The sequence below is a fragment of the Alcanivorax sp. HI0007 genome (assembly GCF_001635525.1).
Taxonomy (GTDB): domain Bacteria; phylum Pseudomonadota; class Gammaproteobacteria; order Pseudomonadales; family Alcanivoracaceae; genus Alcanivorax.
Genome location: NZ_LWEJ01000171.1, coordinates 1 through 55,555, shown reverse-complemented (window position 1 = coordinate 55,555; position 55,555 = coordinate 1). Strand labels below are relative to the sequence as shown.

The window sequence follows — 55,555 nt, the reverse complement described above, 5'->3', positions numbered from 1 at the left end:
AATCACCTGGACACTGGTAATCTGGTCGAAATGCCGTTCAAGACGGGAAAACTTGTCTCCCACATAGGCTCGCAAAGCGTCGGTAATTTCCAGGTGATGACCGCTGATATTAATTTGCATGTCTGGCTCCTTTACCTGCTCTTGGGCCGTCCCGGCGCCTACACCAAACGCTTGCGGGCGCTGGATGACGGTATTCTCATCGCCTCTCTGTACTTGGCGACTGTCCGGCGCGCCACGTTGATTCCCTGCTCATTCAGCAAGCTTGCCAGCTTGTTGTCGCTGAGCGGCTTGCGGGGATTCTCGGCAGCGACCAGCTTCTTAATAATGGCACGAATAGCGGTGGAGGAACACTCACCGCCGCCGTCTGTTCCCACGTGACTTGAGAAGAAATATTTCAGCTCAAAGACGCCGCGGGGTGTCATCATGTATTTCTGGTTGGTGACCCGACTAATGGTCGATTCGTGCATCTCGACGGCATCGGCAATGTCGGCCAGAACCAGGGGTTTCATGGCCTCCTCCCCATAATCGAAGAAGTCTTGCTGGACTTCAACAATACGGGTGGCCACCTTCAACAGGGTGTCGTGGCGGCTTTGCAGGCTCTTGATGAACCACTTGGCCTCCTGCACGCAGTTGCGCAGGTACTGACCATCCTCTCCCCCGGCTTTGCGGGCCATGGCGGCGTACTGCTGCTGCAGGTTGACCTTGGGCAGCACCTCCTCGTTCAGGCTCACCTGCCAGTGGCCCTGGTGCTGGCGCACGATCACGTCCGGGACCGCGTAATCCACCTGGCTTTCCCCGATCTGCTCACCGGGGGCAGGATCCAGAGTGCGCAGCAGGGAGAGGGCATCAAGCAGATTTTCCTCGCTGATCTGCAGGACCCGCCGCAGGGCGGCATAGTCGTGTTTTTCCAGTAGCTCCAGATGCCCCAGCAGGGCCAGGGCATACTCCAGGAAGGGTGTGTCCGAGGGCAGTTGGCGCAGCTGCACGCGCAGGCAGTCGGCCAGATCGAGACTGGCCACGCCCACCGGATCAAATTGCTGCAGGCGATGCTGCACCGCCAGTACCTCATCGGCTTCCAGTTCATCGCCTTCGGTGAGCAGGTCCTCCTGAGCATTCATCATCGCCACGATGTCGTCCACGGACACGGTCAGGTAGCCGCGATCGTCCAGGGATTCGATGATGGTCATGGCGATAATGCGGTCCACATCGCTCATGGGAGTCAGGTTCAGTTGCCAGAGCAGGTGGTCCTGCAGGTTGCCGGCCACACTATGGCGTTGCTGCCAGTCGTCGGCATCGTCGGGAAGGGCGGTGGAGGCGCTGCTGGTCTGGCCGGAATAGACATCGTCCCATTCCGTTTCAATGCCCGGTTCGTCGTCCACGAACTCTTCCAGGGCATCTTCCCGTTCGGTATCCAGCTCCTGCTCGTCCTGACGCTCTTCGTCAGTGTCAGGCAGGGATTCGTCGCCAAAATCGTCAGCCAGCTCCAGCAACGGATTGCTTTCTACTGCCTGCTGAATTTCTTGGCGCAGGTCCAGCGTGGACAGCTGCAAAAGGCGAATGGCCTGCTGCAGCTGCGGTGTCATGGTCAGCTGCTGGCCGATTTGTAGTTGTAGGCTTGGCTTCATACTGCTCAGGCTGATTGGTCCCCAAAACCCGAGAATAACAGCCTATCTATGAGGCAAGCAATATTTGTGCCAATGGTGGTTCTGTGCTATGGAGCGGAGTTGACAGTTGATAGTGGACAGTTGACAGCTACGCGATAAAGGCTCTTGGTTCAGAAAACCATTTGAGGCCGCGCCCAAGCTTTAAACGCGGCCTCATACATTGCAGATGAAGACAGGATTTCCCGCGACAGCTGTCAACTGTCCTCTATCAACTGTCAATTTGTTTACAGTCTAAAGTCGGCACCCAAGTACACATCCCGCACCTGTTGGTTGCCCAGAATGGTGTCTGCATCGCCGGAGGCGATGATATGGCCGGCGCTGACGATGTAGGCGGTATCGCAGATATCCAGCGTTTCACGCACGTTGTGGTCAGTGATCAGTACACCAATACCGCGCTCTTTCAGGTGGCGAATGATGCCCTTGATGTCGTTCACGGAAATCGGGTCCACGCCGGCGAAAGGCTCATCCAGCAGAATGAAATCCGGGTCCGTGGCCAGGCCGCGGGCAATTTCCGCCCGGCGCCGTTCGCCGCCGGACAGGCTCATGCCCAGGGAATCGCGAATGTGGGTGATATGGAATTCCTTGAGCAGGCTTTCCATGCGCTCGTGACGTTCCGCCTTGCTGAGATCCTTGCGGGTTTCCAGGATCGCCATGATGTTCTCTTCCACGGTCAGGCGGCGGAAGATGCTGGCTTCCTGGGGCAGGTAGCCGATGCCGCGCTGGGCGCGACCATGCATGGGCAGATGGGTGATGTCCGCGTCGTTGATGTCGATGCGCCCGGCATCGGCTTCCACCAGGCCTACGATCATGTAGAAGCAGGTGGTCTTGCCGGCGCCGTTGGGCCCAAGCAGGCCGACGATCTGGCCGGCTTCCACGTCCAGGGACACATCTTCGATGACCCGGCGGCCCTTGTAGCTTTTTGCCAGGTGATGGGCGCGTAAATGGCTCATGGGGTGTTTGGCTCCGCCTCGGGGGAGGGCGCCACAGGCGCCTCGCCGTTTGCATTGTCGTCTGCCGGTGGGGCTTGTTCGGTGCCAGGTGTCTGGTTCTCGGCGGGGATCACCAGTCTCACTCGCTTGTCGCCTTCACTGCTGGCGTCGACTCGCTTGGAGTCCAGGCTGTATTCCACCCGGGCGCCCTCGAAAGTGTTGCCAAGATGTTCAATGTAGGCATCACCGGTGAGCACCAGGGTGCGTTTGCGGATGTCGTAGACCAGGTTGTTGGCGTGGGCCTGCAGGTCCTTGCCTTCTTGCATGCGTACCGGGGTGCCTGAGGCCTCCACGCGAGTCAGTTCGCCATTACGGGTAAACAGGCGCATTTCATCGGCAAACAGTTTGCGCTTGCCCTGTATCAGCTCCACATTGCCGCGATACAGGCCGCTGCCAGCGTCCTGCTCAAAGCGCCCGGAATCAGCGGTGACAGACACGGGCATTTGCCCAGGCGCCGCCAACGCCGTCACCGGCAGGGCAGCGGCAAGGGCGATGGTTCTAAGAAGCCGGTGCGTCAAACTCACTCTTTACTCCTTTTTCAAGGGTCAGGATGCCCTTGTCGAGATCGGCCTCCAGCGCTCCCGCGCGGGTGGTGCCGGATTCAAATTCCAGGTCCACATTGTCGGGAGAGCTGGCGATGTTGGTGTCGCTGTAAAAGCGCAGCTCCTGGGTATCCAGGGTAATCTTCTGTTGCTGGTTCCGGGCTTTCACGTCGCCGGAAAATACGATCAGGTCGCCATTTTCCTTGACGACGCCCTGCTCGCTAACGATGGTCCAGCTGCCCTTGTCGTTGGCCATTTCCAGCTCCGGTTCCTGCATCTCCGTGAGTGGATTATGGTCGTACTGTGTCAGGGTTTTGGCGGTCAGATAGTACTGGAGACGGCCGTCCTCTTCACTAAAAGCCCGCGCCGTAATGTCTTTGGCAACAATGGCTGGTGCCGTGAGGATGCCATCCTCCTGCCCGGGGAGAGTGTCATCCCACTCGTGGAGCGTCATCAGCATCACCAGTCCCAGCATCAGGACACCGGTGGCGCTGAGCAGGCCCTGGCGCTTCATGCCGGGCTCCGCTGTGCCAGGATGGCGTCGCAAATTTCCCGCACCGCGCCCTCGCCGCCACGCCGTTCGGTAATGTGGTTGGCGGCCGCCTTGGCGCAGTCATGGGCATTGGCCGGGGCAAAGCTGAGCTGGGCCCATTCCAGGGCGCTCACGTCCGGTTCGTCATCGCCGGCATAGCCGGTTTCGCTGGCGGCAATACCCAGCTGGTTCGCCAGGTCGGCCAGGGCGACACCCTTGTCCTCGCGGCCCTGAATCACATGGTTAATGCCCAGGTCGGCGGCGCGTTTGGCCACCATGGGGGTGTTGCGGCCTGTGATGATGGCCAGGGTCACGCCGCTGGCGGCCAGTTTCTTCAAGCCGTGGCCGTCCAGGGTGTTAAAGACTTTGAGGGTCTCGCCGTCCGGGCTGAAGTAGATGCGTCCGTCGGTCATCACTCCGTCCACGTCGAAGGCCATCAGGCGCAGTTTCTGGGCATCAATGGAAGACAGTTGCATTGGCATTTACACCACCCCCGCGCGCAGCAGGTCCTGCATATTGAAGGCACCCAGTGGCTTGTGGTCCTGGTCGCAGACCATCAGGCCGTTGATCTTGCGGCTTTCCATGATCTGCAGGGCCTCCGCGGCCAGGTGGCCAGGTTCAATGGTGATTGGCTGGGCCACCATCACCTCGTCGATGGTGGCCTTGCGGATGTCGATGTCGCGGTCCAGCATGCGGCGCAGATCGCCATCAGTGAAGATGCCTGCCAGGGTGCCGTCGTCCCGGGTGATGGCTGTCATGCCCAGACCCTTGCGGGTCATTTCCAGTAGCGCTTCGCTGAGCGAGGTCCCACTGGCAACCACCGGCAGTTGTTCCCCGGCGTGCATGATGTCATCCACCTTCAATAGCAGGCGCCGGCCCAGGCTGCCGCCGGGGTGGCTCATGGCGAAATCTTCGGGCGTAAAGCCGCGGGCTTCCAGCAGGGCAATGGCCAGGGCATCGCCCATGGCAAGGGCCGCTGTGGTAGAGGAGGTGGGGGCCAGATTGTGCGGGCAGGCTTCTTCGCTGACCGCCACGGTCAGGTGCACATCGGAGAGCTGCGCCAGGGCAGATTGTGGCCGGCCGGTCATGCCAATCAGGGCGGTGCCCTTGCGTTTGATGACCGGGAGGATGGCCAGTACTTCGGCGGTTTCTCCGGAGTTGGACAGGGCCAGCACCACATCGTCCGGGGTGATCATGCCCAGGTCGCCGTGGGACGCTTCCCCCGGATGCACAAAGAAAGAAGGTGTGCCGGTGCTGGCCAGGGTGGCGGCCAGTTTGCTGCCCACGTGGCCACTTTTCCCCATGCCGGTGACGATGACCCGTCCGCGGGCGGCCAGCATCAGGTCGCAGGCGGCGGAGAAGCTGTCATCCAGGCTGTCTTTCAGGCAATCAACGGCTCTGGCCTCGATGTCCAGTACCCGTCGACCCACGCCGATGTGGTCGTGACTCATTCATCTCTCCTCTGGTCGGGGTCGATTATACATTGCTGGGGACGCCTCGTTGACCCGAATTCTGTTTCATTTGGAACCGTTGGGACATCTTGTGACTCCAACAAAGCAGATGCGGTTCAGTGTGTTACTGGACATCAGCGGTATAAAACCGTAAAACCGCCGGACATTAACAGGGAGTTTTCTATGCATTTGCAGCGTGTTATCCGGATCTGGTTGGCAATGGTGTTTACCGCCATGGCCTCTTTGGCGGCGGCGGACAGCGATCCGCGGCAGGTGGTGATGGAAGCGGTGGAGCGTATGACCTCCCGTATCGAGGCGGAGCGGGAGCAACTGGAGGCTGATCCGGACCGGGCCAAGGAGCTGGTGCGCGAGGAGCTTGGCGATCTGGTGGACTTCAAGCGTATCACCCGAATGGTGATGGGCGATTACTTCGGGCCGTCCAGCAAGGAACAGAAGTACCGGTTTCTGGACGTGTTCAAGAATAGCCTGATCAATACCTATGCCTCCGGTATTACCCTCTATGAAGGCCAGAAGATTACTACGCTGCCCATGCAGGAAGGGGATCGCAAAGGCGATTATGCCCGGGTACGCATGGAGGTGAAGACCAACTCCGGCAAGACGGTACCGATCTACTACACCCTGTTCCTGCGTGATGGCCAGTGGCGGGTAATCAATGTTTACGTGAACGGTCTGGATCTGCGCGATACCTTCCAGAGCCAGTTCGCCCAGGGCATGCAACAGTACAACGACATCGACAAGGTGATCGACAACTGGTCTGCAGACGCCAAGATTGATGCGGGTATCAAGGACAGCGACCCGAAGAGCTGATTCTTCCGGCGGTGCCGCCGTGGCAAGGGGGCGTCGGCTCGCGTATTATTGCCGTTTTCACCGAGGAGCGGGTTAATCCCGCTCCTCGCTGTTCGGGCCGCTGTCGGCCCCGATGAGGAGCGAGCATGAATCCGGAAGAGGTAAAAGCACTGGTCGAAGCCGGTTTTGACGATGCCGATGTGGCGGTGGAAGGCGGCGGCGACCGGTTCCAGATTCGCGTCATTTCCACGGCCTTTGAAGGCCTGATGCCGGTGAAGAAGCAACAACTGGTCTACGCCACCATCAACGAGCAGATCCAGAGCAACACCATCCACGCGGTGCAAATCATTACCTATACCCCGGCCGAGTGGGAAAAAGCCCAGAAGATGGGTATCGGCTGAGGCATTGCGCCTGGCCCTCTGACAAGTCTAGAGACAGTTCATGGATAAATTGATCATCACCGGTGGCCGGCGCCTTGACGGCGAAATCCGTATTTCCGGCGCCAAGAACGCGGCCCTGCCGATCCTGGCCGCCACCCTGCTGGCCGACGAGCCGGTCACCGTGGGAAATCTGCCGCACCTGCAGGATGTCACCACCCTGATCGAGCTGCTGGGCCGCATGGGCGTCCACGTGGTGATCGACGACCGCATGAACGTGGAAGTGAACGCCACTACCATCAAGGAACTCACCGCGCCCTACGAGCTGGTGAAGACCATGCGTGCCTCCATCCTGGTACTGGGGCCCATGGTGGCTCATTTTGGCAAGGCGTCCGTATCGCTGCCGGGTGGCTGTGCCATTGGTTCGCGGCCAGTGGACATTCACCTGCGTGGCCTGGAAGCCATGGGCGCTGACATCGAAGTGGCGAACGGCTATGTCCATGCCTCCGTGGAGGGTCGCCTCAAGGGCGCCCGCATCGTCATGGATACGGTTACCGTGACCGGCACCGAAAACCTGATGATGGCCGCTGCGCTAGCGGAAGGGACTACCTACCTGGAAAATGCCGCCCGGGAACCGGAAGTGGTGGATCTGGCCGATTTCATCAACACCATGGGTGGCAAGGTGCGCGGTGCCGGCACCGACACCATCACCATTGAAGGGGTGGAGCGTCTCCACGGCGGTCATCATGAAGTCATCGCCGACCGTATCGAAACCGGGACTTACCTGATTGCCGCTGCCATTACCGGTGGCCGTATCAAGACCAAGGACACGGTGCCGGGTATCCTCGATGCAGTGCTACAGAAACTGGAAGAAGCCGGTGCTAAAATCACCACCGGTGACGACTGGATCGAGCTGGACATGGAAGGCCGTCGGCCCAAGGCGATCTCACTGCGAACCGCCCCGTATCCGGCCATGCCCACGGACATGCAGGCCCAGTTCATGGCCCTGAACCTGATTGCCGAAGGGACAGGCACCATTGTGGAAACCGTCTTTGAAAACCGCTTTATGCACGTGCAGGAAATGAACCGCATGGGCGCGGATATCGAAGTGCAGGGCAATACCGCTATTTGTCGCGGTGTGGATCAGCTCACCGGCGCGCCGGTGATGGCCACCGACCTGCGAGCGTCTGCCTCCCTGGTGATCGCGGCCCTGGCGGCGGAAGGGGAAACCACGGTAGACCGCATCTATCATATTGATCGCGGTTACGAGTGCATCGAAGAGAAACTGCAATCGCTGGGTGCGGTGATTCGCCGCGTTCCGCGCTGATCGGGAAAGTAATGACCAAGCCGTTGACCATCGCCCTGTCGAAGGGGCGCATCCTCAAGGAAACCCTGCCGTTGCTGAAAGCGGCGGGCATTGAACTGCTGGAAGATCCGGAAGCGTCACGCAAGCTGATCTTCGATACCACCCGCGATGATGTGAAGATCATTATTATTCGCGCCACGGATGTGCCGCCCTATGTGCAGCACGGCGCGGCGGATATCGGCGTGGCCGGCAAGGATGTGCTCATGGAGCACGGCGCTGATGGTGTGTTCGAGCCTCTCGATCTGGATATCGCCCGCTGCAAGTTGATGGTGGCGGCGGTGAAGGGTGCTCCGGAAGTAGGCAGCCGCCTGCGTGTGGCCACCAAGTTCGTCAACGTGGCCAAGGCCTACTATGCCCAGCAGGGCAAACAGGCGGAAGTGATCAAGCTCTACGGTGCCATGGAACTGGCCCCGCTGGTGGGCCTGGCCGACCGCATTGTGGACATCGTGGACACCGGCAACACCCTGCGCGCCAATGGCCTGGAGCCCACCGAGCTGATTGCCCATATCTCCACCCGGGTGATCGTTAACCGCGCCAGCATGAAAACCCGTCACGGGGATATTCAGGGAATCCTGGATCAGCTGGCCGAGGCGGTGGCGGCTCGCAAGGCGGGCTAACACCTTTCACCATAGTGGTCACAATGCGAGCGAGAATAACCGCCCATTGGTTGATGGGGCGTTGCGACAGGCGTTGTTGATCTTGGTGATAGAAAAAGACCCGCCTTCTCCTCACTGAATCCTGTGCCCTTTGTGGTAAAAACAGATTGTGACTTTGACTACGGTGCCAACCATGGAAACCACCTGGCTTAACGCCCAAGACGCGGATTTCGATGCCAAGCTGGCTGCGCTCACCGCCTGGTCCGAAGAGCGGGACGAGGAAGTAGCGGATCGGGTGCGCGGTATTCTTCGTGATGTGGCCAAACGCGGCGATGCGGCGCTGGTGGAATACACCAACCGTTTTGACCGTCGCGACGTGGCCGCCATGGATGCGCTGGTGGTGGGGCATGATCAATTGCAGGCAGCCCTGGAGCGTATTCCTGCCGAACAGCGCCAGGCGCTGGAAGCGGCCGCCGAACGGGTGCGTCGCTACCACGAAAAGCAGAAGCAGGATTCCTGGCAGTACCGGGAAGCGGATGGCACATTACTGGGCCAACAGGTGACACCGCTGGATCGGGCCGGTATCTACGTGCCCGGCGGCAAGGCCGCCTATCCCAGCTCGGTGCTGATGAACGCCTTGCCGGCCAAGGTGGCGGGTGTGGGTGAAATCATCATGGTGTCGCCGGCCCCGGATGGCGAAATCAACGACATGGTGCTGGCGGCGGCGGCCATTGCCGGGGTGGACAAGCTATTCACCCTGGGGGGCGCCCAGGCGGTAGCGGCACTGGCTTACGGCACCGAGACGGTGCCTGCGGTGGACAAGATCGTCGGCCCCGGCAACATCTATGTGGCGGAAGCCAAGCGCCAGGTATTCGGCAAGGTCGGCATCGACATGATCGCCGGGCCGTCGGAAATTCTGGTGGTCTGTGATGGCAAGACCGATCCGGACTGGATCGCCATGGACCTGTTTTCCCAGGCAGAGCATGACGAGGAAGCCCAGGCCATCCTGGTCAGCCCGGACGGCGAGTTCCTGCAACAGGTGGCCGAGTCCATGGAAAAACTGGCGGTGACTCTGGAGCGGGAAACCATTATCCGTACGTCCATGAAACATCGCGGCGCCATGATTCAGGTGCAGGATCTGGAGCAGGCCATTGCCCTGGCCAATACCATTGCCTCCGAGCATCTGGAGCTTTCCATTGATGACGCCGAGCAATGGGCAAAACAGATTCGTCATGCCGGTGCAATCTTCCTGGGCCGTCACACGCCGGAAGCCCTGGGTGATTACTGCGCGGGCCCCAATCACGTGTTGCCCACCAGTGCCACGGCACGATTTTCTTCCCCCCTGGGTGTGTATGATTTCCAGAAGCGCAGCTCACTGATCGGTTGCTCCCCGGAGGGCGCCAGCGAGCTGGCGAAAATCGCCTCACCCCTGGCCCGCGGCGAAAGCCTCACCGCCCACGCGCGCAGCGCCGAATACCGAATCAAGAAAGCGTCAGACGTCTGACCTCGGACGACAAAACTATGAGCAAATACTGGAGCGACTTCGTTCACCAACTGGAACCCTATGTTCCCGGCGAGCAGCCGAAGATGGACAGGTTGGTGAAGTTGAATACCAATGAGCACCCCCTGGGTCCGTCGCCAAAGGTGATTGAGGCGATTCGTGGGCAAGCGGACGAGCGCCTGCGTCTGTACCCGGATCCGGACAGTGGTGAGCTCAAGCAGGCCATTGCCGATTACTATTCTGCTCAGGGCCATGCTATCCAGCGTTCCCAGGTGTTCGTCGGCAACGGTTCCGACGAGGTGCTGGCGCATCTGTTCATGGGTTTTTTTCGCCAGAACAACCCCTTGCTGTTTCCGGACATCACCTACAGCTTCTACAAGGTCTATTGCGGCCTTTACCAGATCGACTATGAGCCGGTAGCGCTGGACGAGACGCTGTCCATCAATGTGGAAGACTACCTGAAACCCAATGGCGGCATTATTTTCCCCAACCCCAATGCCCCCACCGGCAAGTTAATGCCGCTGAGCGATATCGAGCGTCTGCTGCAGGCCAATACAGAAACCCTGGTGGTGATTGACGAAGCCTACATCGACTTCGGTGGCGATACGGCCATCAGCCTGGTCAACCGCTACCCGAATCTGTTGGTCACCCAGACCCTGTCCAAGTCCCGTTCCCTGGCCGGTTTGCGTATCGGTCTGGCCGTGGGCGATGAGGCGCTGATTGATGGTCTGAACCGCATCAAGGACAGCTTCAATTCCTATCCGCTGGATCGCCTGGCTATCGCCGCCGGTGTGGCCGCATTCCAGGATCAGGCATGGTTCGAGCAGGGCTGTGAACAGGTAATCCGCCAGCGTGACTGGCTCAACGAGCAGCTCTCCCGGCGCGGCTTCGACAGTCTGCCGTCGGCGGCCAACTTTCTCTTCACGCGCCACCCGCAACACAGTGGCGCCTCCCTGGCTCAGGGCCTGCGCGAGCAGGGCATCATCGTGCGCCACTTCGGCAAGCCTGCACGCATCGCCGACTACCTGCGCATTACCGTGGGCACAGCAGAGCAAAACCAGGCGCTGATCGACGCGCTGGACACGCTGCTCTGATTCCCGCTGCGGAAAATCTTTTTTCACCACAGAGGGCACCGAGCACACAGAGAAAAAGGCTGGCTCGGTATCCTGTGGTGAAAGCCTTTCGTGTAGGAGCGTCGCTGGCGACGCGATCCTACCGTTGATAAAACATCCATTTCAGAATGTGTAGGGTGCACTGAGCCTAAGGCGAACTGCACCGGATGGTTGGGCAATGGTGCAGTTCGCCTTAGGCTCAGTGCACCCTACGCGGGCCGCCGGAGATTTGGCTTTTTCTCAGTGATCTCTGTGTTCTCTGTGGTAAATAATCTTTTTCTGCACAGGAAGATCGCGCCAACCAACGCCGCAAGACTCCCCGCTTGAACCTTTCCCAATACCTGCGGTACTAACAGGTATCGTCCAACGGAAAGGACCCGAATAATGAAACGATCGTTGCTGCTTGCCTGTGCGCTGTTGCCCACGTCCCTTTTGGCCGCTGATTTCAACGTCACCGCGGCGGTGAGCGAGGCGGTGTTATTCCCCTCCCAGGCCCATCTCACTCGCACTCTCAGTCAGTCCCTCTCCGCTGGTGAGCACCAACTGGTAGTCAGTGGTCTGCCGGAGCTGGATCTGGACAGCTTGCAGGTGACGGTGAAGGGCGCTCGCTTGCAGGGTGTCCGCCAGGGATTTGCCATCAACAAAGCCGATGTATCAGCCCGGCGGGCCGAGTTGGATGCGGCCATCCTCGAACTGGAGCAGATCATGGCCGCCGCCAAGGCAGCGGATGCATTGGATCAGCAACAGATTCACCATCTGCAGTCGCTAATGGGGCAGGCTCCCCAGGGGCAAGCGGTGTTTGCGCAGGTGCCGGTAGAAAAGTGGTCCAGCGCCTGGGCGTCCATTGGCAAGGCGGTGGAACAGCGGCAGGCGGCCATCAACCAGCGGGCAGTGGTACGTCACGACCAGCAACAGAAACTGGACACCCTGCGCCAGGAACGCCAGCAGTTGGGGCAAGGACAGACCCGCAGCCGCGAACTGGTTCTCACCGTCAGCGCTGACAAACCGTCAACGGCGAAGGTTGAGCTAAAGTACTTTACCGGGCAGGCGGGCTGGCAGAACCAGCTGCGGGTGGATCTGAACAGCCGCAATGAAAACGTGGCGGTGACCGGCATTGCCCTGATCCATAACCGGACCGGTGAGGACTGGCAGAATGTCCGCGCTACCCTGGGTCTGGTGCCGGCCGGTTATCGCCACCTGCCCGATCCGACGCCCTGGATTGTACGGTTGGCAGCCCCTCAGCCGGAGATGCGAAAGCAATCATTGCGGGCGGTGATGGCGGAGCCGGCGGCGTATCAAGCTGATATGGCAGAGAGCGTCAGCGGCATGCCGGTGGCGGCTCCTGTGGCACATGGCTTTGATATGCGGGTACCGCTTTCCGCGCCGTTGTCCCTGGCCAGTGGTGATGCCAGTGCCCGGGTTTCCTACCAACAGGCGGAATTACCGGCAACCCTGAGCCGGGAAAGTTACCTGTGGCAGCAGCCCGCAGTGCTGCTGGTGGGGGAGTGGGACAATACCAGCCCGCTTCCCTGGCTGGCGGGCAGTGTCACCCTGCTGCGTGATGGTCAGCGTCTGACCCGCTACCATCGCCAGCAAAGTATCAAGCAGGGTGAAAAGGTGAAAATGAGCTTTGGCGACGATCCGCGCCTTCAGATTACCGTGACCCGGGAGCCTTCCCGGGAAGGGGAAACCGGTCTGATCAGCAAGGAAAGTACCCTGTCGGCGATCAAGAACATCACCCTCCTTTCCCATTACGACAAGCCGATCACGGTAAACCTGCTGGATCGCCTCCCCGTGGCCGGCAACGACGATATTACCGTTACCGCCAAGGGCAAGGCCGCGGATGCACAGGATGTGGATGATGTGAAAGGCCTGCAACGCTGGCAATTCACTCTTCCCGCGGGGGGCGAAGAACGCTTCAAGCAGGGCTTTGAGATTCGTTATCCGGCAGGGGAGAGTTTGAGTGGGGTGGAAGGGCTTTGAAGGCAGTTAACAGTTAACAGTGAATAGTTAACAGCGGCGCGACAGCCCGCTGGGTTGACTTGAAACGCAAGAGGCCGCGCCCATCGCTTGGGCGCGGCCTCTTGCGTTTCAGAGACAGATAAGCGCTCACGCGCACTGTTCACTATTCACTGTTAACTGCTTTATTCCGTTTCTGCCGGCGGCCGTGTACCAATCACCACATCTACGGTCAGCGGTTGGCGGTTACGGACGATGTTCAGACTGACTTTCTGCTCTGGCTTCATGCCGGCAATGCGGTTCATGGCTTCGTAGCCGTCGGCCATGGCGGTGCCGTCGATGCCCACCAGTACGTCGCCGGGCTGCAGGCCACCCTTGTGGGCGGGGCTGTCGATGACCACTTCCGTGATCACACCACCGCGCACTTCGTCCATGCCGAAGGTCTCGGCCAGGGACGGGGTAATATCCTGCACGGTAACCCCCAGATAACCACGAATCACCCGGCCATGGTCTATCAGGTCACGCATCACTTCCCGGGCGATGGAGGCCGGGGTGGCAAAACCGATGCCCTGCCAGCTGCCGTCAGCGGAGAGGATGGCGGTGTTGATGCCGATCAGGTGGCCACGGGTATCAATCAGGGCGCCGCCGGAGTTGCCGCGGTTGATGGCCGCGTCGGTCTGGATGAAATTCTCGAAGGTGGCAATGCCCAGATGGCTGCGCCCGGTGGCACTGACAATCCCCATGGAAACGGTCTGGCCTACGCCAAGGGGGTTGCCGATGGCCAGCACCACATCGCCCACCTGCACCGGTCCGTTACCGTTGAGTTCCACTTCCGGCAGGTTTTCCAGTGCCACATGAAGCAGGGCCAGGTCGGTCTCCGGGTCCGTGCCCACCACCCGGGCCGGGGCATCGCGGCCGTCACGCAGGGCCACCAGGATTTCGTCTGCGTCGCGTATCACGTGATAACTGGTAAGGATGTAGCCCTCGTCGTCCACGATAACCCCGGAACCCAGGCTGTTCAGGGCCCGTTCCCGGCGGGGTTCTTCCATAAAGCGGTTAAACAGCGGGTCTTCCGGCACGTCATCGCTGGTGAGGATTTGTGTGGTGTAAATATTGACCACTGCCGGAGCCGCATGGTTGACGGCGCCGGCATAACTGGCGGTGCCGCTGTCGTAGCGCCCGGGGCGAGCGTTCGGACCCCACTCATACCACCACAGCACGGCCAGGCCCACGGCCAGGCCCGCCAGAATCGGTCCGGCAAAAAAACGAAAGGCTCTGATCACCGACAATGCCCCCATGCGCTTGCTTTGGCCCGTGCCATTGCCTTTCGCCCGCCACCGGGACGGGGACGAACGAGACAAGCCCGGGTCTGGATAGGTAAACTGCGCGCAATATTATCAGATCATTGCCCGGTAGGTGTCATGCTCAAGCGCGATTACATGCTGACCTTGCTCGACCAGGAGCTGGCTGCGGATCACTTTCAGGACTACTGTCCCAATGGATTGCAGGTGGAAGGCCGCGAACAGATCCGCCGTGTGGTCAGCGGGGTCACCGCCTGCCAGGCCCTGATCGATGCGGCGATCGTGGAAGAAGCGGATGCCATTCTGGTTCACCATGGTTATTTCTGGAAAGGTGAGGATCAGCGGGTTCGCGGCATGAAAAAGCAGCGCCTGCAGACCTTGCTGCGCCACGATATCAATCTGTTTGCCTATCACCTTCCCCTGGATGCCCACCCGACCCTGGGCAATAACGCCCAGCTTGCCCGGCGTCTGGGGTTCACTGTGGAGGGTGGACTGGATGATGCGCCGCGGCCGATCGGTAATGTGGGGCGGCTCGACAGTCCCATGTCGGCGGCGGAGTTCGCTGCCCACGCGGAAGCCGTGCTGGGACGCACCCCGTTGCATGTGGGCGACCCGGGCGATGAGATTGAAACCATCGGCTGGTGTACCGGTGGCGCCCAGGGCTTTATCGACAAGGCCCAGACCCGGGGGATGGATGCCTACCTGAGCGGCGAGATTTCCGAGCCCACCACCCACTTTGCCCGGGAAACCGGCATGCACTATTTTGCCTGTGGTCACCATGCCACCGAACGCTATGGGGTACAGGCCCTGGGGCAGTGGCTCAATGAGCAGTTCGGTGTGGAACATATCTTTATCGACATCGATAACCCGGCCTGAGCAGTACGAGGAACACCCTGATCCCATGAAGATTACTGTTGTATACAACCCGACCGCCGGGGGTGGCCGGGAGACCCTGCTGTGCCGTTTTGTGGCGGAGCTGGAGAAACTGGACGCGCGAGTGCGTCTCTACCACACGCGAGGGCCGGGTGATGCCACCGCGTATCTGCAGGCCCTGGAAAATCAGGGCGATTGCGTGGTGGCGGTGGGCGGTGATGGCACCACCAACGAAGTCCTCAATGGTCTGGCTCCCGGAGTGGCCCTGGGGGTGTTTGCCACCGGAACCGCCAATGTATTGGCAAAGGAGCTGCAGCTGCCCAAACAGCCGGAGCAGGCGGCCAGGATCGTGGTCAATGGCAAAAATGTGCCGGTCACCCCGGCCCGGCTCAACGGACGCCGTTTTATCATGATGTGCGGCATCGGCTACGACGCCTGGGTGGTGGATGGGGTGAACCTGTCGGTGAAGGAACGGTTCGGCAAGCTGGCCTATGTCCAGTCCATGCTTGCCCAGATTCGCCGTTACGGTCAGCGCCATTACCGGGTCATGGTCGATGGCCGGCCGCTGGATTGTTTTTCTGCCATCGTCACTAACGGCCGCCACTATGGCGGCAGCTTTGTGCTCAGCCGTGAGGCCAATATTCTCCGGCCCCAGGTGCAGGTATTGCTGTTCCAGAAGCCGGGCGTCAGCTTCCTGCTGCGCTGTCTCGCCGCGCTGTTGCTGGGGCGCATGGAGCGGGTGGATGGTGTGGCCAGCCTGCGTGCCCAGCGGGTGGAGATTCGCTGCGAAAATGCCGATGAGCCGATACAGGCCGATGGTGACCCGGCCGGGATACTGCCGGCGGAGATCGTGGTGGAAGAGGAGCCTGTACCCATGCGGGTGGCGCAGACCTTTCAATAAGCCCCCTTCACCCGCCCGGGTTGAAGGGCGTGAATATACGGTTGATGCCCCCCTGCCGTTGGAGCTTTGCTCGCAAAGCGAAGGTTACCCGCAGGCACGTCGCGGGATTTCGGACTTTCGCCTTGCGAGCAAGGCTCCAACGGCGAAAGGGGCGCCTGAGCCGGGGGTGCCAAGGCAGTGCCAGGGATTCGCTGGTGCCGGTTTGGGGGGGCTGTGTCGTCAGCGGTGTTTTATTTCTTTTCTTGCGGTGGGCAGCCCTGCTCGTCGCAGCCTTCCGCGTAGTCGCGGGGAGGCTCCACGATATTGTCTGTGACCGGGTTGTCCGCCACGTCCACGGGTTTGAACGGCCCAGTGGTTTTCTGGCGCAGACCGAAATCTTCGGCCAGGGTGCCGCCCTTGGCGCTGGGGGCATAATCCAGCGGCGGAGCCACCGGCTCGTCACTGCCTTTCTGCGGGGCAGAGTCCAGGGATTTTGCCACTGCCCGTTTGCGACCCACTTCGGAACACAAGGCCTGGGCGCCTTTGGAAAGGTGCTCGTGGACGGAGCGATAGGCCTGGGTCATGTCGTTGACCAGTTCTGCGGTATGCAGAAAATGGTCATCCACCTGATCACGATAGTGATTGAGGGCCTGACGGGCTTCGTCACGGTCACGAATCAGCTGGCCGGCCTGACGCCGTGCCGGTAACAACCAGAACAGTAATCCTGCGCCCACTACCACGCCGGCGGCGAAGCACAGCACCCCAGTTGTCAGCATATCCATGGCATACTCCTTCTGAATTCCCGCTATTGCAGCACAGTGCCGGGCGGTCGCCAAGGGTTAGAGCCTATCCAGGGTTTCTTCACAACCGCGTTGCCGCTAAAAATGGCTCCAGGCAATACTCGCAGAGCACAGAGGGCACGATACCGCAGGGCCTGACGGGTCAAGTTCAAGGTTCATGCCTTGCCTGGAGCCATTTTTAGCGGCAACCCGAAGGGCCGGGCCCATTCTTTCAGGTGGAGAGTGCCGCCAGCCCGCGATGGCGCTCGTTCATGTAGAATGACCACACTACACAATCGCCATCACGAGCTGGCGACCCTCTTTACAGGTTAAGGAAGGACTCCGGCGCGGTTGTGAAGAGACCCTGGATAGGCTCCAAGGTGTAAGAGACTGTTGATACTCTTGATGTCCTTGATGCGGCGTAGGGTTTTGCGTCCGGGTGCAGCAGCGGGTCGGCAGGGCAAGAAATGCGACAGGGGTGAAATATGGCAGCACAACAGCGACAAAGTCTCTCCGGTCCGGCGGGCAAGCTGGAGGCCGTGGTGGAGCAGGGCAGTGAAACGCCGTCGTTCGTCGCCATTATCTGCCACCCGCATCCCCTCTTTGGTGGCACCATGGACAACAAGGTGGTGACCAGCCTGAGCCGTCTGGCCCGAGACCAGGGGGCTGTGGTGGTGCGGTTCAACTTCCGCGGCGTTGGTGAAAGCCAGGGAGCCTATAGCGACGGCATCGGGGAAACCGAAGACCTGCTGGCCATACACAGCTGGCTGACCCATGCCTGGCCCGATCTGCCCCTGTGGTTGGCCGGCTTCTCCTTCGGCAGTTTTGTGGCCGCCCGCGGAGCAGAAATTCTCAAGGCCAATGGCATGCCGGCCCGGGAGTTGCTGCTGGTGGCGCCTCCCGTCCACCATTACCCCTTTGATGAGATCGAACAGACCGGCTGCCCGGTGACCGTGGTCCAGGGTGAGGATGATGAAGTGGTGCCGGCGGAGCAGGTGTTTCGTTGGGTTGACGCCACGCCGCTGGCGCCGGATCTGATCCGTTTCCCGGATTGCGGGCATTTCTTCCATGGCAAACTGGTGGAGCTGAAACAGGCTGCCGCCAGCCATTTGCCTGCCTGATGTTGTCAGCCAGTCCTTGCGACGCTACATTGCCCCGTCCGAGCAGCAGGCCCCGAGTCCCATGACGCCTCTTGAACAGTACCAAGCCGATCTCCAGCGTGACGACTTTTTCCAGGACCCGGCCCAGCAAAGGGCGGTGGAAGAACTGGATGCGCTGTATCACCGCTTGCTGGCAGAGCCGGCTGGAGGTGGCTTGTTGTCACGTTTTCGCAAGCCCCGCGCGCTTACCGGCCTGTACATGTGGGGAGGCGTCGGTCGCGGCAAGACCTACCTGATGGATGTGTTTTTTCAGGCGCTGCCGTTCAAGGAAAAGCGTCGCATGCACTTTCACCGCTTCATGCAGAAGGTGCACCGGGAAATGCGAGAGCGCCAGGGGGAGAAGAACCCGCTGGTGAGCATTGCCCGCAAGTTCGCCAGCCAGTCCCGGGTGCTGTGCTTTGATGAGTTCTTCGTCACTGATATCACCGATGCCATGATTCTGGCCGGGCTGATGGGGGAGTTGTTCGCCAATGGCGTGACCCTGGTCGCCACCTCCAACATCGAGCCTGATGGTCTTTATAAAGACGGCCTGCAACGGGCGCGTTTCCTGCCGGCCATCGATCTGCTCAAGCAGTACACCAAGGTGCTCAACGTGGATGGCGGCAATGACTACCGTCTGCGGCTACTGGAACAGGCCGAGCTGTACCATTGTCCGTTGGGCAAGGCGGCGGATGAATTTCTCCGCGAACGTTTCCGTACGCTGGAACCGGATCATTCCCGACATCGTGATCACGGCAACGTGCTGATCGAGGGGCGCAAGATTCCCTCGGTCATGTGCGCGGATGATGTGGTGTGGTTTGAATTCAAGGCCCTCTGTGATGGTCCGCGTAGCCAGACCGATTACATCGAAGTGGCGCGGGAGTTTCATACCGTACTGGTCTCCAATGTGGAGCAGATGGGGGCCGGGAAGGATGACATGGCCCGGCGTTTCATCAACCTGGTGGACGAGTTCTACGACCGGGCGGTGAAGCTGGTGGTTACCGCAGAAGTGCCCATCGAAGATCTCTATGCCGGTGGGCGCCTGGACTTCGAATTCGAGCGCACCCGTTCCCGTCTTCAGGAAATGCAGTCCTCCGAGTATCTGGGGCGTGAGCACCGGGCCTGAGAGCAAGTCGTCATTGGCCGGAATTGTCATCACGGTCCGGTGGTGAACATTTCGGTCATTGCCCGCTGGCAGCACCAGTGCACAGAATGCGTCATTCTGTGCCCCGGCCGAGCCCGGTATCGGGGCTACCCCTGATAACCTGACTCCGGAGAGCATCATGATTCCCCGTACGCTGTTCAGTTCCGACCATGAAACCTTCCGCGCAACCGTGCGCAAATTCCTCGAAAATGAGGCAGTACCTCATCACGAAGAGTGGGAGCAAACCGGTGTTGTTCCCAAAGAGGTATGGCTCAAAGCGGGTGAGCAGGGTTTTCTGTGCCCCATGGTGAGTGAGGAGTACGGCGGTATCGGGGCCGATTTTCTCTATAGTGTGGTGATTGGCGAGGAAGTGTCCCGGCTGGGCCTGACAGGCATTGGCTGGGGGCTGCACACGGAAATCGTGGCGCCTTACATCGAGCACAATGGCTCTGAAGTCCTCAAGCAGAAATACCTGCCGAAAATGGTCACCGGTGAAATGATCGGTGCCATCGCCATGACCGAGCCGGGTGCCGGTTCGGATCTGCAGGGCGTGAAGACCTCTGCGGTCAAAGAGGGCGATCACTACATCCTGAACGGCTCCAAAACCTTTATCACCAATGGCCAGAACGCGGATATCGTGATCGTCGTGGCAAAGACGGATCCGTCCAAGGGCGCCAAGGGTATCAGCCTGTTTGTGGTGGAAACCGATTCCGAAGGTTTCGAGAAGGGCACCAACCTGAAGAAAGTGGGCATGAAAGCCCAGGATACCTCCGAATTGTTCTTCCAGGACGTGAAGGTGCCAGCCGAAAACCTGCTGGGTGAAGAGGGCATGGGCTTTATCTACCTGATGCAGGAACTGCCGCAGGAGCGCTTGGGCATCGCCATTGGTGGTCTGGCAATGGCGGAAGCGGCCCTGGAACATACCATCAACTATGTAAAAGAACGTAAAGCTTTTGGTAAGCCGGTGGCTGCTTTTCAGAACACCCAGTTCAAAATTGCCGAGATGCACACCAAACTGGAAGTGGCCCGCGCCTATGTGGACCGCTGCCTGGAACTGCATCTGAAAAAGGAACTGGACATCCCCACCGCGGCGGCCGCCAAGTATTACATTACCGATCTGCAGTGCGAGGTAATTGACGAATGCGTGCAATTGCACGGTGGATACGGCTATATGTGGGAGTATCCGGTAGCGCGCATGTTTGCCGATTCACGGGTGCAGCGGATCTATGGCGGCACCAATGAAATCATGAAAACGATCATTGCCAAGGCCGTTCTGGCGGACTGAAACCGGTCGTGTGATTGTAAAAAAAGAAAGGGCAGCATTCGCTGCCCTTTTTTCTTCTCCCAGCTGACGTGAAAGCCTGACTGAACGCGATTCCTTGCTTGTATCATGGCCTATTGTGTATAAGTGGGCTGCTGATCTTTTACTTATAACGACAGCATTACTTTGCGAGGAAGAGGGAGAGAAATCATGAAAAAAACAGGTGCCGTACTTGTCGGTTCCGCATTGAGCCTGGTTGCCGGGCATGCGGCGGCAAGTGGCTTTTCTGTGTCCTACCAATCCGTGTCCGCTCTGGGTACCGCTTACGCCGGTGCCGGTGTGCTGAGCGAGAACGCCTCTAACCAATGGTACAACCCGGCTACCCTGGCAGGGCTGAAGCAGGCAGAGCTTTCTGCTGCAGTTCATCAGGTGTGGGTCGATACGACGTTTGAAGCTGACAGTGACGGCAGCTTTGCCGGATTGATTCCCCAATCAGGGGTAGGTCCCGGTGATTTCGAGGATGTGGAGCCTTTCGTGGGCAGTCTTTTCATGGCTGTGCCGATCAGCGACATGATGACCTTTGGTTTGGGGGTGAATGCCCCCTTTGGTACCAAAATCGAGTATGAAAGCAATTGGGGTAATAGTTATTTGACTCCCCTGGGCCCGGTCTCTGCCGGCGACCTTTACTCAACAGAATCAGATCTTCGAACTTACAACATCAATCCGTCTCTGGGTGTGCAGCTGACGGACGCTCTGAGTGTTGGTGTTGGTGTGAGTTATCAGCGTCTGGATGCGGACATTCGTAACGCGGCTACTCGCCTGGAAGGTGATGATGATAGTTATGGCTGGAATCTGGGCCTGAAATATAGCCCCGATGATAACAATCATTTTGGTGTCGCCTACCGCTCCAAAATTGAATACGACGTTGAGGGTGATATCACTTTCAGTCAGCTCGGTGCCAACTTGACCAATTTCCAGGCCGGTGCACCAGTTGTTGCTGCAGGTAGCTATTCCGGCGAGGCGGCTATTGATCTGCCGGCATCGTTGCAACTCTCCTATGCGGGCGACCTCTCTGATCGCACCCAGATTCTGATGGGTGTTGAATGGATGGAATGGAGCAGCCTGGATCAGTTGGTGGTTGAGAGCGATCAGCTTGCGTTCAATCCGACCGAAACCTTCGACTGGGAAAACACCGTGCGTTATTCCCTGGGTGTTCGTCACGCCATGAATGACACCACGGTACTGCGTGCCGGTGTGGCGCAGGAGGAATCCACTCAGGGTACGGATAACCGCTCAGCGATCTCTCCGGATTCCGACCGGGTCTGGTTGACGCTGGGTGCGGGCTTCACGCCGGTGGAGAACATGACCATCGACGTGGGTTATGCGCATATCTTTGTGGAAGATGCGGATATCAACCGGGCGGACAAAGGTGCTCAGTTGAAAGGCACCTACGAACTGGATGCGGATGTGATCGGCGCGCAGCTGAGCTACCGCTTCTGATCGCTAGCTTCGTCCCACCCAAAAAGGCCCTGCTTGCAGGGCCTTTTTTATGTTCGTCCATCACGCGGAATCTGCTCTACTTCGCCGTCTGCAGTCTCGCCGTCAGTGCTGGCGCCAGCTCGGAGGCCATGGCCTGATATCCCGTGATGCCCGGGTGATAGCCGTCTTCGGCCAGCAGGGTCGGATCCGTCATTGCCGGGTAGCCCAGATAGATAAAATCATCGGGCTGCTCCGCGGCCAGCTTCCGCTGAATGGCATCCAGTTGTCTGGCCCGCCAGCCCAGTAGCTGCCGCAGAGGCGTGGGCAGGGCGGTAAAACGGTGCATGGGCGGTACGCTAAGCAGGAACACGGGGCCAGGCAGTTGTGCGCCCAAGGCCAACAGCTGTTGACGATAACGGCGCCTGGGTGTCAGCCCGGTGGTGTCATTGACGCCCATGCTGAGCAGGATGGCGTCTGCCGGCGCCAGTTGGATGGTTTTCAGGTGGTCCAGCAGGGCCTGCAGGCGAATACCGTTAATGCCATGGCTGCGCCAGCCAATGGTGCGCTGGCTTTGTTGATGTAATTGCCGGGCCAGCTGGCTGGCCAGGCCATCTTGATGATGCGTTACGCCTACCCCGGCAGCAGTGGATTCGCCGAGCACCAGCAGTTGCCATGCAGGCTCCCCGTCACCGTACTGGCCGTGCGGGTCGCCGTGGGCCGCCGGCAAGCGTGGGGTGGTGCGGCGGGTCCGTTGGCCCTGCCAGACCAGCAGCGGCGCGAGCAGGGTGGTACTGATCCAGAAGGGCAGGTGCATGGGTTATCCCACAAACATTTTCTTGGCCAGCGGCAGCCCTTTCAGGCCGCTCACGGCAACGGTGGTGAGCAGGCCGCCGATCATGGCGCCAACCACGCCGCAGGTCATGATGTCCTGGCCGGTCAGGTAGAGGCCCGGGAGGCGGGTCTTCGGTTTCAGCCAGTCCTGCTCAAACCGTTCTGGCGTGTGGTCCAGTCCGTAGATCTCGCCGGTGCTGTAGCGGCAGAAATAGTCCGTGGACAAGGGCGTGGACAGTTCGTAGTAATCCACCTTGCCTCGTAAATGGGGCATCTTTTCGTAGAGCTTTTCCAGCAGACGCTGGGCATAGGCGTCCTTCTTTGCCTCGTAATCCTGCCCGCGTTTGCCCCAGGGCTGGTCCGCCCAGTCCTGATACCACTCGAATGGCCCCGGTGCCACGATCTCGATAGTGGTCCGGCCCGGGTAGCGCTCCGCGAAGCTGGGATCCTTGGCGGAGGGAAAGGATATATAGGTGAGCGGAATGTCGTGGCTGTTCGGGGCGGCGAGAAAATTCTCAACCTGGCCACGGTAATCTGCACCTGGGTAGATCCAGAAGTTGGTTTTCGGCAGCGCCAGGTTCTCCGCCGTGTCCTGGAGGCCAATATACAGGCAGACGCTGGCCATGGAGCGTTGCACCTGCCCCAGTTTGTTCTGGTAGAACGCCTTGTGGGGCGCGTTATCCGGCAGCAGTGGCCCGAAGGTATTGAAGACGCCGGCGTTGCTGATCACGGCGGGGGCGTGGATGGCCTGGCCGTCGGCCATGCGCACCCCGACGGCCTTGCCGTTTTCGACCAGGATTTCCTTCACGTCCGCATAGGTAAAGACTTCGCCGCCGCCTTGCTGGATCACCGGGATAATGGTCTTGGCCATTTCCGAGGCGCCGCCCACCGGATAGTAGCCACCATAGAGATAATGTCGGGCGATCAGGGCGTGGATGATAAAGCTGGAGTCATCGGGCACCAGGCCGTTGTCGCCCCACTGGCCGGTCAGGGCAGCGATCAATTCCTGGTTGCCGGTGAGGGTTTCCAGTACTTCCCGGGTGGTGCGGTTGAGAAAGTCGGGGGCCTTGCGGCGGGCCAGATACCGGAACGGGCCGGCCATCAGGTTCGGCAGTACCTTGGCCAGGGTGACACCGGGCATGGCCTTTGCCACCAGGGAGAGATAATCCAGATAGCTGTCTATGGCCTGCTCTTCACCGGGAAACTGGCTTTTCAGTTCCTTGGCAAAAGCCTCGGGCCCGGCGACCAGATCGATCTGGCGATCGCCGATAAAGAGTCGGTCGTAGTGATCGTCCATGGCCGCCCATTGCAGTTTGCCGTCGGTAACATAGTCAAACAGGCGGCGGGCCAGGGTATGTTTGGCGCCCATGTCGCCGATGTAGTGGACCCCCACATCCCATTCGTAGCCATTGCGGTCATAGCTGTGGGTGAAGCCGCCGGCGGTGTAGTGCTGTTCGAGCACGATCACCTTCTTGCCCATTTTGCTCAGGCAGGCGGCGGCGGTCAGGCCGCCAATACCGGAGCCGATGACGATGGCGTCATAGGGGCCGTCCAGGCGGTTGGCCCGGTAACGTCGACCAACGCGCAGGGTACTGGGTGTGGGGCTGCTCATGGGTTGGGTTCCTTGTTGGTAGTCCGTTCAATGCTGCCGTCCAGTAGCAGGGCGGTGATGCCTGCGGCCAGTTGCGGTTCGCTATCAGGGCCGGGCAGATGCCCGTCGATGGTTAGTTGCGACAGTCCGTGTACCAGGGACCAGGCGGCGGCGGTGAGCAAGGACAGGGGGGCCGCTTTCAGATAACCCCGCTGCTGGCCGTTTGCCACGGTGTCTTCCAGTACCTGGAAGGCGGCCTGTCCGGCCTGATCCAGTCGCGGGTGGGCGCCGCGCGGCAGCACCCGTCCGCCGAACATGAGCCGGTACAGATTGGGCTCGTCGCGAGCGAAGGCCACGTAGGCCAGGCCGATACCGATGAGGGCCTTGCGGCTGTCCTGCTGGTTGACCGCCAATAGCCGCTGACGCAGGGCCTGGAAGCCGCTGATGGCCAGTTCGGCCAGAAGACTTTCCCGGTCGGCATAGTGGCGGTAGAGCGCCGGCGCGCTGACGCCAAGCTGCCTGGCCAGGGCGCGCAGGCTGATGGCGCCGTCGCCCTGTTCACGCAGGGTCGCCAGGGCCTGCTGGTGGGCCTGCTGGGATAGATCGCCATGGTGGTATGCCGTGCGTGCCATGATTTCTCGTTTGCCAAAGTTAACGCCGTTAACATTGGCATGGCTGATGCTGTATCGTCAATGGTTATTCGTTAGCTGGGAGAGGGTTGTGGCTTCGCTGTAGGAGCGGCTCTCGAGGCGCGAACCACGCGCTAGCGTGGAAATCGCCCGCAGGGCGATCAGGGATGTCAGCGCTCGACAGGTTTCTGGAAGAACAGGGTTTTTGAAACCGCTGTCGCCTCGCTGCGCTCGGTTCGTCCCCAGGATGGGAACTCCTACAGTGGAGGCGGAGGTGTATTAAGGCCTTCAGGCGTGAAACTCCGCGTCCACGAATTGGACGCGGAGGGTTGCCTGGTATCAGGGTGCCGGGTAGGGGAAGCGGGTATGGATGGCATCGAGCGCTTTTTCCAGCTCCCGGTCCCAGGGCAGATCGACACTTTTCAGGTTTTCTTCCAGCTGGGACAGGCTGGTGGCACCAATAATATTGCTGGTGACAAAGGGGCGGGTGGTGACGAACTGCAGGGCCAGCTGGGTAGGGCTCAGGCCGCGCTGCTCTGCCAGCTGGCAGTAGGCCTCGGTGGCGGCGCTGGCCTGATCGTTGGTATAGCGGCTGAATTGTTTGACCTCGGTGAGCCGGGCCCCCTTCGGCCACTGGTTGTTGCGGTATTTCCCGGTCAGCATGCCAAAAGCCAGGGGAGAGTAGGCCAGTAAGCCGACGTGCTCGCGATGGGCGATTTCCGCCAGGCCCACTTCAAAGCTGCGGTTCAGCAGGGAGTAGGGGTTCTGGATGCTCACCGGTGGCGCCAGACCGACTTTTTCGGCTTCGCGCAGAAAGGTCATGGTGCCCCAGGGGGTTTCATTGGAGAGGCCCCAATGGCGGATCTTGCCGGCGTCCACCAATTGCTTGAGGGCGGCCACCGTGTCGCTGATGGCAATACCGTCCTCCCCGTCCCGGTGCTTGTAGCCCAGCCGGCCAAAGTAGTTGGTGGTGCGCTCCGGCCAGTGGAGCTGGTACAGGTCGATGACTTCGGTCTGCAGGCGCTTCAGGCTCCCTTCCACGGCACTTTGCAGGCTCTGCGCACTGAACCGGGGGCCGCCGCGGATATGCTTCACATAGTCGCCCGGGCCGGCGGCCTTGGTGGCCAGGATCACCTTGTCCCGATGGCCGGTGCGGGCAAACCAGTCGCCGATGATGGTTTCGGTGCGGAATGAGGTCTCCGGGCTGGCCGGCACGGCATACATCTCGGCGGTATCAAAAAAATTGATGCCGTGGTCCAGCGCCATGTCCATCTGGGCATGACCCTCTTCGGCAGTGTTCTGGCTTCCCCAGGTCATGGTTCCCAGACACAGACTGCTGACCTTCAGGTCGGTGCGTCCAAGACGGCGGTATTCCATGGTGTACTCCTTATCCTTGCAAGGGGGCCGGTAGGCACGGGTAGAATGGCCGCTCATCTCACCATGCTGTTTGTCAGCGCACAATGGTGGGAACCGACCTGCGATCAGGTCGTTAATGTCATCTCAACAAAAGCCCCTGAACCGCTTGTGTTCTGAGGGGGGCTTGGGTAGAATTCGCGCTCTCTTGCCCGGCGGAACTGTCGCCGGCGGGTGTTTGCTACCCGTAACATATTGAATTTAGGGCAGAATTCCATGAAGACCTACAGCGCAAAACCGGAAAGCGTAAAGCGCGACTGGTATGTGGTAGACGCCTCCGGCAAAACGCTGGGTCGGTTGGCGACCGAAGTCGCCAGCCGTCTGCGCGGTAAACACAAGCCGGAGTTTACTCCACACGTCGATACCGGTGATTACATCGTCGTAGTCAATGCCGATAAAGTGGCCGTTACCGGTAACAAGGCAAATGACAAGATGTACTACCGTCACACCGGTTATCCGGGTGGCCTGAAAGAAGCCAACTTCTCCACTCTGCAGGCCGAAAAGCCTGAAATGATCATTGAGAAGGCGGTGAAGGGCATGCTGCCGCGTAACCCCCTGGGTCGCGCCATGTTCCGCAAACTGAAAGTTTACGCAGGCACTGAGCATCCGCATACCGCTCAGCAGCCGCAGCAGCTGGAAATTTAAGGGGTTAATTGATGGCAACTGTAGAAACCAACTACGGAACCGGTCGCCGCAAGACCTCTTCCGCTCGCGTTTTTCTGCGTCCGGGCAGCGGCAAGATTTCTGTCAATGGCCGTCCGCTGGATGTGTACTTTGGTCGTAAAACCAACCAGATGGTGGTTCGTCAGCCGCTGGAACTGATCGAAGTGAGCGACAAGTTTGACGTACTGGTTACGGTCAGCGGTGGCGGCAACAACGGCCAGGCTGGCGCCATCCGTCACGGTATCACCCGTGCACTGATGGAATACGACGGTGAGCTGCGTGGTCAGCTGCGTCGCGCCGGTTACGTGACCCGTGACGCCCGTGAAGTTGAGCGTAAAAAAGTGGGTCTGCGCAAGGCGCGTCGTCGTCCGCAGTTCTCCAAGCGTTAAGCTTTACAACAGCTGTTCACAAAAAAGCCCAGCAATGCTGGGCTTTTTTGTGTTCAAATCAGGCGTTTAGCGACTCTGGCCGGGGAATAACCGGTTGTCAGGTGTGGGCTTTTTCTTTACCATTTGCGCCGCCTTACTCCGCCCGGAGCGCGAGGTAGTACCTCGAGTCTCGGACTATTCCCGAGCGTGGGATCCAAGGGGAGAATAACTGAATGAGCAACGACGGCGTTAATACCAGCCGCCGCACCTTCTTGATCGGCTTGACCTCGGCTATTGGTGCCGCAGGTGCAGTTGGCGCGGCTGTTCCTTTTGTGAAATCCTGGCAGCCCAGTGCCAAAGCCAAGAATGCCGGTGCGCCGGTAACCGTGGATGTTGGCAAGCTGGAGCCCGGTCAGCGTGTGGTTGAGGAATGGCGAGGCCAGCCCGTTTGGGTGGTGCGCCGTACCGACGATATGCTGCAAACCTTGTCGCAGCTGGAAGACAAGCTTCGTGACCCTGCGTCTGAAGCGGACCAGCAGCCTGCCTATGCCCAGAACGAGTGGCGCTCGATCAAGAAAGAGCTGCTGGTACTGATTGGCACCTGTACGCATCTGGGGTGTTCGCCGTTGTACGAGGACGAGCCCACAGTGGAGCTGGAGCACGGCGGCTTCTTCTGCCCCTGCCACGGTTCCAAGTTTGATCTGGCCGGTCGCGTCTACAAGAGCGTACCCGCACCCACCAACCTGGTGGTGCCGCCGCACTCCTATCTGAGCGAAGGTGTCATCATTGTGGGTTCTGAAGAAGGGGAGACCGAGGCATGATGGGAATGGTGAATCGTGTTGTCGACTGGGTAGATGCCCGTCTGCCCGTGGTGGACGCTTACAAGCGCCACATGTCCGAATACTACGCCCCGAAGAACTTCAACTTCTGGTACTACTTCGGCGTGCTGTCCCTGGTGGTGCTGATTAACCAGCTGCTCACCGGTATCTGGCTGACCATGTTCTACTCCCCCAGCGAAGGTTTTGCCTCGGTGGAATACATCATGCGTGATGTGGAGTGGGGCTGGTTGATTCGCTACATGCATGCGGTGGGGGCATCAGCCTTCTTCGCTGTGGTCTATATCCACATGTTCCGCGGCCTGATGTACGGTTCCTACAAGCCGCCGCGGGAGCTGGTGTGGATCTTCGGTATGTTGATCTATCTGGCGTTGATGGCAGAAGGCTTCCTGGGCTATGTGCTGCCCTGGGGCAACATGTCCTACTGGGGTGCTCAGGTGATCATTTCCCTGGCGGGCGCCATTCCCTTTGACCTGCTGCCGTTTATCAGTGCTGCAGAAGCGAAGGAAATCGGCGAAGGCCTGACCACCTGGGTACGTGGTGATTATCTGCTGTCCACGGCGACGGTGAACAAGTTCTTCGCCCTGCACGTGGTGGCTATCCCCATCGTGCTGCTGGCGCTGGTGGTACTGCATATCCTGGCACTGCACGAAGTGGGTTCCAACAACCCGGATGGTGTGGAAATCAAGCAGAACAAGGACGAAAACGGTATCCCGGTTGACGGTATTCCGTTCCACCCTTACTACACCGTGAAAGACCTGCCGGGCGTGATCGTGTTCCTGATGATCTTTGCCGTGGTGATCTTCTTCTTCCCGGATGGCGGGGGTTACCTGCTGGAGAAGCCGAACTTCGAGCCGGCCAACCCGCTGAAGACCCCGGATCACATTGCTCCGGTATGGTACTACGGTCCGTACTACGCCATGCTGCGTGCCACGACCCTGGATATCATCATGTCTTCCAAGGCCTGGGGTCTGGTTGCCATGGGTGGCGCTATCGTGATCCTGTTCGTGATCCCCTGGCTGGATCGCCACCCGGTTCGCTCCATCCGCTATCGCGGCTGGTTGAGCAAACTGTTCATGGCGATCTTTGTGGTGGACTTCCTGATTTTGGGCTATCTGGGTACTCAGCCGGCAACGCCGGGTAAGACCATGCTGGCGCAGTTCGGTACGGTGTATTACTTCAGCTACTTCCTGCTGATCATGCCGTTTGTTCACAAATTCGAAAAATCCAAGCCGGTTCCGGAACGGGTAACGGGGGGTCACTGATGAAGAAATTAGCGGTCGTTCTTTTCAGCTGCCTGCCGTTGGTTGCCTTCGCGGCCGGTGGTGGCAAGAGTGAGTACGAAGTGCCGGCACCGGTCAATCTGCAGGACAAGGTAAGCCTGCAGAATGGTGCCAAGCTGTTTGTAAACTACTGCATGGGCTGTCATGGTCTGCAGTACCAGCGTTACAGCCGCCTGGCTGAGGATCTGGAGATTCCGGAAGAACTGGTGCAGGAAAAGCTGAATTTCACCACCGACAAGGTGGGTGATCAGATGCGTACTGCCATGGACCCGGAAGATGCCAAGGCCTGGTTCGGCAATGCGCCGCCGGATCTCACCATGGTGACCCGCTATCGTTCAGAGGATTGGGTGTATTCTTACCTGATCAACTTCTACGAAGACGAGTCCCGTCCCTTCGGTTACAACAACCGGGTGTTCGAAAACGTGGGTATGCCCCATGTGATGGCAAGCCGGGAAGCTGAGCTGAGCGAAGAAGAGTTCAAACAGGAAATGGGTGATATCACCAATTTCCTGGCATACACCGCTGAGCCGGTCCGTCCGTTGCGTGAGCGTCTGGGTGTGTATGTACTGGTGTTCCTGGGCATTCTGTTTGTCCCGGCATACCTGCTCAAGAAGGAATACTGGAAAGACGTGCACTAACCATTAGTGCCGCTTTTCAGCGTTGAACAGGGTATCCGTGTAAGCGGTTACCCTGTTTCTGTTATATAGCTATTAGTGCGGAGATGATTCGACAATGGGTGTGGTGACCAAGCGTTCTTCAATGACTTTCTTTTCTTCCCCGGAAGATCATTACAGCCATCGCGTGCGTATCGTGCTGGCAGAAAAAGGGGTCACAGTCGATATCGTTGATGTGGACAACAACAACAAGCCGGAAGATCTGGCGTCGCTGAACCCCTACAACGAAGTGCCTACCCTGGTGGACCGTGAACTGACTCTCTATCAGTCCACCGTCATCATGGAGTACCTGGATGAGCGTTTCCCCCATCCGCCGTTGTTGCCGGTGTACCCGGTTGCCCGTGCACACAGCCGTCTGCTGATTCACCGGGTAGAGCGTGACTGGTGCGGTCACGTTGATGCCATTCTGGCCGGTGAGGAAAAAGAAGCCAGCCTCAACAAGCGTCGCAAGGAGTTGCGTGAAGCGATTATTGCTACCGCGCCGATCTTCAGCGAGCTGCCATACTTCATGAGTGAAGAGTTCACCCTGGTAGACTGTGTGGTTGGCCCCATCCTGTGGCGGTTGCCTGCCCTGGGTATCGAGCTGCCAGCGAAACAGGTCAAGCCGTTGCTGGACTATGCCGAACGTCTGTTTGACCGTGATGCCTTCCAGGCCAGCCTGACCGACGCCGAGCGCGAACTGCGCAACCCGCTGTAATCATGTCCGATATGTCGCCCAATCGCCCGTATCTGATACGGGCGATCCACGAATGGATCTGTGATAACGGTCTGACGACCCACCTGGCTGTAAACGCCTCTTACCCCGGGGTGGAAGTGCCCCAGGATTTTGTTCAGGACGGCCAGATTGTGCTGAACATCGCGCCCCGGGCAGTGACAAACTTTGTTGCGGGCAATGAGGAAATCACTTTTTCCGCCCGTTTCGGGGGTATGCCCATGACTATCCGGGTTCCCGTGAATGCGGTGGTGGCGGTTTTCGCCCGGGAGAACGGTCAGGGTATGGCGTTCGATCCGGCGGAGCCGCCGCCCGAGCCCACACCACCGGAGCCGGAAAAGGATGACGGCAAGGCTAAGGTCAGCCATCTGAAGGTGGTTAAATAAAAAAACGGCGAAATCCGGTTTTTTTGCTGCCCCAGATGCCTGGTTGCTCTCTACGGAGCCGCTGTAGGAGCGTCGCTTGCGGCGCGACCTTGCCTTGGCAAGGAATCGGCCGCAGGGCGATCAGGAATGTCAGGGCTCGACAGATTTCCGTCAGTGTTTGATTAGGCCTGAATCGCGCCGCCAGCGACGCTCCTACACTTGCAACTGCCTTCAGTCGATATACTCAATAATCTTGACGATCTTCTGCACACCGTAGACCTTTTGTACCTGCTCAACGACCGCATCCGCTTCCTCGTGAGTCAGCAGTCCCATCAGGTAGACCACGCCGTTTTCTGTCACCACCTTGGTGCGCCAGCCCGGGGCCTCGCCATTGATCAGCAGACGGCTTTTGACCTTGCTGGTCAGCCAGGTGTCATTGGTGCGGGCCAGGAAGGAGTTGGAGCCCACCACTTGAAGCTCGTTGTGTACGTGGCGGACGTGGCGGACCTGCTCGGCGATATTGCCTGCCTGGGCCTTCAGATCGTCGTTGGCCACTTGCCCGGCGAGCAACACATTACCGTTATAACTCACAACCACGATCCGGGATTCGTCCAGCTCGGCGCTGGCGCGGGCCAGATTCACAGCGACCTTGCGCTCAATATTGCCGTCCTCGATAAAGGCACCGAAAGTGCGTTTGCCGTGGTTCTGATCGACGGGTTCCTCGGACATTCCCTTGGACAGGGATGCGCACCCGGAGACGGTGGCGAACAGGACAAACATGGTCAGGACGTGGCTGAATCGAATGAAGCCTGCGGCCATTTATTGGCCTCCAAACAGTTGCTGATCGATGTAATCGCACAGGGAGTGAATCACCAGCAGGTGGACTTCCTGAATGCGTGCGGTGGAGGCGGCCGGTACCCGGATCTCAATGTCGTTGGGCCCGTACAGGTTGACCATTTCGCCGCCTTCCTTGCCGGTCATGGCGACCACGCGCATTTCCCGGTCATGGGCGGCCTGGATGGCCTGGATGACATTGGCGGAGTTACCGCTGGTGGAGATGGCCAGCAGGATGTCGCCGCTGCCACCGAGAGCGCGAACCTGTTTGGAGAAGATTTCGTTGTAGCTGTAATCGTTGGCAATCGAGGTCAGCGTGGAGGAATCGGTGGTAAGCGCGATTGCCGGGAGTGCCGGGCGCTCCATCTCGAAACGGTTAAGCAATTCGGAAGAAAAATGCTGGGCATCGCCGGCAGAGCCGCCATTGCCACAGGTAAGAATCTTGCCGCCGTTGAGCAGGCATTCCACCATGGCCTGACCGGCGGCTTCGATGACGGTGGGTAGCACTTCCCCGGCTTTGGCTTTGGTTTCAATGCTTTCGGCAAACAGTTGCCGGATACGGTCCACGCTCATAATTACCTCATTGTTCTGCGCGTTCGAAGGTTGCGTGCAGCTATTCGCTGTAGAACGCGTTTTGTATCCACTGATACCGGACAGTGTTGTTATTGTCCGGTTCCATTCCCAGTACATCAAAGCGGCAGGGCCGATCATGGTATTGCGGGTGGCGACCCAGATAGTGCCGGGCTGCCAGTATCAGCCGGCGTTGCTTGTGGTGATCCACAGAGGCCAGAGCGCCGCCATGGCTGGGATTGCTGCGCCAGCGCACTTCCGTGAACACCAGGGTGTCGCCGTCCTGCATGATCAGGTCGATTTCCCCCTGGCGGCAGCGAAAGTTGCGTGCCACAACAATCAGTCCCTGCTCAGTGAGCCAGTGTGCAGCCTGTTTTTCCGCTTCGCTACCGGAATCTTTGTTACTGCGCGGTAATTTCACGGGGCCTGCCATTCTTTGCCGGCTCGGATACCTTGGGGAGAGCGCGAGCTTCACCATTGATAAATACACCCCAGTTCAGCTCGCGCACAATGCGTTGCTGTTCCATGCTCAGGCGGCCGGTGACGCCGGGCAGCTCACTGGATGGAAGGGTGTTTAACAGGTAAAGACGGCCTTGTAGCCGGTAGGCATCAATCCCCATGGCAAACAGGCGCTCATATCGGCCGTGCCCTTCGGGCCATTGGGTGTCGGCCATACGGCGCAGCTCGGAATCTTCCTTGCTGAGCATCCAGGGCATGTCCACAAAGCGCACCCCATTCAGGTCCTGGTCGCGACGAGGATTGGACTCACCGCTATGGATCAGTGCCGTGGAGTACACCGGCAGATCCTTGGCGTAATGGAAATTCAGTGCCGGTTTCACCTGGCGGCCCTGATCCGGGCTGGCCAGCAGAAACAGGAAGCCCATGTCCTGGCGGCGGCGTGGCTGAATGTCCATGTCCAGGCTGGTGAAACGGCTGACCGCCTGGCCGCGACTCTGGCTCTGGGCCACCAGCAGCAGTTCCTTGACGGTATCCCCCAGAGTGGGGCCTTCCTGGTAGGTGCGGGTCACGGTCACCGTGCCGCCGAGGGATTGCCATTCTTCGGCAAATGCCTGGGCAACCCGTTCGCCCCATTCTCCTTCCGGGTAAAGAATGCCGGCCTGACTGGCGCCTTCGCGGGCGCCTTGCAGCGCAATCTGGCGAGCTTCATCTTCCGGTGCCAGGCCGAACTGGAAAAAGTTCTCGGGCAGGGTGTCCTGATCAATATAGTTCAGGGCCAGGGTGGTAACCGGCAGGGTGCCCTGGTTGGCAATGGTGGCAGCCTTTTCCTTGGCCAGGGGGCCGAGGACAAAGTCGGCACCGTCCTGTATGGCCTGCTGATAAAGAGCCAGAATGTTGTCGCCGCCAGAATCATAGAAGCGCAGTACCGGCGGATTGCCATTTTGCTTGTGCTGGTAGTACGCGGTCATGATGCCTTCCTGAAGAGCCTTGCCGGCATTTTTCAGGGGGCCTGTGGTGGGGAGCAGAATGGCTACCTTGCTGGGTCTTTCATTGGCGGCTTTTTCCAGGGCGTCGAGAATATCAGGAACATCCGCCGTTGCCGGATGGGTTCGCCATTGGGCGCTCCAGCGATTCAGTCGGTTGACCTGGGCGTCCAGGTCGGCGATGGGGTCGCGATACAGCTGTGCCAGGGTAAGCCAGCCACGCAGGTCGCCGCTGCTGCCCTCTACGGCGTTGGCCAGTTCGGTGTTGGACAGCTTCATCAGAAGCTGCCAGATCATGCCGTGGTTATAATCCTGGTCGTCTTCTTCCAGCAGAGGGTGAGCCGCCACGCGCTGCTGCAGGCTGCTGATCAGATCACCTTTCATGGCGAGGGCGTCGGCTCTGAGCAAGTCCAGTCTGGCTTGCTGATCTGCGGGATACTGGAGAATCTCATCCTCATAGCGTTGCAGCAGCGCCAGTGCCTGATCTGGGCGCTGGTCGCCAAGCTGGGCTCGACCGCTGAGCAGAATCCAGGCGAAACGTTGCGCGTTGTCCATGGCTTGTGGATTCAGATCGGCAAGTAGCTGACCGGCATCAGCGGCACGCTGCTGATCCAGATATGTCTCAGCCCATTGCAGAGTGGCGCCAATACGCGCCTCCGTTGTCATGGTGGCCAGTTGGGTGCGGGCGGCCGTCAACGCCGCGGGAGCGATGCCAACCTTGGGTGCCGACGGTTGTTCATAAACCGTGGTGCGCGTAGGAGTTGTGGTAGAACAGCCAGCGATGACTGCGGCAGCAAGCAGGGCTGCCAAACGGGCCTTTCTGAATTCCATGGCGACAGGTTCGTATTACCAGAATGAAGCCGCTATTGTAGGCGCTTCATTGGAGCCTCACCAGTTGAGTCGTGCACAGATATGAGTGGAACTTTGTATATTGTCAGTACGCCGATCGGAAATCTGGATGACATCAGTCGTCGGGCGATAGCGGTACTGGATGAGGTCGACTGGGTGGCTGCAGAGGATACCCGGCACAGTCAGCGCATGCTGGAGCAGCTGGGAATCCGCAGTCGCTTGATCAGCTGTCATGATCACAATGAAAGTGCCCGCAGCGAAGAGTTGGTGGCTCGTTTGCAGTCAGGTGAGCAGGGCGCCCTGATCAGTGATGCGGGCACGCCACTGGTCAGTGATCCCGGCTACCGTCTGGTGCGCGCCTGCCACCAGGCCGGTGTGCGGGTGGTGCCGATTCCCGGCGCGTCGGCACTGCTGGCAGCGTTAGCCGCGGCGGGGCAGCCGTCTGACCGTTTTCTTTTCGAGGGTTTTGTGCCGGCCAAGGGAGCACCCCGTCAGCAGGCCATCGAGCGCCTGGCAGGGCTGTCAGTCACAAGTATTATCTACGAAGCTCCCCATCGGGTGCTTTCCTTCCTCGAGGCGCTAACGCCCCTGGTTGAAAAAGATCGTGAAATCTCGCTCTGTCGTGAGCTGACCAAGCAATTTGAGACCATTCGCATGGGAGCCGTGGCGGATATCTGTGACTGGGTGGCATCAGATCGCAACCAGCAACGCGGCGAGCTGGTGCTGGTGTTGTCGCCTTGCGCGCAAACCGCCGACTGGAGTGAGCGGGATCAGGCCCTGGCAACGTCCCTGCTGGCGGAATTGCCGGTGTCCCGGGTGGCGAAAATCATGGCCGCCCATACCGGCCTGAAACGGCAGGCGGTGTATGCGCTGTTAGAGGCAATGAATAATTAATAGTTAATAATGAATAACTCGCGATCCGGTTTGGTCGTTTTTCGGGCACAAGAGGCCGCGCTCAACGTTAGGGCGCGCGGCCTCTTGCGTTTCAAGATCAGAAAACCCGGTCCGCGCAGCTATTAATTATTCACTATTAATTATTAACTGTTTAGACTCCGCCCCGGATCGGTCAGACAGTCGCTGGCGGCGTAGCCGCTGGAGGAAAGTCCGGGCTCCACAGGGCAGGGTGCCAGGTAACGCCTGGGGGCCACACTGGTGACGGTGTGGCTACGGCTAGTGCCACAGAGAAGATACCGCCTGTTCCTTCCTCGTGTCGGAACCGGTAAGGGTGAAAAGGTGCGGTAAGAGCGCACCGCGCCGCTGGCAACAGTGGTGGCAGGGTAAACCCCACCCGGAGCAAGACCAAATAGGGATCCTATGGCGTGGCCCGCGCTGGATCCGGGTAGGTTGCTAGAGGTTTGTGGCGACGCAAGCCCCAGATGAATGACTGTCCACGACAGAACCCGGCTTATCGACCGATCCAATTTATTCAGTAACGATGCGCGAGTTGCGAGAAGCGAAACCCAGGACGGGTTTTGCCTTTCGTGACTCGTGGCTCGCTCCTCGTAATGCCTTATCTTCTTGATCCCGTTCGTTATCCCATCATGCGAAGACCTCAGACTTGCCGTGCTTGCAGCCTGGCAGGTTGGCGCAGATCAATCCCTCTGTCTCGACAATGACCAACATGTGCTGCGCTTTTCCGATCGGGTTGATGGCACTGGGGTGCGGCGTCGGCCTGCCGGGTCGTCAATCCTGTCGCTGGCCCGTGTCCGAAGAAGGCCTAATTATTTTGATGTTGAATATAAATAAAGTTATTAATAACTAATCCGTCTAACACTTAAAGTGCTTTCTCACTTGCGCGTTCCAGCGCTCTGATTCGTCTCGAAACTCCCTCCGTTCATCCCTTCGTTCATTCTCTGTGATACCGCTAACAGGCTGATTTGTCTGGAAATTCTTTTACGTTTGACCAGGTGCTCACGCTTGACTTGGTGTTCGCAGTGGCCCTAGAGTGTCCCAATGTGGTGAAAAGTGGGAAAAAGTGGGATTTTCTTGGCGGCCGGTGTCGCGAAGTGGGGCAACAAGAGCCCCGGGAAGGAACCAAACAATCGAGCATGAGGACGGCCAGTGTTTACTGGGAGCACATCACTCAATCTGGATGCCAAGGGGCGGCTCACCATGCCGACCCGCTATCGCGCTTCGTTAAACGAAGCCTGCGGCGGCCAGCTTGTGCTTACCCGTCACCCTTATGACGAATGTCTCGCGCTTTACCCCCGTGATGAATTTATGGAAACCGCCGGCAAGCTGTCTGCGCAGAGAGACTCCAGCCCGCAGGTACGCCAGTTGAAACGCCGTTTTCTTGGCCAGGCGGTTGAAATCGATATGGATAGCAATGGCCGGCTTCTGGTGCCGCCGGAGTTGCGGGCGGCGATCGGCCTGGAGAAGCAGGCCATGCTGATCGGTCAAATGCACCGTTTTGAAATCTGGAAAGCAGAAAGCTGGTTGGAAGAGGATGGCACCCTGGATCCGGATGCATTGCCGGAAAGCGTCCAGGAGCTGTCTTTCTGATGACCGACAAAGGCGCGCAGTACGAACACCAGCCAGTCATGCTGGAAGAGGTACTGGATATGTGGTTCAGCCGTGGTGATGGATTTTATGTCGACGGCACCTTCGGGCGAGGGGGTCACAGTCGTGCGCTGCTGGAAAAACTGGATCGCCAGGGCCGCTTGGCCGGTATCGATCGTGATCCCCAGGCTGTTGCCGCAGGCGAGCAGTTGGCGTCGGAAGATGATCGTTTCCGGATAATCGCCAACCGCTTTGACTGCCTGCCCGAGGTGGTGGCCGAAGCCGGGCGACCCATTGATGGGCTGTTGCTGGATCTGGGTGTGTCGTCACCGCAACTGGATGATGCCGCCCGTGGTTTCAGCTTCCTGCGAGACGGGCCGCTGGATATGCGCATGGATCCCACTCGAGGGGAAAGCGTGGCGCAGTGGCTGGCCCGGGCCGAGGAGCAGGACATCGCCAATGTGTTGTACCGCTACGGCGACGAGCGTAAGTCGCGGCGAATTGCCCGGCGGATCTGTGAGGAGCGGGTGGAGCAGCCGATCACACGTACCTTGCAGCTTGCTGATCTGATCGAATCGGCCATCGGCCGTGGTGAGCCGGGCAAACACCCGGCCACGCGCAGTTTTCAGGCGTTGAGAATACATATAAACGGGGAGCTGGATGCGCTGACCCAAGTGCTCGAACAGTCCCTGGAGACGCTCGCCATCGGCGGGCGTCTCGCCATTATCAGCTTCCATTCTCTGGAAGACCGGATCGTGAAGCTGTTCATTCGCGATCACTCCGGCCGGGCACCCAAGGGGCGCGGTGGTTTGCCGTTGGGCGATGAAATGCCGCAGCGGCTGGAGCCGGTTGGCAAGGCCATTCGCGCCAGCAAGGCCGAGTTGAAAGTGAACGTGCGCTCGCGCAGTGCGGTACTGCGAGTGGCGGAGAAGGTGGCATGAGTGCCCCCTGGCTGATCCGCACCCTGGTGGTGCTGATCGTGATCTCCGCGCTGGCAGTGAGTTACAGCGTTCACGAGGCCCGTCGACTCACCGACGAGAGCCAGAAATTACAGCAGCAGCAGACTCGACTGGAAAGCCAGTGGAGTCAGTTGCTGTTGGAGCACAGCACCTGGGGCAGCTATGCACGGGTGGAGCGCCTGGCTCGCGAGGAGCTGGGAATGAAATTACCGAAAACCGATGAGAGAGTGCTGATCCGGCCATGAAACGCCAGGCTCGCAAGACACGGCAACCCAATCACCAGATGCGCTGGCGCTTTGTGCTGGGTTTCTGGTTGGTGTGTGCCTGTGTGTTGGTGGTGCGGGCGGTGGATCTGCAAGTGCTGCAGCATGATTTCCTTGCGCATCAGGGGGATATTCGCAATCTGCGTGTAGAGCCATTGGCGGCGCACCGGGGCGTGATTCGGGATCGTGATGGGCGCCCTCTGGCGGTGAGTACACCGGTGGTGACGCTTTGGGCCAATCCCCGCGAAGCCCTGGAGAATCAGGAGCAATGGACCCGGCTGGCGGGAAACCCGGTGCTCAGCCAGCAGGAGTTTGCCCGCAAGGTCCGTCGGCACGAATCCCGGGAATTCATCTATCTTGGCCGTGGCCTGGCGCCGGAAGCGGCCAAGGCGGTGCTCGATCTGAATATCCCCGGCATCCATTCGCTGACCGAATACCGCCGTTACTACCCGGCGGGCGAAGTGACCAGCCATGTGGTGGGGTTCACCAACATCGATGATCAGGGCCAGGAGGGGGTCGAGCTGTCCCTGGAGTCTCACCTGTCCGGCCAGTCCGGTCGCAAGAAGGTGGTGCGTGATCTGCTGGGTCGGGTGATCCAGGATATTGAAGTGCTGGAGCCGGCCCAGCCCGGTGAAGATGTGACGTTGAGTATCGACCTGCGTCTTCAGTATCTGGCGTACCGGGAGCTGCTGGGTGCCGTGCAGCAATTCAAGGCCAAGGGCGGTAGCGCGGTGGTGCTGGATGTGCGCACCGGCGAAGTGCTGGCCATGGTGAACCAGCCCGCTTACAACCCCAATAATCGTGGCAACCTGGATACCGCCGCGCTGCGTAACCGGGCGGTGACCGACCTGTTTGAGCCCGGTTCCACCATGAAGCCCTTTACCGTGGCGGCGGCCATGGAGATGGGCATGGTCACCCCGTCCACGACCATTAATACCCACCCGGGCACCATGCGTGTGGGCAGCAAGACCATTCGTGATCACCGTGATTACGGGATCATTGATATCACCACCGTGCTCACCAAAAGCTCGAATATCGGCACCAGCAAATTGGCGCTGGCCATGGAGCCGCTGGCCTTGCCCACCTATCTGGAGCGTTTCGGGTTTGGCGAGGCGACCGCCATTGATTTTCCGGGTGAAAGCAATGGCATGCTGCCTTTGCGGAGCCACTGGCGGGACGTGGAGCGGGCCGCACTTTCCTATGGCTATGGTTTGAGTGTATCTGCGGTGCAGCTGGCACAGGCCTATGCGGTCATTGCCAATGATGGCGTCAAGGTGCCGTTGACCCTGAAGAAAGTGAAAGACAAACCCGCCGGGCAACAGGTGCTTGGCAAGCAGGTTGCCCGGCAGCTGGTGCAAATGCTGGAAACCGTGGTCAGCCAGGTGGGTACCGCCAGCCGCGCTCAAGTGCCGGGTTACCAGGTGGCCGGCAAAACCGGCACGGTGCACAAGGTGATTTCCGGTGGGTATGCGGATGACAGTTATATCGGTCTGTTTGCCGGCCTGGCGCCGGCCACGGATCCTCGTATTGTCACTGTGGTCGTCATCGATGACCCGCGTAGCGATGCCTACTATGGCGGCCTGGTCGCTGCACCGGCCTTTTCCCGCATCATGGGCGGGGTATTGCGGACCTTGCACGTGCCACCGGACAAGCCCGAAGGGCTGCTGGCCGGTGGCCCGGATACGGAGGATCGCTCATGATGCGCCTCCAGCAACTGCTCCCGGAGCACAACCTGCCTGCCCAAGTGGCAGGTCTTACCATTTCAGGTCTGCAGCTGGACAGCCGTCGGCTCCAGTCCGGTGAGGCGTTTGTGGCCGTGCCCGGTGTGACCAGCGATGGCCGTCATTTCATCAGCCAGGCTATCAGTGCCGGTGCCGCCGTGGTGCTGGCGGACGCGGAGACCTTTTCCGTGGACCTGCAGGAAACTGTGCCGCGCGTGAATCTGCCTGGGCTGGCCCGGGGGGTAGCGGATCTGGCCGCGCGCTGGTTCGGCGAGCCGGCCAGCCGCTTGCGCATCACCGGTGTGACCGGCACCAATGGCAAGACCAGCATTACCTGGTTCCTGCGCGATGCCCTGAACGCACTGGGTCACCGCTGTGCCCTGGTGGGCACCCTGGGGCTGGGGCTGAAAGGGCAGGAGCAGACCACGGGCCATACCACGCCGGACCCGATCACCCTGCAGGCCGGACTGGCAGCAGTCCGTGATGCCGGCGCCGATACCGTGGCCATGGAAATTTCTTCCCATGCCCTGGATCAGAACCGTCTCGGTGGCACCCTGGTCAGCACGGCGGTATTCAGCAATCTGAGCCGGGACCATCTCGATTACCACGGTGATATGGAATCCTACCTGGCCGCCAAGGCCATGCTGTTCACCCGAAAAGGGGTGCAGCTGGCAGTGATCAACTGTGATGATCCGGCGGCGCAGACCCTGATTGCCTGTCTGCCCAATGGCGTTCGATGCGTCACGTTCGGTAGCCAGCAGGGCGCTACCGTGCGCTGTGAGTCTCTGCAATACACGGCAGAAGGGATTACGGCCGAGCTTTTTGTTGGCGGCACGGTGGTGTCGTTGAGGCTGCCCCTGTTCGGTCATTTCAATCTCAGCAATGTCATGGCCGTGGCGGCCATCCTGCATGGCCAGGGTACGCCCGCCGAGGCGTTGAGTGGGGCGCTGGCTGCGATTACGCCCGTACCGGGGCGTATGGAACCGCTGCAGGCCGTCGGCTGTCCGACGGTGATCGTCGATTATGCCCATACCCCGGATGGGCTGGAAAAAGCCCTCCAGGCATGTCGGGATCATTTCCCTGGCCGCTTGTTCTGCGTGATCGGCTGTGGCGGCGACAGGGATGCCGGCAAGCGTCCGCAGATGGCAGCGGTGGCGGAAACGTTTGCCGATAGCGTGGTGCTGACCAGCGATAACCCGCGCAGCGAAGACCCGCAAACCATTATTGACCAGATGCGTGCCGGCCTGACCGATGCGCAGGCGGTCCACGAAAACGTGGATCGTGCCGCAGCGGTACAGGAAACCGTCCACCGTGCCCAGCCAGGGGATGTGATTCTGCTGGCTGGCAAGGGCCATGAGGATTATCAGGAAATTAACGGCGTGCGTTACCCCAGTGATGACAGAGACCTTGCCCGCCAGGCGCTGACCGCCCGGGGAGGTGCCTCATGATGTGGTTGTCGCAGATCGCCCAGTGGACCGGTGGCACCCTGATCGGGGAAGACCGCAAAGTGAATGCGGTGGTCACCGACACCCGTGACATGGAGCCGGGCTGCCTGTTTGTGGCGCTGAAGGGTGAGCGTTTCGATGCCCATGACTTTCTCGCCCAGGCTGCCGATAGCGGCGCCGTCGCTGCCCTGGTGGACCGGGAGCAGAATGACTTTGCCAGTGCCGTGCAGGTAGACGATACCCGCCTGGCGTTGGGGCGCCTGGCCAGCGGCTACGCGGATCAGTTTACCTCTGAGCGACTTGCCGTGACCGGCAATGCCGGCAAGACCACCGTCAAGGAAATGGCGGCGGCCATGCTGGGTGAGGGCACCTTGGCCACCCGTGGCAACTTCAACAATGACATCGGTGTGCCACTGACGTTGCTGCGTCTGTCCGGCGAGCACCGCTATGCGGTCATTGAGCTGGGCGCCAATGCCCCCGGTGAGATTGACTGGACCAGTTCCCTGGCCAAGCCGAAGGTGGTGCTGGTGACCAATGTGACCGGCGCCCACCTGGAAGGATTTGGTTCCATGCAGGGTATCGCCAACGCCAAGGCGGAGATCTTTGGCGGTTGCCAGGCTGGCGGTCAGGCGATCATCAACAATGACGACAGTTTTGCTGATTTCTTTGCCGCTGAGGCTGAAAAGGCGGGCCTCCGCCTGATTCGTGTTGGCAGTCAGGCGCCGGCAGATCTGTATGCGGAGCATATCCAGCTCCATCAGGACCGGGTGGAATTTGTGCTGCAGCCGTTGGGCGAAGCGGTGACCGTTCCCCTGCCCGGTGCCCATCAGGTCAGCAATGCCCTGCTGGCCTGTGCCGCCGTTCGTGCCCTGGGGGTGAACCTGGGCCAGGTCCTGCCACGGCTGTCACAGCTGAAACCGGTGCCCGGGCGCATGAATCTGCATGCCCTGGCCGGCGGTGTGCTGGTGGATGACACCTATAACGCCAACCCCGGCTCCGTGCGTGTTGCCATTGACTGGCTGGCGGCCCAGCCGGCGCCGCAGATGCTGGTGCTGGGCGTCCTGGGCGAACTGGGGCCGCAGGCGGAGCAACTGGTCGAAGAGCTGGGTGGCTATGCCCGCCAGGCGGGGATCAGTGACCTGGTGGTGATGACCGGCGCCAGTGCCGCCGCCAAAGGGTTTGGTGACGGTGCCATGACGGCAGAAAACGATCAGCAGGCGGCAAGCTGGAGTGCCCCGGTTCTGCAACAGGGTGGAACCGTGCTGGTAAAAGGCTCACGTAGCGCCGGTATGGAAGCGGTGGTGCAGCGACTGATCATGGGCGCAGGCCCGCAAAAACCGGAACAGGGGGCACACTGATGTTGCTTTGGCTGGCCGAGCTTCTGGCAGAATTTCATAGCGGTTTCCTGGTGGTGCAGTACATCACCCTGCGCGGCATTCTCAGCGTACTGACGGCCCTGTTTATCGCTTTCTGGGTGGGCCCGATCATGATCCGCAAGCTGCAGGAAAAGCAGGTGGGTCAGGCCATTCGAGATGATGGCCCGAAGAGCCATCTGAGCAAGGCTGGCACTCCCACCATGGGCGGGGCGCTGATCCTCATTGCCATCGTCATCTCCACCCTGCTGTGGGCCGACCTGAGCAACCGCTTTATCTGGATCACCCTGGGTGTGCTGTTCGTCTTCGGTGCCGTGGGCTGGGTGGATGACTGGCGCAAGGTGGTGGAAAAGAATCCCCGCGGCCTGCCGGCCCGCTGGAAATATCTGTGGTTGTCCGTGGGTGCGTTGGGGGCAGCCTTTGCCCTGTACTTCACGGCCCAGAGCCCGGTGGAAACCCAGTTGATCGTGCCCTTCTTCAAGAATGTGGTCATCAACATGGGCTGGTTCTACATCGTGCTGACCTATTTTGTGATCAACGGCACCAGCAACGCGGTGAATCTGACCGATGGCCTGGATGGTCTGGCGATCATGCCCGCGGTATTGGTGGGCGGTGCCCTGGGCATCTTCGCCTATGCCGGAGGGCATGCGGAATTCGCGCCGTATCTGCAGATTCCCTATGTGGCCGGTGCCGGTGAGCTGGTGATCATTTCCGCCGCCCTGTGTGGTGCCGGTCTCGGGTTTCTGTGGTTCAACGCCTATCCCGCCCAGGTATTCATGGGCGATGTGGGCGCGCTGGGCCTGGGCGCGGTGCTGGGTGTGATGGCGGTGATTGTCCGTCAGGAAATCGTGCTGTTCATCATGGGCGGGGTGTTCGTGATGGAAACCGTCTCGGTGATGTTGCAGGTGGGGTCGTTCAAGCTCACCGGCCGGCGGGTGTTCCGTATGGCGCCGATCCATCACCACTTTGAACTGAAAGGATGGCCGGAGCCGAAGATCATCGTGCGCTTCTGGATCATCACCGTAATTCTGGTCCTGGTGGGTCTGGCGACCCTGAAAATCCGATAGGGGATTGAGTTAATTTTATGGCGAAAGACGGGTTTGATCTGGTCATTGGCCTGGGAGTTTCCGGGCGTTCCGTGATCCGTTATCTGACGGACCAGGGGATGCCTGTGCGCGCCCTGGACACCCGTGCCGAGCCCGCCGGCCTGGAGGCGCTGCGCGCCGAATTCCCCAATGTGAAAATTCATACCGGCGGTTTCAAGTCCGGCTGGATGAACAATGCCCGTCGCCTGATCGTCAGCCCCGGCGTGGCCGTGGCCACACCAGCCATTGCCGAGCAGGTCGTTGCCGGCAAGGAAGTGATCGGTGATGTGGAGCTGTTTGCCCGGGCCGCCAGCGAGCCGCTGGTGGCAATTACCGGTTCCAATGCCAAGAGTACCGTGACGACCCTGCTGGGGCAGGTGGCGGATGCCTGTGGCATGAATCCGGGCATTGGCGGCAATCTGGGCGTGCCAGCCCTGGAACTGCTGGACGACAAGGCCCGCCTGTATGTGCTGGAGCTGTCCAGTTTCCAGCTGGAAACCACCTACAGCCTGAGTGCGGAAGTGGCCACCATCCTCAATGTGTCCCAGGACCATCTGGATCGTTACGCCAGCTTTGCCGATTACGTGGCCGCCAAGCAGCGCATCTACGATGGCTGCCAGGTGGCAGTGTGGAACCGGGATGATCTGGCCACTCGCCCTCCTGCCGGGGTGGCGCGGCAGGTGACCTTCGGGGCTCACCCGGAGGCGGACTACCGGCTGGATAGTGAAACCGGGCAGCTGCTGTATCGGGGCGATACCCTGTTGTCCCTGTCCGAGCTGGCACTTACCGGCCATCACAACGCCATGAATATTCTCGCCGTGCTGGCGATCAGCGATGCCCTGTCCCTGAACCGGGACAAGGCCCTGGCCACCGTGAAAGCCTTTACCGGTCTGCCGCACCGTTGCCAGCTGGTGGCTGAAGCAGGGGGCGTGCGCTGGTTCAACGATTCCAAGGCCACCAACGTGGGAGCTACCCTGGCGGCCCTGACGGGGATCGGTGAAAGCATTGAAGGCAAGGTGATCCTGATCGCCGGTGGTCAGGGCAAGGGGCAGGATTTCTCGCCGCTGGCGGAGCCGGCGCGACAGTACCTCCGTGCCGGTCTGTTGATGGGCGAAGATCGCAGCACCCTGGCCCAGGGCATGTCGGCGGCACCCTGTGAATTGGTGGCCGACATGCAGGCCGCGGTGACCCGGGCCCATGCCCTGGCACAGCCCGGTGATGCGGTGCTGTTGTCTCCGGCGTGCGCCTCTTTTGACATGTATTCCAGCTTTGTTGCCCGTGGCGATGATTTTTCCGCCCGGGCCCGGGAGGTGTGCCATGACTGAGCGCATGATCCTCAAGCTGGATAACCGGGGTCTGGACAAGCCCCTGATGTGGACGGCCATCCTGCTGGCTCTGGCTGGCCTGGTAATGGTTTCCTCGGCCAGCCTGCAGATCGCTGAAACCCGGCTGGGCGATCCGTTCTACTACGCCCTGCGTCATGGCATCTACCTGGTACTGGGCCTGGGGGCCGGGGCGTTTGTCTATTTCGCGGTACCGCTGGCGCTGCTGGAACGGCTCCGTTTCCTGATGCTGCCGGTGGCTCTGGTGGTGCTGGTGATGGTGTTTATTCCCGGGCTGGGACGGACCGTGAATGGTTCCACCCGCTGGATTGCCCTGCCGGGCCTGACCATTCAGGCCTCGGAAATCGTCAAACTGTGCTTTGTATTGTATCTGGCAGGCTATATCGCCCAGCGCAAGGCGGCGCTGGAAACCGAGTGGAAAGCCTTCCTGCTGCCGTTGGCGTTGCTGGGCGTGTTGACCGTGCTGCTGCTGCTGGAGCCGGACTTCGGGGCTGTGGTGGTGCTGGGTATCACCGCCATGGGCATGCTGTTTCTTTCCGGTGTGCCGACTCTGCGCTTCCTGCTGATCGGCCTGGCTGCGGTGGCACTGGGTGCGCTGGTAGCGTTTGCCGAGCCCTACCGGGTGGCACGTCTGATGACCTTCACCGATCCCTGGGCAGATCAATACGGTTCAGGGTACCAGCTGACCCAGAGCCTGATTGCCTTTGGCCGCGGTCACTGGAGCGGTGTGGGCCTGGGCAACAGTGTGCAGAAGCTGTTCTATCTGCCGGAAGCCCATACGGATTTTGTTTACGCCGTGATGGCAGAAGAGCTGGGGCTGCTGGGCAATCTTGCTCTGATCGGCGGCTTCGTGCTGCTGGGCTGGCGCGTGTTCCGGCTGGGGCACAGCCTGGAAACCCGTGGTCTGCTGTATCACGCCTATGTGGTCTACGGTTGCGCCTTTGTCATGTGCTCCCAGGTGTTCATTAATCTGGGCGTGAATATGGGGCTGCTGCCCACCAAGGGCCTGACCTTGCCGTTTATCAGTTATGGCGGTTCATCACTGTTGATCTTCTCCGCCATGGTGGGCTTGATCCTGCGCGCCGGGTCAGAAGCCGAGCAGCTGAAAGCGAGAGGGAGGGCGGCACGATGAGTGGCACCATCCTGATCATGGCAGGCGGCACCGGTGGGCATGTGTTCCCGGCACTGGCAGTGGCGGATCAACTCCGTGAGCGCGGTTTCCGGATCCTCTGGCTGGGCGCCGAGAACGGTATGGAAGGCAAGCTGGTGCGCCAGTACGGCTACGAGATTGCCGAACTGGCCGTCTCCCGGCTGCGTGGTGGCGGGCTCAAGCGCAAGCTTACCGCGCCGTTCAATCTGCTGCGTGCGGTCTGGCAGGCGCGCAACCTGATCAGCCAGCGTCAGCCCCTGCTGGCGGTGGGCTTTGGCGGTTTTGCCAGCGGCCCGGGTGGCCTGGCTGCGCGCCTGTGCAAGGTGCCGGTGGTGGTCCACGAACAAAATGCGGTGCCGGGGCTGACCAACCGGCTGTTGTCGAAAATGGCCACCGTCACCCTGGAGGGTTTCCAGGGAGCGTTCGGCTCCCAGAGCGCCTGCTGGGTGGGCAATCCGGTACGCGCCGAGATTGCCAATCTGGACGACCCGGCCCGTCGCTATGCCCAGCATCAGGGTGGCTTGCGGGTGTTGGTTCTGGGCGGCAGCCAGGGGGCCCTGGTGCTGAATCAGGATCTGCCGGAACTGCTGCTGGCCGTGCTGGGCCGGGAAATTCAGGTGCGTCACCAATGCGGTGCCGGTCGCACCGGGGAAGCCGCGCCGATTTACCAGGCGCTGGGCATGCAGGCCCGGGTGAGTGAATTTATTGACGACATGGCGGAAGCCTATGGCTGGGCGGATCTGGTGATCTGCCGGGCCGGGGCGCTGACCGTGGCGGAAGTAGCGGCTGCCGGTGTGGCGGCCCTGTTCGTGCCGCTGCCCAGTGCGGTGGATGATCATCAGACATTGAATGCCCGCTGGCTGTCAGACCGGGGCGCGGCCCTGTTGTTGCCCCAGCGGGACATGAGTGCCGCCAGCCTGGCGGGCACATTGAAACCGGTTGCAGAACGCGGGTTGCTGGCGCAAATGGCGCAGCGGGCTCGCGAGCAGGCCGTGGCCGACAGCGCCGAGCGCGCGGCCACGCTGTGTGAGGAGGTGGCCAATGGCCGATAACGACAACATCCATATCGTCCCCGAGATGCGGCGCATCAGCGGTATCCACTTTGTGGGTATCGGCGGTGTGGGCATGTGTGGCATCGCCGAGGTGCTGGCCAATCAGGGCTATGCCATCAGCGGTAGCGACATCAAGGAATCGGCGGTCGTAGAGCGCCTGCGTGGCCTGGGTGTGCGGGTGGAAATCGGTCACCGGGCAGAAAATATCGATGGCGCTGACGTGGTGGTAACGTCCACGGCGGTGACCACGGAAAACGAGGAAGTGGCGGAAGCCCATGCCCGCCGGATTCCGGTGGTGCCGCGGGCCCAGATGCTGGCTGAGCTGATGCGCTTCCGTCACGGCATCGCCGTGGCCGGGACCCACGGCAAGACCACGACGACGTCCATGACCGCGGCCATCATGGCAGAGGCGGGTATGGACCCCACCTTCGTGATTGGCGGACGACTGAACAGCGCCGGCACCAATGCGCGCCTGGGGCAGAGTCGTTATCTGGTGGCGGAAGCGGATGAATCCGACGCCAGCTTCCTGCACCTGCAGCCCATGAGTGCCATCGTGACCAATATCGAAGCGGATCACATGCACACCTACGGCGGGGACTTTGCCCAGCTGGAGAACACCTTTATCGAGTTCCTGCACAACCTGCCGTTTTACGGTGTGGCAGTCATGTGCGTGGATGACCCGGTGGTGCGCAAGCTGCTGCCACGGGTGAACCGTCAGGTGATCCGCTACGGCTTCAGTGACGATGCGGATCTGCGTGCGGAGAACGTGCAGCAACAGGGTATGACCACGTCTTTCCGGGTGATCCGCAAGGAAGGTGAGCCGCTGGATGTGGTGCTGCACATGCCCGGCAAGCACAACGTGCTCAATGCCCTGGCCGCCATTGCCGTGGCCGCCGATGAAGGCGCCAGCGATGAGGCCATCATTCGCGGCCTGAATAACTTTACCGGTGTTGGCCGTCGCTTTGATGTGCAAGGCGAATATCACTTCGACGGTGGCAGCGCGACCCTGGTGGATGACTATGGTCACCACCCCAGCGAAGTGGCTGTCACCATCGATGCCATCCGTGCCGGCTGGCCGGGTCGTCGTCTGGCCATGCTGTTCCAGCCCCACCGTTATACCCGTACCCAGGATCTTTACGAAGATTTCGTGGATGTGCTCTCCGGGGTGGATGTGTTGCTGATGCTGGAAGTGTATGGCGCCGGCGAAGACCCGATCCCCGGGGCCGATGCTCGCGCCCTGTGCCGCAGCATCCGCAAGCGTGGGCGAGTGGAGCCCGTATTCGTGGATGATCCGGCCAAGCTGGCCGATATTCTGGCCACCCAACTGCAGGACGGTGATCTGCTGGTGACCCAGGGCGCCGGCAATGTGGGAGCCATTGCAAAAGAACTGGCTGAACAGGGAGGCGCCAAGCGTGGATAAGGTGCTGCTGAAGAAGCAACTGGCCAGCGTTGGCCGGGTAGCGGTACTGGCCGGCGGCAATTCCGCCGAGCGCCCCGTGTCACTGAAAAGTGGTGCGGCGGTCCATCAGGCGCTGCGCAATCTGGGGCTGATCGCCGAGCTGGTGGACCCGGCACACAAGAGCGTGGATACCCTGAAAGGGTTTGATGCGGCCTTTATCGCCCTGCATGGCCGGGGCGGCGAAGACGGCGTTATCCAGGGCGTCCTGGAACACCTGGGCATTCCCTATACCGGTTCCGGGGTGATGGCCTCCGCCATCGGCATGGACAAGGTACGCACGAAACAACTGTGGAAAGGCGCCGGCTTGCCAACCCCGGCGTTTTATGTGGCCGGCCGTAATGATATGGACCTGGGCTTTCCGCTGATGATCAAGCCGGCCCATGAGGGCTCGTCCATTGGCATGGCCAAGGCGGATAACGCCGAGCAGCTGGCTCAGGCCCTGAAAGAAGCGGAAAAGTTTGATTCCGATGTGCTGGTGGAAGCCTGGGTGAACGGCCCGGAATACACCGTGGCCATCCTGGGCGACGAGCCGTTACCGGCGATTCGCCTGAAGACACCCAATGCGTTTTATGACTTTGAAGCCAAGTACCAGTCCAACAGCACTGAATATCTGTGCCCGGCGGGGTTGGATGAGGCCGATGAGCAGGCCCTGCGCCAACTGGCTCTGACCGCCTTCCGGGTGGCGGGCTGCCGGGGCTGGGGCCGGGTGGATGTGATGCGTGACGAGCAGGGACACTGGCAGTTGCTGGAAGTGAACACGGTACCGGGAATGACCGATCACTCCCTGGTACCCATGGCAGCCAAGGCCGCCGGGCGGGATTTCGACACCCTGGTGGGGGAAATCCTGCTGGATGCGCTGGAACGGAGTGATGGCTAAGCAGGCCGCGACCCCGCGCGGGGCCCGCCGCAAGCCGGTGAAGAAAGCCGGCGTACCGCTCAACGAGCGGGTGGCGGCAGCGGTGCCCTGGATGCTGGTGGGAACGGTGGCGGCGGTGTTGCTGGTCGGTGTGATCTATCTGCCGGCGGCACTGGATGGTTATCCGGTGCGCAAGGTGGGAGTGGATGGTGTCACCGATGTGCGCCGTCAGCAGCAGATCCAGACCGCCCTGGCGGCGCTGGTTCGCGACGAAAATTATTTTTCCGTGCCGCTTGAGGAAATCTATCAGCAGGCACAGGGCCTGAGCTGGGTGGAACGGGTTTCCGTTCGCCGGCAGTGGCCCGACACCGTGGTGTTGACCGTGGAAGAGCGGCGCCCGGTGGCGGTGTGGAATGACACCGTGCTGATCTCGGACAGCGGCGAGCCGTTCAAGGCGCTCAAGCAGTACGACCTGGCCGGATTGCCGCGGCTGAGCGGGCCGCAGCAGCGGCTGGAAGAAGTGATGGGGTTCTATCACAGCATGGGCAAGATGCTGGCAGATGTGGACCTGGGTATTCGCAGCATGGAGGTCAACGCGCGACTGACCGCGCGACTGACCCTGAACAACGATATGCAGCTGGTGGTAGACCGTGAAGCGTACACCAGCAAATTGCGCCGCTTTGTGCGGCTCTATCGCGGTGTGCTGAGCACGGACAGCCGCCGGGTAACCCGGGTCGACCTGCGTTATGCCGATGGCATGGCGGTGACCTGGGGCGAGCAAAGCTAGTTTTAGGAGAATGGATGACATGGCAAACGCATCAGAAAACATGATTGTCGGACTCGACATTGGCACCTCCAAGGTGGTGGCCATCGTCGGTCAGTCATCCGCCGATGGCACCATGGAAATCGTCGGTATCGGCTCCCAGCCGTCCCGGGGGATGAAGAAGGGTGTGGTGGTGGATATCGAAGCCACCGTGCGCTCCATCCAGCGGGCGGTGGAAGAGGCCGAGCTGATGGCTGGCTGCCACATTCATACGGTGTATGCGGGCATCGCCGGTTCCCATGTGCGCAGCCTCAATTCCCACGGCATCGTCGCCATCCGCGACCGGGAAGTGGCTCAGGCAGATATCGACCGGGTGATTGACGCGGCCCAGGCCGTGGCGATCCCAGCGGATCAGAAAACCCTGCATGTGCTGCCCCAGGAATATGTGGTGGACAACCAGGAAGGGGTGCGTGAGCCCATCGGCATGAGCGGTGTGCGCCTGGAGGCCAAGGTGCACCTGGTGACCTGCGCCGTGAACGCCGCCCAGAACATCGAGAAATGTGTGCGCCGCTGCAACCTGGAGGTCGATGACATCATCCTAGAGCAGTTAGCGAGTGCTCACGCCGTTCTCACTGAAGACGAGCGTGAACTGGGTGTCTGCATCGTGGATATCGGTGGCGGGACCACGGATATCGCCATCTTCACCGAAGGGGCCATCCGTCACACCGCCAACATTCCCATTGCCGGGGACCAGGTGACCAACGATATCGCCATGGCCCTGCGGACCCCCAAGCAGCACGCGGACGAAATCAAGATCAAGTACGCCTGCGCGCTGACCCAGCTGGCCGGTGCGGACGAAACCATCAAGGTGCCCAGCGTGGGCGACCGGCCGCCCCGTACCCTCAGCCGCCAGAATCTGGCCGAGGTGGTAGAGCCTCGCTACGACGAACTGTTCACCCTCATCCAGGCCGAGCTGCGTCGCTCCGGCTTCGAGGACTTGATTCCCGGGGGCATCGTGCTCACCGGGGGCTCCTCCAAGATCGAGGGTGCGGTGGATCTGGCTGAAGAAATCTTTCACATGCCGGTGCGTCTGGGGTCCCCGCAGGGTATCTCCGGCCTCACCGACGTGGTCAGGAACCCGATCTATTCCACCGCGGTGGGCCTGCTGCTGTATGGCCAGCGCATGGAAAAAGACGGTACCAGTGCCCGCGCCCTTGCCGGTGGCGGGGAAGTGAACTGGGTAGAGCGTTTCAAAAACTGGTTCAAGGGCAACTTCTAGTTTCTCGGGCCGGTTAGCAGTTTTAGCGGAAGCGGCAGTTCCGGGCCGCGGCAACATCACCGGGACAATTCGACGTTAAATAACGTTCAAAGTAGTAACAGGGAAGCAATAACGGGAGATCAACCATGCAATTCAAACTGGAAGACAGCGTACCGCATGGCGCGGTCATTAAAGTGGTAGGTGTCGGTGGTGGCGGCGGTAACGCCGTGGATCACATGGTGCGTTCCGGTGTGGAAGGGGTGGATTTTATCTGCGCCAACACCGACGCCCAGGCACTGCGAAATGCCTCCTCCAAAACCGTGATTCAGCTGGGCAGCCAGGTGACCAAGGGGTTGGGTGCAGGCGCAAACCCGGAAATCGGTCGTCAGTCCGCCATGGAAGACCGTGACCGCATCGCCGAGCTGCTGGACGGTGCCGATATGGTATTCGTTACCGCCGGCATGGGCGGTGGCACCGGCACCGGTGCGGCACCGGTGGTGGCAGAAATCGCCAAGGAGCTGGGTATCCTGACCGTGGCGGTGGTGACCAAGCCGTTCCCCTTCGAGGGCAAAAAGCGCATGCGCTCCGCCCAGGAAGGTATCGAGGAGCTGAAAGAGCACGTTCACTCCCTGATCACCATTCCCAACGAGAAGCTGCAAGCGGTGCTCGGTGGTTCCACCAGCCTGCTGGATGCGTTCAAGGCGGCCAACGAAGTGCTGCAGGGGGCCGTAAAAGGGATTGCCGATCTGATCGTTCGCCCGGGCATGATCAACGTGGATTTCGCTGACGTGCGCACCGTGATGAGCGAAATGGGTACCGCCATGATGGGTACCGGTACCGCCAGCGGCGAAGGCCGGGCGGCAGAAGCGGCCCAGGCAGCCATTTCCAGCCCGTTGCTGGAAGATGTGGACCTGCGTGGCGCCCGCGGTATCCTGATCAATATCACCGCCAACGAGTCCATCGCCCTGGACGAGTTCTCTGAAGTGGGTGACATTGTCAGCGAGCTGGCCAGCGATGATGCCAACGTGATCATTGGTACTGCCATCGACCCGGATATGGGTGACAACATCAGCGTCACCGTGGTGGCCACCGGCCTGGGTGCTGCCCAGCAGGAACTAAAAGTGGTACGCGGTCGTCAGACCCCCGTTACCGCGGATGGCCGGGTGGACTACAGCGACCTGGATCGCCCCGCCGTGGAGCGCAAACGCGCTGCCCAGCAGGCGGCCAGTGGCCGCGGTCAGCAGGCGGTGAACACCGCGGAAGATCTGGATTTCATTGATATCCCGACCTTCCTCCGTCGTCAGGCCGACTAACGGTCTGGCGGCCGGGTTGGCCGTAAAGGTGCAAAATCTGGGCATTGCAGTATAATTCGGCCCTAATTTTGTGTTGAGGAAAGCGGTATCCTGCAGGATACCCGCAGCTGTGTGACAGACTGATGATCAGACAACGAACGCTGAAAAACGTGATCCGCGCCACCGGCGTGGGGCTTCACACCGGCGAAAAGGTCTACATGACCGTGCGCCCGGCACCCGTGAATACCGGTATCGTATTCCGGCGTGTGGACCTGGACCCGGTGGTGGAGATCAAGGCGTCAGCCGATGCGGTCCGTGAGACCACCCTGTCGTCGACCCTGGTTCAGGACGGCGTCAAGGTTGGTACCGTGGAGCATTTCCTGTCCGCCATGGCCGGGCTCGGCATCGACAACGCTTTCGTGGAGCTGTCTGCGCCGGAAATGCCGATTATGGATGGCAGTGCCGGTCCTTTCGTGTTCCTGCTGCAGTCTGCCGGCATCAAGGAGCAGGAAGCGGCCAAGAAGTTCATCCGCATCAAGAAGGAAGTGACGGTGCGTGAGGGCGACAAGTCTGCGACTTTTGTCCCCTTTGATGGCTTCAAGGTGACCTTCTCCATCGAATTCGATCACCCGGTGTTTGAAGAGCGCAACCAGGTGTCCAGCATCGATTTCTCCACGACCTCGTTCGTGAAGGAAGTGGCGCGGGCCCGGACGTTCGGCTTCATGCGCGATATCGAGTTCCTGCGCAGCCAGAATCTGGCGCTGGGCGGCAGTGTCGATAACGCCATCGTGGTGGATGAGTATCGCATCCTCAACGAGGACGGGTTGCGTTACGAGGACGAATTCGTCAAGCACAAGATGCTGGATGCCATCGGTGACCTGTATCTGCTGGGTCATAGCCTGATCGGCGAGTTCATTGGTCACAAGTCAGGTCATGCCCTCAACAATGCCTTGCTGCGCGAGATTCTCCGTCAGGAGGACTCTTACGAGGTGGTGACCTTTGAAGATGCCACCGACGCCCCGGTATCCTACATGCGACCGGTGTTGGCGGCGGCGGAGTAGTCATACTCGGCAGTACCGTACAAACGTCGAAAAACCCTGTTGCCACCCGGCGGTTCTCCCGCCGCCGGGTGGTTTTTCGTTTAAGGGACACGGGATTTATTCGGATTCACCCCGGCTGGCCAGCCGTTGCAAGGAGGCCTTGAGGCCCTCGTCCTCAATGCTGTCCGCTAGATCCGCAATTTGCCTGGCGCTTTCCCTGGCCAATCTGGGCTTGTCCTGTTGATTGGCACGAACATTGCTGCTTTGCATCTGGCGTTTGCCGCCGACCATGATCTTGATCTGCTGGCCGGGCAACGCCTGTTGTAGCTTCGGTAAATGAAAGCGCAGCAGCTGTGCGGTGGCGCTGGTTTCGGCAATGGCCAGCCAGCGCAGACTGTCTTCCACCAGGGTGACACGCTCACGCAGGGCCGGCGGCAGGCAGTCCAGAGGGTCTGCCATAGCAGGAGTCTGCGAGTCATCACTGGCCGCTTTCCGGGCCTCCCGGGTCAGGCGGGAGAGGGTCGGGTTACCACTCAGCAGAGCGAGCAGGGCTTTGGGAGAAGTTGTCTTGCTCATGGGTTTTACTTAGACTAGCCTGCAATTGTAAAAAATAATCAAGAAAACCAGTGCAACTATTTGAATTATTTCATTTTTAGTCGGTGCGTTACACGAATCTATGAATATCTTAGTCATTAACAGCAAGCGTGGCCATTCGCGAACACTGCCGGTACCCCGTCATTGGCCCTGGTTGCTGGCTGCTGTGCTGTGTTGGTGGTCGTGCCGCTGCTCTCGGGCGTTGGCGGTTACCTGCTGGTATCGCAACTCAGCGAGCAACCTGAGTATACGCCAGTAATGACCGAACGTTTCTCCACCCATCTGGAGGAACAGCAGAAAGCCCTGGAATCGCTGGATCGTCTCAGCCAGGAACAATTCCGGGCGCTGACCCTGAAACTGGCCCAGGCCCAGGCCCGCCTGGTGCGACTGGATGCGTTGGGCGAGCGGCTGGTGGAAGTGGCGGATATTGATGGCGATGAATTTGATTTCAGCACCGTACCAGGGCTGGGTGGGCCGGAAGGCTCGGAAGAGGGTGCCAGCTACGAATTGCCGTCTTTTATGGAAGCCGTGAACCAGATGGCGGAGACCCTGGAACGTCGGGAGCGTCAGCTGGAAATTCTCGAAAACCTG

Annotated in this window: 55 protein-coding genes, 1 other RNA gene and 1 pseudogene (1 of these 57 cut by a window edge); 39 read left to right on the top strand and 18 right to left on the bottom strand. The window is 60.2% G+C overall.

Annotated features, from left to right (window positions below; translation table 11 throughout):
- From hpf to A3714_RS09550, 7 genes are all read right to left on the bottom strand, one after another.
- Positions 1 to 120 carry the 5' end (the start) of a ribosome hibernation-promoting factor, HPF/YfiA family gene (gene hpf / locus A3714_RS09580; RefSeq protein ID WP_062816681.1) on the bottom strand. Its footprint begins 180 nt before the window's first position, so only the first 120 of its 300 coding nucleotides appear in the window; its start codon is at positions 118 to 120; its stop codon lies beyond the left edge, outside the window.
- Positions 121 to 158: 38 nt separating this feature from the next.
- A complete protein-coding gene (locus A3714_RS09575) occupies positions 159 to 1,625 on the bottom strand; it encodes an RNA polymerase factor sigma-54 (protein ID WP_063509287.1) in 1,467 nt (488 codons plus the stop codon).
- 263 nt (positions 1,626 to 1,888) lie between these two features.
- Entirely contained in the window at positions 1,889 to 2,614 is a 726-nt protein-coding gene (gene lptB / locus A3714_RS09570; protein WP_062816683.1) for an LPS export ABC transporter ATP-binding protein, read from the bottom strand.
- Entirely contained in the window at positions 2,611 to 3,177 is a 567-nt protein-coding gene (gene lptA / locus A3714_RS09565) for a lipopolysaccharide transport periplasmic protein LptA (RefSeq protein WP_063509286.1), read from the bottom strand. The genes lptB and lptA overlap by 4 nt, the downstream gene beginning before the upstream one ends.
- The gene (lptC, locus tag A3714_RS09560) at positions 3,152 to 3,709 is read right to left on the bottom strand and encodes an LPS export ABC transporter periplasmic protein LptC (RefSeq protein ID WP_062816685.1); all 558 of its coding nucleotides are present in this window, start codon (positions 3,707 to 3,709) and stop codon (positions 3,152 to 3,154) included. The genes lptA and lptC overlap by 26 nt, the downstream gene beginning before the upstream one ends.
- Complete coding sequence (locus tag A3714_RS09555) at positions 3,706 to 4,209, bottom strand: HAD family hydrolase (protein ID WP_063509285.1); 504 nt, start codon at positions 4,207 to 4,209, stop codon at positions 3,706 to 3,708. The genes lptC and A3714_RS09555 overlap by 4 nt, the downstream gene beginning before the upstream one ends.
- A complete protein-coding gene (locus tag A3714_RS09550; protein WP_063509284.1) occupies positions 4,210 to 5,178 on the bottom strand; it encodes a KpsF/GutQ family sugar-phosphate isomerase in 969 nt (322 codons plus the stop codon).
- A 183-nt stretch (positions 5,179 to 5,361) separates the two neighbouring features.
- On the opposite strand from A3714_RS09550, the gene A3714_RS09545 reads away from it, so the two are divergent.
- From A3714_RS09545 to A3714_RS09515, 7 genes are all read left to right on the top strand, one after another.
- Positions 5,362 to 6,006, top strand: coding sequence for a phospholipid-binding protein MlaC (locus A3714_RS09545; protein ID WP_062816688.1), 645 nt, complete (start codon positions 5,362 to 5,364; stop codon positions 6,004 to 6,006).
- Between the two features lie 125 nt (positions 6,007 to 6,131).
- Entirely contained in the window at positions 6,132 to 6,386 is a 255-nt protein-coding gene (locus A3714_RS09540) for a BolA family protein (protein ID WP_062816689.1), read from the top strand.
- Between the two features lie 40 nt (positions 6,387 to 6,426).
- Positions 6,427 to 7,689 carry a UDP-N-acetylglucosamine 1-carboxyvinyltransferase gene (murA, locus tag A3714_RS09535; protein ID WP_062816690.1) on the top strand — a complete coding sequence of 421 codons (1,263 nt, stop codon included), beginning with the start codon at positions 6,427 to 6,429 and terminating at the stop codon, positions 7,687 to 7,689.
- An 11-nt stretch (positions 7,690 to 7,700) separates the two neighbouring features.
- Positions 7,701 to 8,345, top strand: coding sequence for an ATP phosphoribosyltransferase (hisG, locus tag A3714_RS09530; RefSeq protein WP_063509283.1), 645 nt, complete (start codon positions 7,701 to 7,703; stop codon positions 8,343 to 8,345).
- Positions 8,346 to 8,517: 172 nt separating this feature from the next.
- A complete protein-coding gene (hisD, locus tag A3714_RS09525; protein ID WP_063509282.1) occupies positions 8,518 to 9,828 on the top strand; it encodes a histidinol dehydrogenase in 1,311 nt (436 codons plus the stop codon).
- A 17-nt stretch (positions 9,829 to 9,845) separates the two neighbouring features.
- Complete coding sequence (gene hisC, locus A3714_RS09520) at positions 9,846 to 10,919, top strand: histidinol-phosphate transaminase (protein ID WP_063509281.1); 1,074 nt, start codon at positions 9,846 to 9,848, stop codon at positions 10,917 to 10,919.
- Positions 10,920 to 11,321: 402 nt separating this feature from the next.
- A complete protein-coding gene (locus tag A3714_RS09515; RefSeq protein ID WP_063509280.1) occupies positions 11,322 to 12,920 on the top strand; it encodes a DUF4139 domain-containing protein in 1,599 nt (532 codons plus the stop codon).
- A 161-nt stretch (positions 12,921 to 13,081) separates the two neighbouring features.
- Here the strand turns inward: A3714_RS09515 and A3714_RS09510 are convergent, their stop codons facing one another.
- Positions 13,082 to 14,194: a trypsin-like peptidase domain-containing protein gene (locus A3714_RS09510; RefSeq protein ID WP_062816695.1), complete on the bottom strand. Its 1,113-nt coding sequence runs from the start codon at positions 14,192 to 14,194 to the stop codon at positions 13,082 to 13,084.
- Positions 14,195 to 14,317: 123 nt separating this feature from the next.
- Between A3714_RS09510 and A3714_RS09505 the strand changes: the two genes are divergently transcribed.
- Together A3714_RS09505 and A3714_RS09500 are read left to right on the top strand one after the other, a co-directional pair.
- Positions 14,318 to 15,073, top strand: a complete 756-nt coding sequence (locus tag A3714_RS09505) for a Nif3-like dinuclear metal center hexameric protein (protein WP_062816696.1) — start codon at positions 14,318 to 14,320, stop codon at positions 15,071 to 15,073.
- Positions 15,074 to 15,098: 25 nt separating this feature from the next.
- Positions 15,099 to 15,971 (top strand): diacylglycerol kinase family protein, encoded by an 873-nt coding sequence (locus tag A3714_RS09500; protein ID WP_063509279.1) that lies wholly within the window; start codon positions 15,099 to 15,101, stop codon positions 15,969 to 15,971.
- A gap of 230 nt (positions 15,972 to 16,201) precedes the next feature.
- Here A3714_RS09500 and A3714_RS09495 read toward each other — a convergent pair whose 3' ends face one another.
- Complete coding sequence (locus tag A3714_RS09495; RefSeq protein WP_062816698.1) at positions 16,202 to 16,732, bottom strand: YhcB family protein; 531 nt, start codon at positions 16,730 to 16,732, stop codon at positions 16,202 to 16,204.
- 482 nt (positions 16,733 to 17,214) lie between these two features.
- Here A3714_RS09495 and A3714_RS09490 point away from each other — a divergent pair, with 482 nt between their 5' ends.
- The 4 genes from A3714_RS09490 (at position 17,215) to A3714_RS09475 (ending at position 21,773) form a co-directional block, all read left to right on the top strand.
- Positions 17,215 to 17,850, top strand: a complete 636-nt coding sequence (locus A3714_RS09490) for an alpha/beta hydrolase (protein WP_063509278.1) — start codon at positions 17,215 to 17,217, stop codon at positions 17,848 to 17,850.
- 61 nt (positions 17,851 to 17,911) lie between these two features.
- A complete protein-coding gene (gene zapE, locus A3714_RS09485) occupies positions 17,912 to 18,994 on the top strand; it encodes a cell division protein ZapE (RefSeq protein ID WP_062816700.1) in 1,083 nt (360 codons plus the stop codon).
- Between the two features lie 157 nt (positions 18,995 to 19,151).
- Positions 19,152 to 20,297, top strand: coding sequence for an acyl-CoA dehydrogenase family protein (locus tag A3714_RS09480; protein ID WP_063509277.1), 1,146 nt, complete (start codon positions 19,152 to 19,154; stop codon positions 20,295 to 20,297).
- Positions 20,298 to 20,483: 186 nt separating this feature from the next.
- A complete protein-coding gene (locus tag A3714_RS09475) occupies positions 20,484 to 21,773 on the top strand; it encodes an OmpP1/FadL family transporter (RefSeq protein WP_063509276.1) in 1,290 nt (429 codons plus the stop codon).
- A gap of 76 nt (positions 21,774 to 21,849) precedes the next feature.
- Here the strand turns inward: A3714_RS09475 and A3714_RS09470 are convergent, their stop codons facing one another.
- From A3714_RS09470 to A3714_RS09455, 4 genes are all read right to left on the bottom strand, one after another.
- Positions 21,850 to 22,566 carry an SGNH/GDSL hydrolase family protein gene (locus tag A3714_RS09470; protein ID WP_063509275.1) on the bottom strand — a complete coding sequence of 239 codons (717 nt, stop codon included), beginning with the start codon at positions 22,564 to 22,566 and terminating at the stop codon, positions 21,850 to 21,852.
- Positions 22,567 to 22,569: 3 nt separating this feature from the next.
- Positions 22,570 to 24,195, bottom strand: coding sequence for an NAD(P)/FAD-dependent oxidoreductase (locus A3714_RS09465; protein ID WP_063509274.1), 1,626 nt, complete (start codon positions 24,193 to 24,195; stop codon positions 22,570 to 22,572).
- Positions 24,192 to 24,806: a TetR/AcrR family transcriptional regulator gene (locus A3714_RS09460; RefSeq protein WP_063509273.1), complete on the bottom strand. Its 615-nt coding sequence runs from the start codon at positions 24,804 to 24,806 to the stop codon at positions 24,192 to 24,194. The genes A3714_RS09465 and A3714_RS09460 overlap by 4 nt, the downstream gene beginning before the upstream one ends.
- Positions 24,807 to 25,142: 336 nt before the next feature.
- The gene (locus A3714_RS09455) at positions 25,143 to 26,180 is read right to left on the bottom strand and encodes an aldo/keto reductase (protein ID WP_063509272.1); all 1,038 of its coding nucleotides are present in this window, start codon (positions 26,178 to 26,180) and stop codon (positions 25,143 to 25,145) included.
- 252 nt (positions 26,181 to 26,432) lie between these two features.
- Between A3714_RS09455 and rplM the strand changes: the two genes are divergently transcribed.
- The 7 genes from rplM to A3714_RS09420 all read left to right on the top strand — a co-directional run bounded on the left by rplM (position 26,433) and on the right by A3714_RS09420 (position 31,138).
- Complete coding sequence (gene rplM, locus A3714_RS09450; RefSeq protein WP_035248051.1) at positions 26,433 to 26,861, top strand: 50S ribosomal protein L13; 429 nt, start codon at positions 26,433 to 26,435, stop codon at positions 26,859 to 26,861.
- Between the two features lie 11 nt (positions 26,862 to 26,872).
- Positions 26,873 to 27,268, top strand: a complete 396-nt coding sequence (gene rpsI / locus A3714_RS09445; RefSeq protein ID WP_062816707.1) for a 30S ribosomal protein S9 — start codon at positions 26,873 to 26,875, stop codon at positions 27,266 to 27,268.
- A gap of 212 nt (positions 27,269 to 27,480) precedes the next feature.
- The gene (gene petA, locus A3714_RS09440; RefSeq protein WP_062816708.1) at positions 27,481 to 28,068 is read left to right on the top strand and encodes a ubiquinol-cytochrome c reductase iron-sulfur subunit; all 588 of its coding nucleotides are present in this window, start codon (positions 27,481 to 27,483) and stop codon (positions 28,066 to 28,068) included.
- A 5-nt stretch (positions 28,069 to 28,073) separates the two neighbouring features.
- A complete protein-coding gene (locus A3714_RS09435; RefSeq protein ID WP_231866050.1) occupies positions 28,074 to 29,348 on the top strand; it encodes a cytochrome bc complex cytochrome b subunit in 1,275 nt (424 codons plus the stop codon).
- Positions 29,348 to 30,004 carry a cytochrome c1 gene (locus A3714_RS09430; RefSeq protein ID WP_062816709.1) on the top strand — a complete coding sequence of 219 codons (657 nt, stop codon included), beginning with the start codon at positions 29,348 to 29,350 and terminating at the stop codon, positions 30,002 to 30,004. The genes A3714_RS09435 and A3714_RS09430 overlap by 1 nt, the downstream gene beginning before the upstream one ends.
- A gap of 94 nt (positions 30,005 to 30,098) precedes the next feature.
- Complete coding sequence (gene sspA / locus A3714_RS09425; RefSeq protein WP_062816710.1) at positions 30,099 to 30,737, top strand: stringent starvation protein SspA; 639 nt, start codon at positions 30,099 to 30,101, stop codon at positions 30,735 to 30,737.
- Between the two features lie 2 nt (positions 30,738 to 30,739).
- Positions 30,740 to 31,138, top strand: coding sequence for a ClpXP protease specificity-enhancing factor (locus A3714_RS09420; RefSeq protein WP_082844621.1), 399 nt, complete (start codon positions 30,740 to 30,742; stop codon positions 31,136 to 31,138).
- 210 nt (positions 31,139 to 31,348) lie between these two features.
- Here the strand turns inward: A3714_RS09420 and A3714_RS09415 are convergent, their stop codons facing one another.
- From A3714_RS09415 to A3714_RS09400, 4 genes are read right to left on the bottom strand one after another with little or no spacing between them, the layout of a single operon-like run.
- Complete coding sequence (locus A3714_RS09415) at positions 31,349 to 31,936, bottom strand: BON domain-containing protein (RefSeq protein ID WP_063508184.1); 588 nt, start codon at positions 31,934 to 31,936, stop codon at positions 31,349 to 31,351.
- Entirely contained in the window at positions 31,937 to 32,524 is a 588-nt protein-coding gene (locus A3714_RS09410) for a phosphoheptose isomerase (protein ID WP_062816713.1), read from the bottom strand.
- Between the two features lie 40 nt (positions 32,525 to 32,564).
- A complete protein-coding gene (locus A3714_RS09405; RefSeq protein ID WP_062816837.1) occupies positions 32,565 to 32,942 on the bottom strand; it encodes a YraN family protein in 378 nt (125 codons plus the stop codon).
- Complete coding sequence (locus tag A3714_RS09400; RefSeq protein ID WP_063508876.1) at positions 32,923 to 34,794, bottom strand: penicillin-binding protein activator; 1,872 nt, start codon at positions 34,792 to 34,794, stop codon at positions 32,923 to 32,925. Before A3714_RS09400 ends, A3714_RS09405 begins: the two co-directional genes overlap by 20 nt.
- A gap of 81 nt (positions 34,795 to 34,875) precedes the next feature.
- Between A3714_RS09400 and rsmI the strand changes: the two genes are divergently transcribed.
- The 18 genes from rsmI to lpxC all read left to right on the top strand — a co-directional run bounded on the left by rsmI (position 34,876) and on the right by lpxC (position 54,391).
- Positions 34,876 to 35,706, top strand: a complete 831-nt coding sequence (gene rsmI, locus A3714_RS09395) for a 16S rRNA (cytidine(1402)-2'-O)-methyltransferase (RefSeq protein ID WP_063508877.1) — start codon at positions 34,876 to 34,878, stop codon at positions 35,704 to 35,706.
- Positions 35,707 to 35,870: 164 nt separating this feature from the next.
- Positions 35,871 to 36,236, top strand: an RNA gene (gene rnpB / locus A3714_RS09390) — RNase P RNA component class A.
- 637 nt (positions 36,237 to 36,873) lie between these two features.
- Positions 36,874 to 37,314, top strand: coding sequence for a division/cell wall cluster transcriptional repressor MraZ (gene mraZ / locus A3714_RS09385; RefSeq protein WP_035248027.1), 441 nt, complete (start codon positions 36,874 to 36,876; stop codon positions 37,312 to 37,314).
- Positions 37,314 to 38,252 (top strand): 16S rRNA (cytosine(1402)-N(4))-methyltransferase RsmH, encoded by a 939-nt coding sequence (gene rsmH / locus A3714_RS09380; RefSeq protein ID WP_063508878.1) that lies wholly within the window; start codon positions 37,314 to 37,316, stop codon positions 38,250 to 38,252. Before mraZ ends, rsmH begins: the two co-directional genes overlap by 1 nt.
- The gene (ftsL, locus tag A3714_RS09375) at positions 38,249 to 38,515 is read left to right on the top strand and encodes a cell division protein FtsL (RefSeq protein ID WP_062816718.1); all 267 of its coding nucleotides are present in this window, start codon (positions 38,249 to 38,251) and stop codon (positions 38,513 to 38,515) included. Before rsmH ends, ftsL begins: the two co-directional genes overlap by 4 nt.
- On the top strand, positions 38,512 to 40,233 hold the full coding sequence (locus A3714_RS09370) for a penicillin-binding protein 2 (RefSeq protein ID WP_062816719.1): 1,722 nt from the start codon (positions 38,512 to 38,514) through the stop codon (positions 40,231 to 40,233). The genes ftsL and A3714_RS09370 overlap by 4 nt, the downstream gene beginning before the upstream one ends.
- The gene (locus A3714_RS09365; protein WP_063508879.1) at positions 40,230 to 41,702 is read left to right on the top strand and encodes a UDP-N-acetylmuramoyl-L-alanyl-D-glutamate--2,6-diaminopimelate ligase; all 1,473 of its coding nucleotides are present in this window, start codon (positions 40,230 to 40,232) and stop codon (positions 41,700 to 41,702) included. The genes A3714_RS09370 and A3714_RS09365 overlap by 4 nt, the downstream gene beginning before the upstream one ends.
- Positions 41,699 to 43,057 carry a UDP-N-acetylmuramoyl-tripeptide--D-alanyl-D-alanine ligase gene (gene murF / locus A3714_RS09360; protein WP_063508880.1) on the top strand — a complete coding sequence of 453 codons (1,359 nt, stop codon included), beginning with the start codon at positions 41,699 to 41,701 and terminating at the stop codon, positions 43,055 to 43,057. The genes A3714_RS09365 and murF overlap by 4 nt, the downstream gene beginning before the upstream one ends.
- The gene (mraY, locus tag A3714_RS09355; protein ID WP_062816722.1) at positions 43,057 to 44,139 is read left to right on the top strand and encodes a phospho-N-acetylmuramoyl-pentapeptide-transferase; all 1,083 of its coding nucleotides are present in this window, start codon (positions 43,057 to 43,059) and stop codon (positions 44,137 to 44,139) included. The genes murF and mraY overlap by 1 nt, the downstream gene beginning before the upstream one ends.
- A gap of 17 nt (positions 44,140 to 44,156) precedes the next feature.
- Positions 44,157 to 45,482: a UDP-N-acetylmuramoyl-L-alanine--D-glutamate ligase gene (gene murD, locus A3714_RS09350; protein WP_063508881.1), complete on the top strand. Its 1,326-nt coding sequence runs from the start codon at positions 44,157 to 44,159 to the stop codon at positions 45,480 to 45,482.
- Positions 45,475 to 46,632 (top strand): putative lipid II flippase FtsW, encoded by a 1,158-nt coding sequence (gene ftsW / locus A3714_RS09345; protein ID WP_063525728.1) that lies wholly within the window; start codon positions 45,475 to 45,477, stop codon positions 46,630 to 46,632. The genes murD and ftsW overlap by 8 nt, the downstream gene beginning before the upstream one ends.
- Complete coding sequence (murG, locus tag A3714_RS09340) at positions 46,629 to 47,702, top strand: undecaprenyldiphospho-muramoylpentapeptide beta-N-acetylglucosaminyltransferase (protein ID WP_063509387.1); 1,074 nt, start codon at positions 46,629 to 46,631, stop codon at positions 47,700 to 47,702. Before ftsW ends, murG begins: the two co-directional genes overlap by 4 nt.
- The gene (gene murC / locus A3714_RS09335) at positions 47,692 to 49,122 is read left to right on the top strand and encodes a UDP-N-acetylmuramate--L-alanine ligase (protein WP_063509388.1); all 1,431 of its coding nucleotides are present in this window, start codon (positions 47,692 to 47,694) and stop codon (positions 49,120 to 49,122) included. The genes murG and murC overlap by 11 nt, the downstream gene beginning before the upstream one ends.
- Entirely contained in the window at positions 49,115 to 50,038 is a 924-nt protein-coding gene (locus tag A3714_RS09330; protein ID WP_063509389.1) for a D-alanine--D-alanine ligase, read from the top strand. The genes murC and A3714_RS09330 overlap by 8 nt, the downstream gene beginning before the upstream one ends.
- Positions 50,031 to 50,804: a cell division protein FtsQ/DivIB gene (locus A3714_RS09325; RefSeq protein WP_063509390.1), complete on the top strand. Its 774-nt coding sequence runs from the start codon at positions 50,031 to 50,033 to the stop codon at positions 50,802 to 50,804. The genes A3714_RS09330 and A3714_RS09325 overlap by 8 nt, the downstream gene beginning before the upstream one ends.
- Before the next feature lie 19 nt (positions 50,805 to 50,823).
- Positions 50,824 to 52,059 carry a cell division protein FtsA gene (gene ftsA / locus A3714_RS09320; protein WP_062816838.1) on the top strand — a complete coding sequence of 412 codons (1,236 nt, stop codon included), beginning with the start codon at positions 50,824 to 50,826 and terminating at the stop codon, positions 52,057 to 52,059.
- A gap of 125 nt (positions 52,060 to 52,184) precedes the next feature.
- Positions 52,185 to 53,351, top strand: coding sequence for a cell division protein FtsZ (gene ftsZ, locus A3714_RS09315; protein ID WP_063509391.1), 1,167 nt, complete (start codon positions 52,185 to 52,187; stop codon positions 53,349 to 53,351).
- Between the two features lie 122 nt (positions 53,352 to 53,473).
- Entirely contained in the window at positions 53,474 to 54,391 is a 918-nt protein-coding gene (lpxC, locus tag A3714_RS09310; protein WP_062816730.1) for a UDP-3-O-acyl-N-acetylglucosamine deacetylase, read from the top strand.
- A 96-nt stretch (positions 54,392 to 54,487) separates the two neighbouring features.
- Here the strand turns inward: lpxC and A3714_RS09305 are convergent, their stop codons facing one another.
- Positions 54,488 to 54,946 (bottom strand): hypothetical protein, encoded by a 459-nt coding sequence (locus tag A3714_RS09305; RefSeq protein WP_063509392.1) that lies wholly within the window; start codon positions 54,944 to 54,946, stop codon positions 54,488 to 54,490.
- Positions 54,947 to 55,108: 162 nt separating this feature from the next.
- Here A3714_RS09305 and A3714_RS09300 point away from each other — a divergent pair.
- Positions 55,109 to 55,555, top strand: a pseudogene (locus A3714_RS09300) (hypothetical protein); the annotation flags it as partial.

What these genes read in the sequence shown, in the direction of transcription:
- A3714_RS09575 (WP_063509287.1), bottom strand. Translation starts at nt 1,625, where the DNA reads ATGAAGCCAAGCCTACAACTACAAATCGGCCAGCAGCTGACCATGACA.
- lptB (WP_062816683.1), bottom strand. Translation starts at nt 2,614, where the DNA reads ATGAGCCATTTACGCGCCCATCACCTGGCAAAAAGCTACAAGGGCCGC.
- lptC (WP_062816685.1), bottom strand. Translation starts at nt 3,709, where the DNA reads ATGAAGCGCCAGGGCCTGCTCAGCGCCACCGGTGTCCTGATGCTGGGA.
- A3714_RS09555 (WP_063509285.1), bottom strand. Translation starts at nt 4,209, where the DNA reads ATGCCAATGCAACTGTCTTCCATTGATGCCCAGAAACTGCGCCTGATG.
- A3714_RS09550 (WP_063509284.1), bottom strand. Translation starts at nt 5,178, where the DNA reads ATGAGTCACGACCACATCGGCGTGGGTCGACGGGTACTGGACATCGAG.
- A3714_RS09545 (WP_062816688.1), top strand. Translation starts at nt 5,362, where the DNA reads ATGCATTTGCAGCGTGTTATCCGGATCTGGTTGGCAATGGTGTTTACC.
- A3714_RS09540 (WP_062816689.1), top strand. Translation starts at nt 6,132, where the DNA reads ATGAATCCGGAAGAGGTAAAAGCACTGGTCGAAGCCGGTTTTGACGAT.
- murA (WP_062816690.1), top strand. Translation starts at nt 6,427, where the DNA reads ATGGATAAATTGATCATCACCGGTGGCCGGCGCCTTGACGGCGAAATC.
- hisG (WP_063509283.1), top strand. Translation starts at nt 7,701, where the DNA reads ATGACCAAGCCGTTGACCATCGCCCTGTCGAAGGGGCGCATCCTCAAG.
- hisD (WP_063509282.1), top strand. Translation starts at nt 8,518, where the DNA reads ATGGAAACCACCTGGCTTAACGCCCAAGACGCGGATTTCGATGCCAAG.
- hisC (WP_063509281.1), top strand. Translation starts at nt 9,846, where the DNA reads ATGAGCAAATACTGGAGCGACTTCGTTCACCAACTGGAACCCTATGTT.
- A3714_RS09515 (WP_063509280.1), top strand. Translation starts at nt 11,322, where the DNA reads ATGAAACGATCGTTGCTGCTTGCCTGTGCGCTGTTGCCCACGTCCCTT.
- A3714_RS09510 (WP_062816695.1), bottom strand. Translation starts at nt 14,194, where the DNA reads ATGGGGGCATTGTCGGTGATCAGAGCCTTTCGTTTTTTTGCCGGACCG.
- A3714_RS09505 (WP_062816696.1), top strand. Translation starts at nt 14,318, where the DNA reads ATGCTCAAGCGCGATTACATGCTGACCTTGCTCGACCAGGAGCTGGCT.
- A3714_RS09500 (WP_063509279.1), top strand. Translation starts at nt 15,099, where the DNA reads ATGAAGATTACTGTTGTATACAACCCGACCGCCGGGGGTGGCCGGGAG.
- A3714_RS09495 (WP_062816698.1), bottom strand. Translation starts at nt 16,732, where the DNA reads ATGGATATGCTGACAACTGGGGTGCTGTGCTTCGCCGCCGGCGTGGTA.
- A3714_RS09490 (WP_063509278.1), top strand. Translation starts at nt 17,215, where the DNA reads ATGGCAGCACAACAGCGACAAAGTCTCTCCGGTCCGGCGGGCAAGCTG.
- zapE (WP_062816700.1), top strand. Translation starts at nt 17,912, where the DNA reads ATGACGCCTCTTGAACAGTACCAAGCCGATCTCCAGCGTGACGACTTT.
- A3714_RS09480 (WP_063509277.1), top strand. Translation starts at nt 19,152, where the DNA reads ATGATTCCCCGTACGCTGTTCAGTTCCGACCATGAAACCTTCCGCGCA.
- A3714_RS09475 (WP_063509276.1), top strand. Translation starts at nt 20,484, where the DNA reads ATGAAAAAAACAGGTGCCGTACTTGTCGGTTCCGCATTGAGCCTGGTT.
- A3714_RS09470 (WP_063509275.1), bottom strand. Translation starts at nt 22,566, where the DNA reads ATGCACCTGCCCTTCTGGATCAGTACCACCCTGCTCGCGCCGCTGCTG.
- A3714_RS09465 (WP_063509274.1), bottom strand. Translation starts at nt 24,195, where the DNA reads ATGAGCAGCCCCACACCCAGTACCCTGCGCGTTGGTCGACGTTACCGG.
- A3714_RS09460 (WP_063509273.1), bottom strand. Translation starts at nt 24,806, where the DNA reads ATGGCACGCACGGCATACCACCATGGCGATCTATCCCAGCAGGCCCAC.
- A3714_RS09455 (WP_063509272.1), bottom strand. Translation starts at nt 26,180, where the DNA reads ATGGAATACCGCCGTCTTGGACGCACCGACCTGAAGGTCAGCAGTCTG.
- rplM (WP_035248051.1), top strand. Translation starts at nt 26,433, where the DNA reads ATGAAGACCTACAGCGCAAAACCGGAAAGCGTAAAGCGCGACTGGTAT.
- rpsI (WP_062816707.1), top strand. Translation starts at nt 26,873, where the DNA reads ATGGCAACTGTAGAAACCAACTACGGAACCGGTCGCCGCAAGACCTCT.
- petA (WP_062816708.1), top strand. Translation starts at nt 27,481, where the DNA reads ATGAGCAACGACGGCGTTAATACCAGCCGCCGCACCTTCTTGATCGGC.
- A3714_RS09435 (WP_231866050.1), top strand. Translation starts at nt 28,074, where the DNA reads ATGGTGAATCGTGTTGTCGACTGGGTAGATGCCCGTCTGCCCGTGGTG.
- A3714_RS09430 (WP_062816709.1), top strand. Translation starts at nt 29,348, where the DNA reads ATGAAGAAATTAGCGGTCGTTCTTTTCAGCTGCCTGCCGTTGGTTGCC.
- sspA (WP_062816710.1), top strand. Translation starts at nt 30,099, where the DNA reads ATGGGTGTGGTGACCAAGCGTTCTTCAATGACTTTCTTTTCTTCCCCG.
- A3714_RS09420 (WP_082844621.1), top strand. Translation starts at nt 30,740, where the DNA reads ATGTCCGATATGTCGCCCAATCGCCCGTATCTGATACGGGCGATCCAC.
- A3714_RS09415 (WP_063508184.1), bottom strand. Translation starts at nt 31,936, where the DNA reads ATGGCCGCAGGCTTCATTCGATTCAGCCACGTCCTGACCATGTTTGTC.
- A3714_RS09410 (WP_062816713.1), bottom strand. Translation starts at nt 32,524, where the DNA reads ATGAGCGTGGACCGTATCCGGCAACTGTTTGCCGAAAGCATTGAAACC.
- A3714_RS09400 (WP_063508876.1), bottom strand. Translation starts at nt 34,794, where the DNA reads ATGGAATTCAGAAAGGCCCGTTTGGCAGCCCTGCTTGCTGCCGCAGTC.
- rsmI (WP_063508877.1), top strand. Translation starts at nt 34,876, where the DNA reads ATGAGTGGAACTTTGTATATTGTCAGTACGCCGATCGGAAATCTGGAT.
- rsmH (WP_063508878.1), top strand. Translation starts at nt 37,314, where the DNA reads ATGACCGACAAAGGCGCGCAGTACGAACACCAGCCAGTCATGCTGGAA.
- ftsL (WP_062816718.1), top strand. Translation starts at nt 38,249, where the DNA reads ATGAGTGCCCCCTGGCTGATCCGCACCCTGGTGGTGCTGATCGTGATC.
- A3714_RS09370 (WP_062816719.1), top strand. Translation starts at nt 38,512, where the DNA reads ATGAAACGCCAGGCTCGCAAGACACGGCAACCCAATCACCAGATGCGC.
- A3714_RS09365 (WP_063508879.1), top strand. Translation starts at nt 40,230, where the DNA reads ATGATGCGCCTCCAGCAACTGCTCCCGGAGCACAACCTGCCTGCCCAA.
- murF (WP_063508880.1), top strand. Translation starts at nt 41,699, where the DNA reads ATGATGTGGTTGTCGCAGATCGCCCAGTGGACCGGTGGCACCCTGATC.
- mraY (WP_062816722.1), top strand. Translation starts at nt 43,057, where the DNA reads ATGTTGCTTTGGCTGGCCGAGCTTCTGGCAGAATTTCATAGCGGTTTC.
- murD (WP_063508881.1), top strand. Translation starts at nt 44,157, where the DNA reads ATGGCGAAAGACGGGTTTGATCTGGTCATTGGCCTGGGAGTTTCCGGG.
- ftsW (WP_063525728.1), top strand. Translation starts at nt 45,475, where the DNA reads ATGACTGAGCGCATGATCCTCAAGCTGGATAACCGGGGTCTGGACAAG.
- murG (WP_063509387.1), top strand. Translation starts at nt 46,629, where the DNA reads ATGAGTGGCACCATCCTGATCATGGCAGGCGGCACCGGTGGGCATGTG.
- murC (WP_063509388.1), top strand. Translation starts at nt 47,692, where the DNA reads ATGGCCGATAACGACAACATCCATATCGTCCCCGAGATGCGGCGCATC.
- A3714_RS09325 (WP_063509390.1), top strand. Translation starts at nt 50,031, where the DNA reads ATGGCTAAGCAGGCCGCGACCCCGCGCGGGGCCCGCCGCAAGCCGGTG.
- ftsA (WP_062816838.1), top strand. Translation starts at nt 50,824, where the DNA reads ATGGCAAACGCATCAGAAAACATGATTGTCGGACTCGACATTGGCACC.
- ftsZ (WP_063509391.1), top strand. Translation starts at nt 52,185, where the DNA reads ATGCAATTCAAACTGGAAGACAGCGTACCGCATGGCGCGGTCATTAAA.
- lpxC (WP_062816730.1), top strand. Translation starts at nt 53,474, where the DNA reads ATGATCAGACAACGAACGCTGAAAAACGTGATCCGCGCCACCGGCGTG.
- A3714_RS09305 (WP_063509392.1), bottom strand. Translation starts at nt 54,946, where the DNA reads ATGAGCAAGACAACTTCTCCCAAAGCCCTGCTCGCTCTGCTGAGTGGT.